Source organism: Mesorhizobium sp. ORM8.1 (assembly GCF_053005525.2).
Genome location: NZ_CM132600.1, coordinates 5,976,696 through 6,032,948, shown reverse-complemented (window position 1 = coordinate 6,032,948; position 56,253 = coordinate 5,976,696). Strand labels below are relative to the sequence as shown.

General features: G+C 63.6%; 54 protein-coding genes (2 of these 54 running past the window's edge). 28 read left to right on the top strand and 26 right to left on the bottom strand.

Annotation, left to right across the window (positions count from 1 at the left end; translation table 11 throughout):
- The 5 genes in view from ACVDG8_RS30215 to ACVDG8_RS30195 are tightly spaced (at most 3 nt apart) and all read left to right on the top strand, a layout consistent with a single transcriptional unit that may run on beyond the window.
- Positions 1-51 carry the 3' portion of a thiamine pyrophosphate-binding protein gene (locus ACVDG8_RS30215; protein ID WP_447251718.1) on the top strand. It extends 1,620 nt beyond the left edge of the window, so only the last 51 of its 1,671 coding nucleotides appear in the window; the start codon falls outside the window, past its left edge; it ends in the stop codon at positions 49-51.
- Positions 48-2,144 (top strand): hydantoinase/oxoprolinase family protein, encoded by a 2,097-nt coding sequence (locus ACVDG8_RS30210; RefSeq protein WP_447251717.1) that lies wholly within the window; start codon positions 48-50, stop codon positions 2,142-2,144. Before ACVDG8_RS30215 ends, ACVDG8_RS30210 begins: the two co-directional genes overlap by 4 nt.
- A complete protein-coding gene (locus tag ACVDG8_RS30205; RefSeq protein WP_447251716.1) occupies positions 2,141-3,760 on the top strand; it encodes a hydantoinase B/oxoprolinase family protein in 1,620 nt (539 codons plus the stop codon). Before ACVDG8_RS30210 ends, ACVDG8_RS30205 begins: the two co-directional genes overlap by 4 nt.
- A complete protein-coding gene (locus tag ACVDG8_RS30200; RefSeq protein ID WP_447251715.1) occupies positions 3,757-4,959 on the top strand; it encodes a pyridoxal phosphate-dependent aminotransferase in 1,203 nt (400 codons plus the stop codon). The genes ACVDG8_RS30205 and ACVDG8_RS30200 overlap by 4 nt, the downstream gene beginning before the upstream one ends.
- 3 nt (positions 4,960-4,962) lie before the next feature.
- Positions 4,963-5,775: an NAD-dependent epimerase/dehydratase family protein gene (locus ACVDG8_RS30195; protein ID WP_447251714.1), complete on the top strand. Its 813-nt coding sequence runs from the start codon at positions 4,963-4,965 to the stop codon at positions 5,773-5,775.
- 8 nt (positions 5,776-5,783) lie between these two features.
- Here ACVDG8_RS30195 and ACVDG8_RS30190 read toward each other — a convergent pair whose 3' ends face one another.
- Positions 5,784-7,280, bottom strand: coding sequence for an aldehyde dehydrogenase family protein (locus ACVDG8_RS30190; RefSeq protein ID WP_447251713.1), 1,497 nt, complete (start codon positions 7,278-7,280; stop codon positions 5,784-5,786).
- A gap of 201 nt (positions 7,281-7,481) precedes the next feature.
- Between ACVDG8_RS30190 and ACVDG8_RS30185 the strand changes: the two genes are divergently transcribed.
- Both ACVDG8_RS30185 and ACVDG8_RS30180 read left to right on the top strand, forming a co-directional pair.
- Positions 7,482-8,228 (top strand): SDR family NAD(P)-dependent oxidoreductase, encoded by a 747-nt coding sequence (locus tag ACVDG8_RS30185; RefSeq protein ID WP_447251712.1) that lies wholly within the window; start codon positions 7,482-7,484, stop codon positions 8,226-8,228.
- 54 nt (positions 8,229-8,282) lie between these two features.
- A complete protein-coding gene (locus ACVDG8_RS30180; RefSeq protein ID WP_447251711.1) occupies positions 8,283-9,068 on the top strand; it encodes an SDR family NAD(P)-dependent oxidoreductase in 786 nt (261 codons plus the stop codon).
- A 682-nt stretch (positions 9,069-9,750) separates the two neighbouring features.
- On the opposite strand, the gene ACVDG8_RS30175 is transcribed toward ACVDG8_RS30180, so the two are convergent.
- Together ACVDG8_RS30175 and ACVDG8_RS30170 are read right to left on the bottom strand one after the other, a co-directional pair.
- The gene (locus ACVDG8_RS30175) at positions 9,751-10,038 is read right to left on the bottom strand and encodes a hypothetical protein (RefSeq protein ID WP_447251710.1); all 288 of its coding nucleotides are present in this window, start codon (positions 10,036-10,038) and stop codon (positions 9,751-9,753) included.
- Positions 10,039-10,342: 304 nt separating this feature from the next.
- Positions 10,343-11,047 (bottom strand): Crp/Fnr family transcriptional regulator, encoded by a 705-nt coding sequence (locus ACVDG8_RS30170; protein ID WP_447257137.1) that lies wholly within the window; start codon positions 11,045-11,047, stop codon positions 10,343-10,345.
- 863 nt (positions 11,048-11,910) lie between these two features.
- On the opposite strand from ACVDG8_RS30170, the gene ACVDG8_RS30165 reads away from it, so the two are divergent.
- Positions 11,911-12,384, top strand: coding sequence for a hypothetical protein (locus tag ACVDG8_RS30165; RefSeq protein WP_447251709.1), 474 nt, complete (start codon positions 11,911-11,913; stop codon positions 12,382-12,384).
- Positions 12,385-12,470: 86 nt separating this feature from the next.
- Entirely contained in the window at positions 12,471-14,549 is a 2,079-nt protein-coding gene (locus tag ACVDG8_RS30160) for a sigma-54-dependent Fis family transcriptional regulator (RefSeq protein WP_447251708.1), read from the top strand.
- 91 nt (positions 14,550-14,640) lie between these two features.
- Here the strand turns inward: ACVDG8_RS30160 and ACVDG8_RS30155 are convergent, their stop codons facing one another.
- The 8 genes from ACVDG8_RS30155 to ACVDG8_RS30120 all read right to left on the bottom strand — a co-directional run bounded on the left by ACVDG8_RS30155 (position 14,641) and on the right by ACVDG8_RS30120 (position 23,629).
- Positions 14,641-15,684 (bottom strand): NAD(P)-dependent alcohol dehydrogenase, encoded by a 1,044-nt coding sequence (locus ACVDG8_RS30155; RefSeq protein WP_447251707.1) that lies wholly within the window; start codon positions 15,682-15,684, stop codon positions 14,641-14,643.
- Positions 15,685-15,735: 51 nt separating this feature from the next.
- Positions 15,736-17,367, bottom strand: coding sequence for a chaperonin GroEL (gene groEL / locus ACVDG8_RS30150; protein WP_455707350.1), 1,632 nt, complete (start codon positions 17,365-17,367; stop codon positions 15,736-15,738).
- Positions 17,368-17,444: 77 nt separating this feature from the next.
- On the bottom strand, positions 17,445-18,242 hold the full coding sequence (locus tag ACVDG8_RS30145; RefSeq protein ID WP_447251706.1) for an iron-sulfur cluster assembly protein: 798 nt from the start codon (positions 18,240-18,242) through the stop codon (positions 17,445-17,447).
- A 5-nt stretch (positions 18,243-18,247) separates the two neighbouring features.
- Positions 18,248-19,270 carry an amidohydrolase family protein gene (locus ACVDG8_RS30140; protein WP_447251705.1) on the bottom strand — a complete coding sequence of 341 codons (1,023 nt, stop codon included), beginning with the start codon at positions 19,268-19,270 and terminating at the stop codon, positions 18,248-18,250.
- Positions 19,271-19,343: 73 nt separating this feature from the next.
- Positions 19,344-19,715 (bottom strand): MmoB/DmpM family protein, encoded by a 372-nt coding sequence (locus tag ACVDG8_RS30135; RefSeq protein WP_027045792.1) that lies wholly within the window; start codon positions 19,713-19,715, stop codon positions 19,344-19,346.
- A gap of 17 nt (positions 19,716-19,732) precedes the next feature.
- Positions 19,733-20,791, bottom strand: a complete 1,059-nt coding sequence (locus tag ACVDG8_RS30130) for an aromatic/alkene monooxygenase hydroxylase subunit beta (protein WP_447251704.1) — start codon at positions 20,789-20,791, stop codon at positions 19,733-19,735.
- 48 nt (positions 20,792-20,839) lie between these two features.
- Positions 20,840-21,901: a 2Fe-2S iron-sulfur cluster-binding protein gene (locus ACVDG8_RS30125; protein WP_447251703.1), complete on the bottom strand. Its 1,062-nt coding sequence runs from the start codon at positions 21,899-21,901 to the stop codon at positions 20,840-20,842.
- Between the two features lie 54 nt (positions 21,902-21,955).
- Positions 21,956-23,629: an aromatic/alkene/methane monooxygenase hydroxylase/oxygenase subunit alpha gene (locus ACVDG8_RS30120; protein WP_447251702.1), complete on the bottom strand. Its 1,674-nt coding sequence runs from the start codon at positions 23,627-23,629 to the stop codon at positions 21,956-21,958.
- A gap of 553 nt (positions 23,630-24,182) precedes the next feature.
- Between ACVDG8_RS30120 and ACVDG8_RS30115 the strand changes: the two genes are divergently transcribed.
- The 5 genes from ACVDG8_RS30115 to ACVDG8_RS30095 all read left to right on the top strand — a co-directional run bounded on the left by ACVDG8_RS30115 (position 24,183) and on the right by ACVDG8_RS30095 (position 26,321).
- Positions 24,183-24,656 (top strand): hypothetical protein, encoded by a 474-nt coding sequence (locus ACVDG8_RS30115; RefSeq protein WP_447251701.1) that lies wholly within the window; start codon positions 24,183-24,185, stop codon positions 24,654-24,656.
- A complete protein-coding gene (locus ACVDG8_RS30110) occupies positions 24,653-24,976 on the top strand; it encodes a hypothetical protein (protein WP_447251700.1) in 324 nt (107 codons plus the stop codon). The genes ACVDG8_RS30115 and ACVDG8_RS30110 overlap by 4 nt, the downstream gene beginning before the upstream one ends.
- Positions 24,977-24,989: 13 nt before the next feature.
- A complete protein-coding gene (locus tag ACVDG8_RS30105; protein WP_455707349.1) occupies positions 24,990-25,235 on the top strand; it encodes a hypothetical protein in 246 nt (81 codons plus the stop codon).
- Between the two features lie 85 nt (positions 25,236-25,320).
- Positions 25,321-26,115, top strand: coding sequence for a WD40 repeat domain-containing protein (locus tag ACVDG8_RS30100; protein ID WP_455707348.1), 795 nt, complete (start codon positions 25,321-25,323; stop codon positions 26,113-26,115).
- Positions 26,116-26,147: 32 nt separating this feature from the next.
- Positions 26,148-26,321: a hypothetical protein gene (locus ACVDG8_RS30095; RefSeq protein ID WP_172351756.1), complete on the top strand. Its 174-nt coding sequence runs from the start codon at positions 26,148-26,150 to the stop codon at positions 26,319-26,321.
- Between the two features lie 34 nt (positions 26,322-26,355).
- Here ACVDG8_RS30095 and ACVDG8_RS30090 read toward each other — a convergent pair whose 3' ends face one another.
- The gene (locus ACVDG8_RS30090) at positions 26,356-27,561 is read right to left on the bottom strand and encodes an ROK family transcriptional regulator (protein ID WP_447251698.1); all 1,206 of its coding nucleotides are present in this window, start codon (positions 27,559-27,561) and stop codon (positions 26,356-26,358) included.
- Positions 27,562-27,718: 157 nt separating this feature from the next.
- Between ACVDG8_RS30090 and ACVDG8_RS30085 the strand changes: the two genes are divergently transcribed.
- From ACVDG8_RS30085 to ACVDG8_RS30055, 7 genes are all read left to right on the top strand, one after another.
- Entirely contained in the window at positions 27,719-28,972 is a 1,254-nt protein-coding gene (locus ACVDG8_RS30085; protein ID WP_447251697.1) for an ABC transporter substrate-binding protein, read from the top strand.
- 82 nt (positions 28,973-29,054) lie between these two features.
- Entirely contained in the window at positions 29,055-29,990 is a 936-nt protein-coding gene (locus tag ACVDG8_RS30080) for a carbohydrate ABC transporter permease (RefSeq protein WP_447251696.1), read from the top strand.
- Positions 29,983-30,888: a carbohydrate ABC transporter permease gene (locus ACVDG8_RS30075; RefSeq protein WP_447251695.1), complete on the top strand. Its 906-nt coding sequence runs from the start codon at positions 29,983-29,985 to the stop codon at positions 30,886-30,888. The genes ACVDG8_RS30080 and ACVDG8_RS30075 overlap by 8 nt, the downstream gene beginning before the upstream one ends.
- Before the next feature lie 67 nt (positions 30,889-30,955).
- Positions 30,956-32,062 carry an ABC transporter ATP-binding protein gene (locus ACVDG8_RS30070; protein WP_447251694.1) on the top strand — a complete coding sequence of 369 codons (1,107 nt, stop codon included), beginning with the start codon at positions 30,956-30,958 and terminating at the stop codon, positions 32,060-32,062.
- A gap of 45 nt (positions 32,063-32,107) precedes the next feature.
- On the top strand, positions 32,108-32,875 hold the full coding sequence (locus ACVDG8_RS30065) for an SDR family NAD(P)-dependent oxidoreductase (protein ID WP_447251693.1): 768 nt from the start codon (positions 32,108-32,110) through the stop codon (positions 32,873-32,875).
- Between the two features lie 29 nt (positions 32,876-32,904).
- Positions 32,905-33,882 (top strand): sugar phosphate isomerase/epimerase family protein, encoded by a 978-nt coding sequence (locus tag ACVDG8_RS30060; RefSeq protein ID WP_447251692.1) that lies wholly within the window; start codon positions 32,905-32,907, stop codon positions 33,880-33,882.
- Positions 33,883-33,901: 19 nt separating this feature from the next.
- The gene (locus ACVDG8_RS30055; protein ID WP_447251691.1) at positions 33,902-34,714 is read left to right on the top strand and encodes an SDR family NAD(P)-dependent oxidoreductase; all 813 of its coding nucleotides are present in this window, start codon (positions 33,902-33,904) and stop codon (positions 34,712-34,714) included.
- A 243-nt stretch (positions 34,715-34,957) separates the two neighbouring features.
- On the opposite strand, the gene ACVDG8_RS30050 is transcribed toward ACVDG8_RS30055, so the two are convergent.
- From ACVDG8_RS30050 to ehuB, 5 genes are read right to left on the bottom strand one after another with little or no spacing between them, the layout of a single operon-like run.
- Positions 34,958-35,662, bottom strand: a complete 705-nt coding sequence (locus ACVDG8_RS30050) for a GntR family transcriptional regulator (protein ID WP_447251690.1) — start codon at positions 35,660-35,662, stop codon at positions 34,958-34,960.
- A complete protein-coding gene (ehuA, locus tag ACVDG8_RS30045; protein ID WP_447251689.1) occupies positions 35,659-36,435 on the bottom strand; it encodes an ectoine/hydroxyectoine ABC transporter ATP-binding protein EhuA in 777 nt (258 codons plus the stop codon). The genes ACVDG8_RS30050 and ehuA overlap by 4 nt, the downstream gene beginning before the upstream one ends.
- Positions 36,432-37,091 carry an ectoine/hydroxyectoine ABC transporter permease subunit EhuD gene (ehuD, locus tag ACVDG8_RS30040; protein WP_447251688.1) on the bottom strand — a complete coding sequence of 220 codons (660 nt, stop codon included), beginning with the start codon at positions 37,089-37,091 and terminating at the stop codon, positions 36,432-36,434. The genes ehuA and ehuD overlap by 4 nt, the downstream gene beginning before the upstream one ends.
- Entirely contained in the window at positions 37,088-37,816 is a 729-nt protein-coding gene (ehuC, locus tag ACVDG8_RS30035; protein ID WP_447251687.1) for an ectoine/hydroxyectoine ABC transporter permease subunit EhuC, read from the bottom strand. Before ehuC ends, ehuD begins: the two co-directional genes overlap by 4 nt.
- A 52-nt stretch (positions 37,817-37,868) precedes the next feature.
- A complete protein-coding gene (gene ehuB / locus ACVDG8_RS30030) occupies positions 37,869-38,738 on the bottom strand; it encodes an ectoine/hydroxyectoine ABC transporter substrate-binding protein EhuB (RefSeq protein ID WP_447251686.1) in 870 nt (289 codons plus the stop codon).
- A gap of 274 nt (positions 38,739-39,012) precedes the next feature.
- Between ehuB and ACVDG8_RS30025 the strand changes: the two genes are divergently transcribed.
- The 6 genes from ACVDG8_RS30025 to ACVDG8_RS30000 are packed head-to-tail and all read left to right on the top strand — an operon-like array spanning position 39,013 to position 45,158.
- The gene (locus ACVDG8_RS30025) at positions 39,013-40,161 is read left to right on the top strand and encodes a M24 family metallopeptidase (protein WP_447251685.1); all 1,149 of its coding nucleotides are present in this window, start codon (positions 39,013-39,015) and stop codon (positions 40,159-40,161) included.
- Between the two features lie 10 nt (positions 40,162-40,171).
- Positions 40,172-41,428, top strand: a complete 1,257-nt coding sequence (locus ACVDG8_RS30020; RefSeq protein ID WP_447251684.1) for a sarcosine oxidase subunit beta family protein — start codon at positions 40,172-40,174, stop codon at positions 41,426-41,428.
- A 14-nt stretch (positions 41,429-41,442) separates the two neighbouring features.
- Complete coding sequence (locus tag ACVDG8_RS30015; protein WP_447251683.1) at positions 41,443-41,709, top strand: sarcosine oxidase subunit delta; 267 nt, start codon at positions 41,443-41,445, stop codon at positions 41,707-41,709.
- A complete protein-coding gene (locus tag ACVDG8_RS30010; RefSeq protein WP_455707347.1) occupies positions 41,706-43,301 on the top strand; it encodes an FAD-dependent oxidoreductase in 1,596 nt (531 codons plus the stop codon). Before ACVDG8_RS30015 ends, ACVDG8_RS30010 begins: the two co-directional genes overlap by 4 nt.
- The gene (locus ACVDG8_RS30005) at positions 43,235-44,659 is read left to right on the top strand and encodes a glycine cleavage T C-terminal barrel domain-containing protein (RefSeq protein ID WP_455707346.1); all 1,425 of its coding nucleotides are present in this window, start codon (positions 43,235-43,237) and stop codon (positions 44,657-44,659) included. The genes ACVDG8_RS30010 and ACVDG8_RS30005 overlap by 67 nt, the downstream gene beginning before the upstream one ends.
- Positions 44,652-45,158 (top strand): sarcosine oxidase subunit gamma, encoded by a 507-nt coding sequence (locus ACVDG8_RS30000; protein ID WP_447251681.1) that lies wholly within the window; start codon positions 44,652-44,654, stop codon positions 45,156-45,158. The genes ACVDG8_RS30005 and ACVDG8_RS30000 overlap by 8 nt, the downstream gene beginning before the upstream one ends.
- Here ACVDG8_RS30000 and ACVDG8_RS29995 read toward each other — a convergent pair.
- From ACVDG8_RS29995 to ACVDG8_RS29980, 4 genes are all read right to left on the bottom strand, one after another.
- The gene (locus ACVDG8_RS29995; protein WP_447251680.1) at positions 45,155-45,619 is read right to left on the bottom strand and encodes a cupin domain-containing protein; all 465 of its coding nucleotides are present in this window, start codon (positions 45,617-45,619) and stop codon (positions 45,155-45,157) included. The two genes, ACVDG8_RS30000 and ACVDG8_RS29995, sit on opposite strands and share 4 nt — an antisense overlap.
- 80 nt (positions 45,620-45,699) lie before the next feature.
- A complete protein-coding gene (locus ACVDG8_RS29990) occupies positions 45,700-47,961 on the bottom strand; it encodes a molybdopterin cofactor-binding domain-containing protein (RefSeq protein WP_447251679.1) in 2,262 nt (753 codons plus the stop codon).
- Positions 47,961-48,461, bottom strand: a complete 501-nt coding sequence (locus ACVDG8_RS29985; protein WP_447251678.1) for a (2Fe-2S)-binding protein — start codon at positions 48,459-48,461, stop codon at positions 47,961-47,963. The genes ACVDG8_RS29990 and ACVDG8_RS29985 overlap by 1 nt, the downstream gene beginning before the upstream one ends.
- Entirely contained in the window at positions 48,458-49,858 is a 1,401-nt protein-coding gene (locus ACVDG8_RS29980) for a c-type cytochrome (RefSeq protein ID WP_447251677.1), read from the bottom strand. Before ACVDG8_RS29980 ends, ACVDG8_RS29985 begins: the two co-directional genes overlap by 4 nt.
- Positions 49,859-50,366: 508 nt before the next feature.
- On the opposite strand from ACVDG8_RS29980, the gene ftsZ reads away from it, so the two are divergent.
- A complete protein-coding gene (gene ftsZ, locus ACVDG8_RS29975) occupies positions 50,367-51,347 on the top strand; it encodes a cell division protein FtsZ (RefSeq protein WP_447251676.1) in 981 nt (326 codons plus the stop codon).
- A gap of 129 nt (positions 51,348-51,476) precedes the next feature.
- Here ftsZ and ACVDG8_RS29970 read toward each other — a convergent pair whose 3' ends face one another.
- The 5 genes in view from ACVDG8_RS29970 to ACVDG8_RS29950 are tightly spaced (at most 46 nt apart) and all read right to left on the bottom strand, a layout consistent with a single transcriptional unit that may run on beyond the window.
- Positions 51,477-52,994, bottom strand: coding sequence for a carboxypeptidase M32 (locus ACVDG8_RS29970; RefSeq protein ID WP_447251675.1), 1,518 nt, complete (start codon positions 52,992-52,994; stop codon positions 51,477-51,479).
- Between the two features lie 46 nt (positions 52,995-53,040).
- The gene (locus ACVDG8_RS29965; RefSeq protein ID WP_447251674.1) at positions 53,041-54,060 is read right to left on the bottom strand and encodes an ABC transporter ATP-binding protein; all 1,020 of its coding nucleotides are present in this window, start codon (positions 54,058-54,060) and stop codon (positions 53,041-53,043) included.
- Positions 54,061-54,073: 13 nt separating this feature from the next.
- A complete protein-coding gene (locus tag ACVDG8_RS29960; protein ID WP_455707345.1) occupies positions 54,074-55,075 on the bottom strand; it encodes an ABC transporter ATP-binding protein in 1,002 nt (333 codons plus the stop codon).
- Positions 55,072-55,920, bottom strand: coding sequence for an ABC transporter permease (locus ACVDG8_RS29955; RefSeq protein WP_447251672.1), 849 nt, complete (start codon positions 55,918-55,920; stop codon positions 55,072-55,074). The genes ACVDG8_RS29960 and ACVDG8_RS29955 overlap by 4 nt, the downstream gene beginning before the upstream one ends.
- Positions 55,917-56,253, bottom strand: partial view of an ABC transporter permease gene (locus ACVDG8_RS29950; protein ID WP_455707344.1) — the 3' portion only. The gene runs 569 nt beyond the window's last position; the window shows 337 of its 906 coding nt (coding positions 570-906); the start codon falls outside the window, past its right edge; its stop codon occupies positions 55,917-55,919. The genes ACVDG8_RS29955 and ACVDG8_RS29950 overlap by 4 nt, the downstream gene beginning before the upstream one ends.

Sequence of the window (56,253 nt, the reverse complement as noted above, 5' to 3'; positions counted from 1 at the left end):
CTCTCCCAGATGCGCGACGCAGCACTCGCTTCGCAGAAGGCCAAGGCATGACCTCTAGAACTGACGAGATCCGTCTCGGCGCGGACATCGGCGGCACCTTCACCGACATCGCCCTCGATGTCAGGGGAACGCTGTATTCCATCAAGGTGCTGACCAACTATGCCGCACCCGAGCAGGCAATCCTCGACGGCATTGCCATCGTCACGCGCGATGCCGGCATCGCGCCGGCCGAGATCGGCATCATCATCCATGGCACCACACTCGCCACCAACGCGCTGATCGAGCGGCGCGGCGCCAAGACCGCGCTGGTCACAACCGAGGGTTTCCGCGACGTGATCGAGATGCGGACCGAAAACCGCTTCGAGCAATACGATCTGAACCTGCAGCTGCCGACGCCGCTCATCCCGCGCGAGCATCGTTTCACCGTGAAGGGCCGGATCGGCGCCGAGGGTCAGGAACTGCAGCCGCTCGACGAAGCGGCCCTCGAGGAGATCGCCGGACAGATCGCGGCCGGCGGCTTCGGCTCGGTGGCGATCGGCTTCATCCATGCCTACGCCAATCCCGACCACGAGCGCCGCGCGCGCGAAATCCTTGCCCGCAAGCTCGCTATCCCGATTTCGATCAGCGCTGAAGTGTCGCCACAGATGCGCGAGTTCGAGCGCTTCAACACCGTCTGCGCCAACGCCTATGTGCGGCCGCAGATGGCCGACTATCTCGCCCGCTTCCAGACGCGCCTGAAAGACATGGGGGCCGAGTGCCCGGTCTTCATGATCCATTCGGGCGGCGGTCTGATCTCGGTGGAGACGGCTTCTGAATTCCCCGTGCGCCTGGTCGAATCCGGTCCAGCTGGCGGCGCCATCTTCGCCGCCGACATCGCCCGTCGCTTCGGCTTGGAAAAGGTCGTCTCCTACGACATGGGTGGCACCACCGCGAAGATCTGCCTGATCGAGGATTTTGCGCCGCGCACGGCGCGAACCTTCGAAGTGGCCCGCACCTATCGCTTCTCGAAAGGCTCGGGCATGCCGATCTCGATCCCCGTGATCGAGATGATCGAGATCGGCGCCGGCGGCGGCTCCATCGCCTGGGTCGACGCCATGGGTCGCATTCAGACCGGGCCGGAGAGCGCCGGATCCGAACCGGGTCCGGCCTGCTACGGCCGCGGCGGCAAGCGTCCGGCGATCACTGACGCCGATCTGGTGCTCGGCAAGCTCGATCCCGACAATTTCGCCGGCGGCGCAATCCGGCTCGAAACGGCCGCGTCCGAGCAGGCGATCCTTGGCGAGGTCGGCGAGCGCCTGTCGCTCGATGCCATGTCGACCGCCTTCGGCATCTGCGAAGTGGTGGACGAGAACATGGCCAACGCCGCCCGCGTCCACGCGGTCGAGAACGGCAAGAATATTTCCGACAATCTGATGATCGCCTTTGGCGGTGCGGCGCCGCTTCACGCAGCAAGGCTCTGCGAAAAACTCGGCATCGACCGCTGCATCGTCCCCAAGGGCGCTGGCGTCGGGTCGGCGATCGGCTTCCTCAAGGCACCGTTCGGCTACGAGGCGCTGGCGTCGAAGCTGACCCGCCTGTCGCGGTTCAAGCCGGCCGAGATCAATGCGCTACTGGCGGACCTCAAGGCATCAGCCGAAAGCTTCGTGCGCAGCGGCGCCAGCGGCAGCATCACCTGCGAAATCACCGCCTTCATGCGCTACGCCGGCCAGGGCTGGGAAATCCCCGTGCCGCTGCCGGACAAGCCATTCGGCGAGGATGCCGCCACAGGGCTCAAGGACCTGTTCGAGGCGAACTACCAGCGCTTTTTCGGCCGCGCCATCGAAGGGCTCGACGGGCTGGAGATCGAGATCGTCACCTGGTCGGTCAAGGCGACGGATATCCGGCCCGACGTCGCCAGGCACGAGCTCGTTACCGGAAGGAAGACGAGCCAGCCATCAACGATGCGCGCGGTGTTCGATCCGGTCAGCGGCGCGCTGCGCGATTACGGCATCGTCGAACGGGACACGCTCTGCGCCGGCGACCGCGTCGAGGGGCCGGTGGTCATCGTCGAACGCGAGACCTCCACCGTCGTCACCACCAGCTTCGACGCCGTCGTCCAGAGCGACGGCGCCATCCTCCTGATCCGCAAAGGCAGCCAGGCATGAGCGACATCAGTGACATCCGCATGCAGGTGATGTGGAACCGCTTGATCTCGGTGGTCGAGGAGCAGGCGCTCACGCTGCTGCGCACCGCCTTCTCGACCTCGGTGCGCGAATCCGGCGACCTCTCGGCCGGCGTGTTCGACCCACGCGGCCGGATGCTGGCGCAAGCGGTCACCGGTACGCCGGGCCACGTCAACACCATGGCCGAGGCCGTGCTGCATTTCATGACAGAGATTCCCCGCGACCAGATGTTCGAGGGCGACACTTACGTCACCAACGACCCCTGGCTGGGCACCGGCCATCTGCACGACATCACCATGGTCTCGCCATCCTTCCTGAATGGCGAACTGGTGGCGTTCTTTGCCTGCACCGCGCATGTCGTCGATGTCGGCGGGCGCGGCTTCGGCGCCGACGGCAAGTCGGTCTACGAGGAAGGCATCCAGATCCCGATCATGAAATTCGCCGAGAAGGGCAAGGTCAATCTCGACCTCGTCCGCATCCTGCGCGCCAATGTCCGCGAGCCGAACCAGGTGGTCGGCGATTTCTACTCGCTCGCCGCCTGCAACGAGGTCGGCCATCGCCGTCTCGTCGACATGATGAAGGAAATCGGCCTCGCCTCGCTCGACGGGCTCGGCGACTTCATCTTCTCGCGCACAAGCGACGCCATGCTCGAGCGCATCAAGGCGCTGCCCAAGGGCAGCTGGTCGAACGAACTCGTCACCGACGGCTATGACGCGCCGGTGAAACTCGCGGCAAAGGTCTCGGTCCGCGACGACCATGTCGAGGTAGATTTCACCGGCACCGACCCGATGACCCGCTGGGGCATCAACTGCCCGATCATCTACAGCAAGGCCTATGCCTGCTACGCGCTGAAATGCGTCGTGGCGCCGGACATCCCAAACAACGCCGCCTCGCTCGCCTTCTTCACCGTGACGTCGCCGGTCAACATCCTGAACGCCGTGCGGCCGGCGCCGGTGGCGCTCAGGCACATCTTCGGCCACATGGTTCCGGACCTCGTGCTGGGCGCGATCTCCCAGGCCTTGCCCGGCAAGATCCTTGCCGAGGGCGCCGGCGCGCTGTGGAACATTCACATCTCGGTGCGTCCGGTCGCCGGCGGCTCAGGGCGGCGCGCCGAAGTGCTGATGTTCAATTCCGGCGGCATGGGCGCGCGCCCCGGGCTCGACGGTTTGTCGGCGACGGCGTTCCCCTCCGGCGTCCACACCATGCCGATCGAGGCGACCGAGCACACCGGTCCTATCGTCATCTGGCGCAAGGAGCTGCGGCCAGGGTCCGGCGGTGACGGCGAATTCCGTGGCGGCCTGGGACAGGTTATCGAGATCGAGGCGACCGAAGGGCATGAGTTCGACTTCTCGGCGATGTTCGACCGCGTCAATCACCCGGCACATGGACGCAATGGCGGCGAGCCTGGCGTTGCCGGTGTGGTCAAGCTCGACGACGGCACCAAGATGCGGCCCAAGGGCTGGCAGCACGTTCCGGCCGGACGCCGGCTGATCCTTGAACTGCCGGGAGGCGGCGGCTATGGCGATCCGGCCAAACGCAGCGCCGAGGCGCGGGCGAACGACCGGTTCAAGGGTTACATTTCGGAGAACGGCAAATGAGCTACATTGCCTCGCGCCTGTTGGCGGTGAAGCCCTCGGCCTCGATGGCTGCCTCGCAAGCCGCCAAGGTGCTGCGCGCCAAGGGCGTCGACGTGATCGACCTCGGCTTGGGCGAACCGGATTTCCCGACACCCGGCCATATCATCGACGCCGCCCATGTCGCCGCGAAAACCGGACAGACGCTCTATACGGCCGCCGCCGGCACGGCAGACGTGCGCGAGGCGGTGGCGGGAAAATTCCGGCGCGAGAACGGACTGGACTACACGGCCGACGATATCGTCGTAGCCAATGGCGCCAAGCAGATCATCTTCAATGCGCTGATGGCGACGCTGGAGAGCGGCGACGAGGCCATCCTGCCGGCGCCCTACTTCGTCTCCTATCCCGAAATGGTGAAGCTGCTCGGCGGCACGCCCGTCACCGTCGAATGCCCGGAGACATCGGGCTTCCGGCTGACGCCGGCCTTGCTGGAAAAGACGATCACGCCGAAGACGAAGTGGCTGTTCCTCAACATGCCGGGCAATCCGTCCGGTGCGGTCTATTCGGAAGCTGATCTCAAGGCGCTGGGCGCGGTGCTGGCAAGACATCCGCAGGTGCTCATCCTCTCAGACGAAATTTACGAGCACATCCTCTTCGACGGGCGCGAATTCGTTTCCTTCGGCAAGGCCTGCCCCGAGTTCAAGGATCGCACGCTGATCGTCAACGGCGTTTCCAAATCCTATGCGATGACCGGCTGGCGGGTCGGCTACGCGGCCGGACCGGCGCCGCTGGTGAAGGCGATGTCCACGATACAGAGCCAATCCTGCACCTCCGTCTGCTCGATCGCGCAAGCGGCGACGGTGGCCGCGCTCAACGGCCCGCAGGACGAAGTCGCGCGCTTCCGGCAAGCGTTCGAGGCGCGCCGCGATCTGGTCGTGGACGGCATCCGGAAGATCAATGGACTGACGCTGTCGCCGCCGGACGGCGCCTTCTACGCCTATATCGGCTGCGCCAGCCTGATCGGCCGCAAGACGCCCGGGGGTGTCGTTCTGGAGGACGATGCGGCGGTGGCAAACTATCTTCTCAGCGAAGGCCGCGTGGCATCCGTGCCGGGCGTGGCCTATAGACTTTCACCGTATTTCCGTATCTCGACCGCGACCAGCGACGAGGTGCTGACCGAGGCGATCGCGCGGATCAACGCCGCCGTCGCGCTAGTGGAGTAGAGAATGCCGCATTACGACCGTATCCTGATCACCGGCGCGGCCGGTCGGCTCGGCTCGCAGTTGCGCAAGGGGCTGGCGCCGCTGGCCAAGACGATCCGGCTAGCCGGGCGCGAGCCGTTCGGCGACCTCGCGCCGCACGAGGAAGAAGCGGTCTTCGATCTTGCCGACATGGAAGCGACGATCGCGGCGACCAAGGACTGCGACGCCATCGTGCACTTCGGCGGCGCGCCGCTCGAATGCGAATGGCAGACCATCCTCGATTCCAGCATCCGCGGCTCCTACCACATCTACGAAGGCGCCCGGAAACACGGCGTGAAGCGCGTCATCTACGCCTCCTCGGTGCATGCCATCGGCTATCACGAGGTCGAGGCGCATATCGGCGTCGACGCGCCGGTAAGGCCCGACAGCCTTTACGGCGTGTCGAAGAATTTCGTCGAGAGCCTCAGCCGGCTCTACTGGGACAAGTTCGGCATCGAGACAGCGTGCCTGCGCATCTTCTCGTCCTTCCCGGAGCCGGCGGACCGGCGCATGCTGTGGTCCTACCTCTCCTTCGCCGACTGCGTGCGGCTGGTCGAAGCCTCGCTCACCGCGCCGCGCGTCGGTCACACGATCTCCTTCGGCATTTCCGACAACAAGCTGAAGATGGTCGACAACAGCGGCGCGGATCACCTGGGATTCATCCCGCAGGACAGCGCCGAACCCTTCCGCGCGGCGGTCGAGGCCAAAACACCCGTTCTGGATCCGAAGAAACCCTCAGTGAAGTATCTTGGCGGCTGGTTCTGCGAACTCGGCCACCCGGATGACAAGCCCGTATGACGTGAGCCTCAATCGGTCTGAATCCAGACCGACTTGGTTTCCAGATACTCGTGCAGATGCTCGATGCCGCCTTCGCGGCCGTAGCCGGACATCTTCATGCCGCCGAACGGCACCGCCGGGTCGATGGCATGATACATGTTGACCCAGACCGAGCCCGCCTTGATGCGCCGTGCAAGCTTGTGCGCGGTGCCGAGATGGCTGGTGAAGATGCCGGCCGCCAGGCCGTAGGGCGTCGCATTGGCGCGGGCGACGGCTTCATCGAGTGTGTCGAAGGGCATCGCAGAAATCACCGGACCGAAAATCTCCTCCCGCGCGATGGTCATCTTGTCCGACACCGCGCCGAACACGGTCGGCGCGATGAAGTTGCCGCCGTCATAGAGCTTGCCCGTCAGCCGCGAGCCGCCGGCGACCAGTTCGGCGCCTTCGTCGTTGCCGGCCTTGATATAGCCCTCCACCTTGCCGGCCTGCTTGGCGTTGATCAGCGGCCCGATTTCAGTCTCGGCCTCGATGCCGTGGCCGATGCGCAGCTTGCCGGCAAAGTCGGCGACGCGTCGCACGAACTCGTCGTGGATTTCGCGCGCCACGAACAGCCGCGAGCCGGCGATGCAGATCTGCCCCGAATGCACGAACACCGCCATAGCCGCGACCGGAACAGCCTTCTCGATGTCTGCGTCGCGGCAGACGATGATCGGCGACTTGCCGCCAAGCTCCAGCGAGACGCGCTTGAGGTTTGTCACCCCAGCCCGCGCGATAGCTTGCCCGGTAACAGTCGAACCCGTGAAGACGATCTTGTTGACGTCGGGATGTTCGGCAAGCCGTGCGCCGGCCTCCGCGCCGGTGCCGGTGACGATGTTGACGACGCCGTCGGGCACGCCGGCTTCCTGCATCAGCCGCGCGATCAGCAGCGGCGTCAGCGACGCATCCTCCGAAGGCTTCAGCACGATGCTGCAGCCGGTGGTCAAAGCCGGCGCGATCTTCCAGATCGAGGCGGCGGTCGGCGCGTTCCAGGGGATGATCGCGCCGACGACGCCCACCGGCTCGCGCCTTGTGAAGGAGACGATCTCGCCGGGAATGGAATTGTCGATCGTCTCGCCATGCAGCGCCGTCGCCATGCCGGCATAGAAGCGCAGCATGCCGATGACGCGGCGCCGGTTGGCCAGCGTGCGGGTGATCGGCAGGCCCATGTCGAGCGTGTCGGAAACGCTGAGTTCTTCCCAATGCGTCTCGAACAGATCGGCGATGCGCAACAGCACGCATTGCCGCTCATAGGGCGAGAATTTCGACCAGGGACCTTCGAAGGCCGCACGTGCGGCGGCCACCGCCGCGTCGATATCCGCCGCATCCCCGCGCGGCACCGTTGCCAGCACCTCGCCCGTTGCCGGGTTGAGCGCCTGCATCTCCTGGCCGGACCGCGCCGGAACCCACTTGCCGCCGATGAACATCGGCCGGAATTCGCCGTGGTAAAGCGTCGTGGCCTTCGCCCTCGGGTCGAAGTTCAGCGTCATCTCTTCCTCCTCACGAATTCCGCCGCGACTATTACTCCCGCGGCAGGCGACCTCAAACAAGGAAAGATAAAACGGCGTTTCGATAAATCGATGTTCGTCGACCGCACTCCATGGCAGATGGAACACGCGCTTTGGTGGTTTGGCCTATGGCTCGCGGCGTTGGTTGTATTCCATGATATCGGACATGATAGGATCTCCAGGATGAACCAGATCGACCTCACCGGCCAAACGGCTGTCGTCACCGGCGGCGCGCAAGGGCTCGGCCTTGCCATCGCCAGGCGCATCGTGGCCTCCGGCGCCAAAGTCTCGCTCTGGGACCTTGATGCCGCCGAACTGCAAAAAGCCACCGCCGACCTTGGCGCCGCGGCAAAGTCCGTCACGATCGACATCACCGACTGCCAGGCGGTGATCGACGCGGCGGCAGAGACCGAGGCGCAAAGCGGACCGATTTCGATCCTGGTCAACTCGGCCGGCATCGCCGGACCGAACCATACGCTGGACACTTATCCCCTAGAGGATTGGAAACGCGTCATCGACATCAACTTGAATGGCGCCTTCTACGTCAACCGCGCGGTCGTGCCGGGCATGAAGGCGCGCGGCTATGGCCGCATCGTCAACATCGCCTCGATCGCCGGCAAGGAAGGCAATCCCAACGCGTCGGCCTATTCCGCGTCGAAAGCGGCGGTGATCGGCATGACCAAGTCGCTGGGCAAGGAGCTGGCAGGCTACGACATCGCCGTCAACGCCATCACACCGGCAGCCGCGCGCACGCGCATTTTCGACCAGATGAAGCAGGAACACATCGACTATATGCTGTCGAGGATCCCGCGTGCACGTTTCCTCGAGGTCGATGAGGCCGCCAACATGGTGGCCTGGCTGGTTTCGAAGGAAAACAGCTTCACCACCGCCTCGGTCTTCGATCTGTCGGGCGGGCGGGCCACCTACTGAAGCGATTCCTGCCGGAAGAGGCCGCGTCCGAACGCGCATGAAGGAGTTTCGAAAATGAAGGATTTCGACGGCAAGGTGGCCCTGGTGACGGGGACGACCGGCATTGGCCTGGCAACCGCCAGGCGCCTCGCGGCCGGCGGCGCCGCGATCATTGCCTGCGGCATCGACCGCGCCGCCAATGCGGCGATGAAAGCCGGGCTGGAAAACGCTGGAGCAGCAGTGCTGGTCATCGATACCGACGTCTCCGTTTCCGATCAGGTCCGCGACGCTGTCGCCGCCGGCGTCGCGAAATTCGGCGGCCTCGACGTCATCGTCAATTCCGCCGCCGTGCATCCCTACGGGACCGCGACGACGACCGACTGGGAGACCTGGAACCGGGCAATGACGGTCAATGTCGGCTCGATCTATCTGACGGCGCATTTCGGCATTCCCGAAATGATCAAGCGCGGCGGCGGCGCCATCGTCAACGTCGCCTCGGTGCAAGGCTTTGCCTGCCAGCAGAATGTCGCCGCCTATGCCACGACCAAAGGCGCGATCCACACATTGACGCGCTCGCTGGCGCTCGACTATGCGGCGGCCGGCATCCGCGTCAATTCGGTCAGTCCAGGCTCGATCCGTACGCCGATCCTGGAGAAGGCCGCGCGCGGCGACAACGGCAGCGATGCCGATGTCGAGGAAGCCTACAAACGCTTCGGCGCGGCGCATCCGCTCGGCCGCATCGGCGAGCCGGAAGAGGTGGCGGAGCTCATCGCCTTCCTGTGCTCGTCCAAGGCCGGCTTCTGCACGGGTTCAGACTACAGAATAGACGGTGGCCTGACCGCCGGCATCGGCGTCAAGTAGAACCATGAAGCTCATGTGATTGTTCGCTGCACTGACCACCAATCATGCCCTGAGGTGACTAGACTAGCACCCCAGCGACGACAAGATGCCGAAGCCGCGATCGCGGTTTCGTACGATTTTTACCAAACGGGGAACCTTATTGCCGCTCGTCCGGCGAGGATTAGATTGGCGACGCGGCATCCCCAACGATGCCGCAGTGGCCGGCGCGAGACTTAGGCGACGATGTCTCACCGGCATCATCGCGTCGGCCACTTCGCGACAGAGCGTTTTACGAAAACCATGAAATGCTCTGAGGCTTTGGCGGAAAACCGCTAACACTTTTCTGGAATTGCCCTAGGAGCCGCCGTCAGGCCAAGTTGTGCTTGCGTTGCGAGCCGCAAGCCGCGCTTCCCTCAGGATCGACGCCCGATCATGGCCGACCAGCGAAACGATCTCCCTGATCTGCTGTTCTGAAGCTCCGGACTCGCGGGCGAGCGCAGCTATGGCTTGTTCGCTGAAACCCGATTGTCCCGATTGCAGCGCCACCGCACTCCAGCCTCCGTCGTCTGGGGCAGGAGTGCGATGGTCGCTCCCCAAGCGTCAGCGCCCACTTAGTTGCTGGCGATTGCAGGACTGTACGCTTTCGTACAATTCTTGGCTAGCCGCGTTTGAATAGAGGTGACACTTTCCCGGAAAGGCGTGCTTATGAGATCCCATCGTGTCGAAGAGATGAAGCAGCGCCTTCCTGGTCGCTATCCTTGACGACCGACTTGGTGAAATCGGCGCAGCAGGACCGGATATAGGCAAGCAATTGCGCCTCCGTCTCCTGCGGTCCGGCTTGAAAGGCGTACAGGATTTTCAAAGCCAGGAGTTCGGGATCGAATGCGTCACGTTGCCAACTGGCATCGCTGCTTATCTGATTGAACACGCGCTGGCACAGGGCCAACTCTTGCGGCCCGAGGCATCCGCTTTTCTGCATCTGGCTTGACATGACCTTTGAGATTAAGTCCGGCGTAATTCAACTTTCAATAGCTTTTGATTGTACGTTTCCAACCAAGCTGCGGAGCGTCATTGCCTGCGTTTTGCGGGCGCTAGCTTGGCGAGGCGGCTTCCCTGGGCCGCAAGGCCGACGCGCGTTTCACTGTCTCAACGGACAGTATCGCGTCGGCCGTTTTCGCGTATTCGCCGGATATTTGCCGCAAGCGCGGAAGACCGAGCGTCGCCCTTCGACAATTCGGTGGCACCGCTTCCCGGCGCGAACTTGGCCAAGGCGTCTCTGCAGTGTCCTACGACGCTCAAACGAGAGGCCGATCCTGCCTTGCAGGGTTCTTTGAACCAAGGTCACCCACCAGCCGGCGGTATTCGGCCTCGGGGGGGCCATAAGATCCGCGCGCCAATTTCAGCAGTCCGTCGCGGTCGCGGATCGTGATCTCTCCACGTCTGGCACGGATATAGCCATAACTCTCGATCATCTGCAGGCCAACGGTAACGCCGGGGCGCCTGACACCAAGCATGATCGAGAGAAACTCATGCGTTATCACAAGCCTGTCGCCGACCGTGCGGTCGCTGCACATCAGCAGCCATCTCGCCAGCCGGACTTCAAGGCTTTGCCGCGCGTTGACCGATGCGGTGTAACTCGTCTGGACGTGGAGATACTGAACATAGCGCAGCAGGAACGGCCGCAAGGTTGAGCTGGCCTCCAAGGCTTCGGCGAACGGACCCGCATGTATTCGAACCGCCTCGCTCGTCGACTGGATGTAGCAATCGAAATTCGCCTGGTCATCCCCCATGATCAGGGACGACCCGGTCATGCCTTCGAACCCGATGATTCCAACTTCGGCTTCAGTCGTCGTCGACGTCTTCGCCACCACCGATGCCAGCCCGCTTTCAAGAAAATAGACCGCTTCGATCTTTTGACCCGCCGTCTCCAGCGGCGCCCGCAATTCCAGAAAAACGCGATCGAGATGCGGCTTCAACAGCGCAAAATCATTCGCGCTCATCCGGCGCAACAATTCACTTTTGGCTCGCAGGACCGGTTGATCCACCAGACTCTCTCCCTGTGGGCAAGAGCACTGGAATCTCTTAGCCGGCCGCGCCCGTCGAACGAGCGGACGGTGACGAACCATAGACCGAGCTTCGCGGAGCACTAGGTGGGCCAGCGCGTTGGTATGAAACCGACAGTTACTGCTGTAGAAGACCCTAAATTTTCGCGGGCTAACCATCATTCGCCAGAAGACCGGCCTCCCGCGGGATAGAGGCACGGACGAACCCGATCAGCGATATCAGTTCGCGTATCCGCTGTTCGGTGGCGCCTGAATCCCGCGCAAATCCGCGCCGCGTGGTGTGTCGCACTGGCGCGCTCGGGTTCCTTCGCCATGACATCCTATGCCTCATGATGGGCAGGAGTGCGATGGTCGCTCCCAAGCGTCGGCGCCCGGAGTGCGCTGCTGACGATTTTTATGTGTACGCTTTCGCACAGACCTTTGCGAGTCAATTCAGATCGCAGCTGAATTGGGAGAGTTCTGCGACACCCTGAAATCGGACATGTGACGGTGAAGGCCACGGCGCAATGGTGAGTTTCGTGACGCCCGTGTCTCTTTTCGTGCCCGGATCGCGGCAAGTCCGTGACATCGATCGCGCTCTCGGCCCGGTGACGTCAGAGCAAGGCAGCCTGATCCTCGGGCATTACTCGAAGCATCCGAATACCGGAAATCCCGTGTAGCAGCCGCCTGCTACCAACGACCCGATTTTTGGCGCTATGTGTGTGATATGAATGGCGGCCTTCACCGAGGCGGTGTAGGGTTCGTCTTAAAAGAAGAATGAGCCGTATCGACGGCAACGCGCAGCGAATCTGGGAGGATTCATGGTCGAAATCATCTCCAAGCGGGATGGCCCCCGGCGCGAGGATGTTCAGGTCAAGCGGCTGATCGAGCAGAACCGCTCCACCATAACGCGCATTGCCGACCAGATCAGCGGCGGCGGCTATTCGGCTTCGAGGAAGCCGCGCCAGCAACCCAAGGCGGAAGGCCTGATCATCCATGTCGGCGGCAGCACTGCAACCGCCACCGAAGCGAGCCCGTCCATTCGCGTCACCATGAACGGCCGTGTGATCTCGAAGGATCAGAATACGGGCCGCCAGCTTCATCATATCGGCGACGTCCGCACCCGGAACGGGGAGCAGATCTTCGTTCTGGCAACGAAGCAGAACGGCTTTTTCTCGCCGGTCGATGAAACGATCGCCGAGGCACTTGCCGCGCTGGACGGGTCCCGGCTGACTGCGACTTACACCGAGGAGCAGCTTGCAGCCGACATCGGTGCGAAACTCGGCATCGACTGACGGCAGGCTGCTGGGTGTCGCTGCGCACGCCCAACCCGCGACAGCATACAGAAATGGCATACCTCAAAAGGTACTGTGATGGCTGAATGAGACACGCGAGCGGCCCCAATCCGATGAAAACCGATGTGCTTGCGACGCATGCGTCGATGGCCACCGGACGAATGGTTCTGGACAGGATCGACTATGATGAGCGCGCCACCATGCGCGCTTGGGAGAGTTTTCTTTCCGACGAGCCGACATCCGCGCGCGATCCGGTCCACGTCCGCTCGCTGATTCACGATTCCTGGTACCGCAGCGCCACCGGCGGCATCAACGCGCAAGGCATCGAAGCGCCGCTGAGCAGCGATCGCGACGAGATCGAATATCTGACCCGCGCCAATGCCGAACTGCTTTCGGCGGCGCGCCGGTCGTTCGCCTCGCTTGGCCAGTTGCTGGACGGGACAGGCGCGATGCTGGTTCTGGCCGACAGCGACGGCGTGCTGATCGATGCCATCGGCGACAAGAAAACGCTGCATGACGGCATGGACATCCACCTCGCCATCGGCGGCAAATGGAACGAGGGCGCCGTCGGAACCAACGGCATCGGTACAGCACTTTGGACCGGCGAGCCGACTTTCGTGCATGCGGCCGAGCATTTCTGCGCCGGCATCAAATCCTGGACCTGCGCCGGCGCGCCGATCCGAGATCCCTTGGACGGCAAGATCATCGGCGTTGTCGACCTGTCGGGCTATTCGCCGATCTTCCGGCCGCACAACACCGCACTTGTCGCCGCGACCGCCAGGCAGATCGAAAAGGCGCTGGCCGAACAGCAGCAGGAACAGCGCACGCGTCTGCTCGAAGCCTTCATTTCCTCGGCGCCCAGCTACCGCCGCAAGGACGGGCTGGTGATCGTCGATCATCGCGGCCGCGCCATCTTCTGCAACAACGTGCCCAATGGCGACACGACGGAGATGATGGACGGCCCGATGGAGCCAGGCCGCGGCCGCTGGCTGATGAACCTGCCGGCCTCCGGCTCGGACACCGATCTCGCCAACGCGCTGCCGCCGCATCTTCGCTCCTGCCACGTCACGCCGCTGAAGCTCGACGGCGACCTTCGCGGCGCGGCGCTGGTGTTTCCGTCGGTGCCGGCCATCTCCAGCGTGACGGTGATGCGTCGGGAGGAGAACAAGCACCTGCGGGCAGCCGCGGCGATGATCGTCGGCGAAAGCGAAAAATTGCTGGCCGCCGTCGATATCGCCTCCCGGGTAGCCGGGTCGAACGGGGTCACCTCGTTGCTGATCGAAGGCGAAACCGGCGTTGGAAAGGAGCTGTTCGCACGGCTTGTCCATGCCGACAGCCGTCGAGGCGAAAACGACCCGTTCATCGCCATGAACTGTGGCGCGATCACCAAGGACCTATTCGGCAGCGAATTGTTCGGCCACGTCGCCGGCGCCTTTACCGGCGCCTCGCGGGACGGCAAGCCGGGCATCTTCGAACTCGCCAATGGCGGCGTTCTCAGCCTCGACGAAATCGGCGAGTTGCCGCTCGAAATCCAGCCCTTCCTGTTACGTGTCCTGGAAGAGCGCGTGGTCCACCGCATCGGCGACTCCAGGGGTCGGCCGGTGGACGTGCGGCTGGTCGCCTCGACCAATCGCGACCTCAAGCAGGAGGTTGCGGCCGGACGCTTTCGCAGCGACCTCTACTACCGCATCGGCGCTGTCTCGATCCATGTCCCGCCGCTGCGCGAACGCGGCGACGATGTGCTGCTGCTGATCGAGCATTTCAACCGGCAGATTGCGGCGCGGGCCGGCAATGATCCGCTCGAGTTTTCAAACGAAGCACTCGACGCGCTGCTGGCCTATCGCTGGCCGGGAAATGTGCGCGAACTGAAGAACCTGGTCGAGCGCCTGCACATAATGGCGCGCGGCGGCACGATTGAATTGCAGGACCTTCCCAGCGAAATCAGCGAGGACAATCGCAACAGCATCGCCACGCATAGCGACCATCCCACGGCTATCCTCGAAGCACCGGTGTGCTCGTTCGAGGATGCCGAACGCCAGGCGATCAAGAATGCGCTTGTCGCGGAGAGCGGCAATCTCAGCAAGGTTGCGCTACGGCTCGGCATTTCGCGGCCGACGCTCTATCGCAAGCTCGGCCAATACGGCATCCGGCGCGGCTTCCTCTGAAACGCGGCACAAACGAAACCCATGGCATTTGCGCCATGGGTTGCGGGAATTGTGGCCGATCGATCAGGCCGGCGGCCTGCCTCCGGACGCGTCAGGGGACGATGACGCCACGGCCGGTGAAACGGCGGTTCTTGAAATCGTCGAGCGCGGTGTTGATGCTGGCGAGGTTGTACTCGGTGTAGTGCATCTTCACCTTGCCATCGGCGTTGAGCTCCATCAGTTCGACAAGCTCGGTGAAATTGCCGACCAGGCTGCCGCCGATGTTGATCTCCTCGATGACGAGATGCGCGGTCGGCACGTTGATATTGCCGCCATAGCCGACGACGAACAATTGCCCGCCCTTGCGCACCATCTTCCAGCAGATGTTCTCGACACCGAGTTCACCGACGAAGTCGATGACCACATGCGCGCCGCCGCCAGTGATCTGGGCGACCTCCTCGACGACGTTTGGTCCACCATCGAGGACAAAGTCGGCGCCCAGATCCTTGGCCAGCACCCGCGCCGCCGGCTCGCGGTCGACGGCGATGATGCGGCAGCCCGAGATCGCGTGCAGCGATTGCAGCGCGATGTGGCCGAGCCCGCCTATGCCGAGCAGCACGCAATAGCTGCCTGGTCGCAGCAGCTTGGCGGCACGCTTGGCGGCGCGGTAGGCGGTGATGCCGGCATCGGCCAGCGGCGCCACCTCGATCGGCGTGATGTTGGCATTGAGCTTGATCAACGAGCGCTCGCTGGTGATGAAGTACTCGGCGAAGCCGCCATTCATACCGAGGCCGGGAAACTGGCCGTTGTCGCAATACATGTCCTCGCCATGGCGGCAGTTGAGGCAGATGCCGCATGAGCGGAAGGGATGGCAGATCACCGCGTCGCCGCGCTTGACAGACCTGACGCCGCTGCCGACCTCCTCGACCCAGCCGGCATTTTCGTGACCCATGATGTAGGGCAACAGCGTGCCTTCTGGGTCCATGGTCGGCTTCCACACGCCTTCGATAATGTGCAGGTCGGTGCGGCAGAGGCCGGCGGCGCCGACCCGCACGATCACCTCGTCGGGCGCGGTGATCGTCGGCGCCTTGACCTCCTCGATCCTAAGCTGGACGTTCATCTTCGGATCGTATTCGTAGAGTCTGGCAGCTTTCATCGTCGTATCCCTTCAATGTAGAGATTGTCTGGGTCGAGATTGTTTGGATTGCTAGGCGCGGCCGAGCTTTTCGGAACCGCCACCACGCGCCGGCCCGGCCGTCGGATCCTCGTCCTCGGCAAGATCGCCGATCAGCGTTTCGGTGGTCAGGATCAGCGTCGCCACGGAAGCCGCGTTGGCGAGCGCCGTGTAGGTGACGCGGACCGGGTCGATGATCCCTGCCTCAAACATGTTCTGATAGGCGCCGGTCGATGCGTTGTAGCCGTAGCCGCCATTGATGCGGGTGACCTCGACCACAACCGCTTCGGGATCGGCACCGGCATTGGCGGCGATGCGCCACAGCGGCCGTGACAGCACCGAGCGCACCAGGCGCACGCCTTCGGCGACATCGCCGTCGACGCCAGCCGCGACCTTGTCGAGCAACGGCGCGATCTGGGCGAGTGCCGAGCCGCCGCCGGCGACCACGCCTTCCTCGGAGGCGGCGCGCACCGCATTCAAGGAATCCTCGATCAGTTGGATGGTCCGCTTCTGCTCGACCGGGGTGACGCCGCCGGCATAGAGGATCGCGGTGCCGCCGGAGAGCTTGGCCAGGCGTTCGCGCAGCTTGTCCTGGTCGATGTTCGGCTGTGAGGCTTCGTACTGCCGCTGCACCTGGGCGCGGCGCGAGGCGATCGCGGCATGGTCGCCGCCACCACGGATGATCGAGGTGTAGGACGAGCTGGTCTTCACCCGGTCGGCCGTGCCGAGATCGTCGGCGGTGATATCCTCGAGCCGACCGCCGAGATCGCGCGCGATCACCTTGCCACCGGTGATGATGGCCAGATCCTCCATCATCGCCTTGCGCCAATGGCCATATTCCGGCGGATGGACGACGAGGTACCGGCCCGGTCCCTGCTTGCCGAGCAGCGTCACCACCACATCGGGCGACATCTCCTCGGACACGATCAGCAGCGGCCGGCCATCCTCGTCGGCGATGCGGCGAACCGCATCGAGCTGCCCGGGCTCCTTGATCTTGAGATCGGTCATCAGGATGTAGGGCCGTTCGAGAACCGCCTCCATCTTCTCCTGATCGGTCACCATGTGATGAGAGAGATAGCCGCGTTCGAAGGACATGCCCTCGACGACATCGAGCGTGGTCTCGGTGGTGACGCTGAAGTCCGTGGTGATGACACCTTCGGCTCCCACGCGCTGGTGGGCTTCAGCCACGAGCGCACCAAGCTTGGCGTTGGTCGCCGCGATGTTGGCGACCGAGGCCAGGATGCCGTTGCCCTTGGCCGGCTTGGCCGAAGCTTTCAGCGCCGCCACCACCGCCGCCACGGCAAGGTCGATACCCTTGCACAGATCGACGGATTTTACGCCGCGCTCATTCGCCTCGACACCACCCTGGATGAGCGCGTTGGCGAGCACGATGGCCGTGGTGGTGCCGTCGCCGGCGACCTCGTTGGTCTGCATCGACACTTCGCGCACCACCTGCGCGCCCATGTTTTCGAAACGGTCGTGCAGCTCGATCTCGGAAGCGATGCTGACGCCGTCGCGCGTCACCATCGGCGTGCCGATCGGCCGGTCGATCATGGCATTCATGCCTTTGGGGCCGAGGGTGGGCTCGACCGCAGCGGCGAGCCGGAAGACACCGCGGGCGAGCGCACGCCGGGCGTCCGAATTGTGGAGCATTATCTTGGGCATGATTCCTCCTTCCGCCTTACGGGCGGGTTGTTGGTTAGGGGCCTCGTGCAAGGGAGGCCGTTGCTGTCAGCTCTGCTTCAGGCAGTCGGCGTGCTTCGTGCCGGCACGCGATCCATGATGAAATCGACCAGCGTCGGTTCGCCGTCGACGACATCCAGTTCCTTGTATCTGGTCTGCTTGAGCCCCCGGCACAGCGCGCCGTTGAACTCCATGTTGATACGCACGCCGCGCAGTTCGGCGAGATGGGCACTGAGTGCGCCAGGCGGGATGCGCTCCCCTTCCCAGGTCACGAACACAGGATCGCCTGCCCGGAGGTCGGGAAACCGCTCGATCAGCGCCGCCCGGTATCGCGGCTTCTGCTTGGCCGCCTCGCCCGGCTCGAACCGCGCGACGTCGTATGCCGGCAGGTCCATGCCGAGGATTTCCCGATCGGTCAGGCCGTGCGCCTTGAGGCCGCACAACACCGCTTCCTGGCGCCGCTTGAAGGCCTTCATCGCAAAGGTTTCACGCAAGCCGCCGAGATCCTGGTCCTCGGCAAGCACGGCGAAGATGTCGCCGAACGTCTTGCCTTCCGCCATGCCGCGATTGACCTCTTCCGCGAACATGTGGTCGTGCAGCTTGACGCGATAGGCCGGCGCCCAGGAGAGCTGGTCGAGCGCCTTGCGCACGCCATCCAGCATCAGAAACGCGAAGTTGGGCGAGCACCAATAGGTCGGCAGGCGGAAATCGACCTCCACGCTGCCATCGCCTGTCACCTCCGCCCGCTCGACGAAACCCATCTCGGTGATGGGTTCGTCGAGTTCGGGGTCGTTGACCTCACCAAGGCGCCGCCAGAGTTCCTTCTGGCAGTCGCCGGAAACGCTGGCGGTTGCCATGGCCCCTACTCCGCCGCGATGCTGAAGGGCGAGCTGGCCAGCGCCTGTTTCTTGGCTTCGATATCGATGTCGTAGAGCCGCGCGGCGTTGAGGCCGAGGATCTTCTCCTTGATCTCGTCGGTCAGCTGCACGCCGCGTTCGGCGGCGATATCCTCTGGTATCTGGTAGGCCCAGAACTTCTCGACCAGCCAGCGCGGCGTCCAGATCGCGTAGTCGGAACCGAACAGGATCTTCTCCGGCCCGAGCCAGAACAACAGCTCGGCGATAACCTCGCCGAAATAGCGCGGACGTGCGTGGATGAAGGGCAGCGCCACGGCCAGCCCGCCATAGACGTTGGTTTCCTGCGTCGCGATCCAGCAGAAATCGTCGAGGCGCGGCAGGCCGCAATGCTCGACAATCCAGTTGAGGTTTTGGAAATCCGTCGCCGCGTGGTCGACGTCATGGACGTCGAACGCATCCTTCGAGAGCGGGATGATCGTCGGCCCCTTGTGAACGTGAATGTTCCTGATGCCGAGCTTGTCGCAGAGTTCGAAGCACTTGTAGGCATCGGGATCGGTGAGCTTCCAGCCCTTGGAGGCGCCGTTCCATTCGGCGGTGTACATCTTCACGCCCTTGACGTCGTAGGTCTCCTTGAGGAAGTGGATGTATTCCAGCGCCTTCTCGCCGTCGCGCGGGTCGAAAGCGCCGTTGACGATGAAACGCTCGGGGTAGCGCTTGGCCACCTCGGCGTTGCGCTCGATGGTGTTGAAGCCGTTCTTGTAGAAATCCCTGAGATAGGTCGACTGGACGATCGCCACATCGTCGGGACCGTCGATGAACAGGTCGCGATAGAGATCGTCGGCGCTGTATTTCTCGAACTTGCTCTTCTCCCACAGCTGCTCCTTCGGGCTCAAGCCGGTGTGGTAGGCATAGAAGCACTCGATGAACTGCTTGCCGTGGATGTTCTTCTGGTTTTCCGGGCTGCCGTCCCAGAAATGGGTGTGGCCGTCGACCACGAAAATGTCCTTGCCTTCCGGTGTTCTGTACATGGTTGCCTCCGCAGCAATCGCGTTGATCGGTTGGGCGCGCCGCACTTGGCGGCGCGCCGGATTTTTGTGGCGGCTATTCGATGTATTCGAACATCTCATCCATGTTGCCGAACAGGATCACGGTGTTGTCGTCGACACGCACCATGCGGCCGTAATGGGTGGAGGTGTTGACCTCGAACGTCTCGGCGGAAATCTCGCGGCCGAGATATTCGCCGATCGCATCCATCTTGAAGATCAGCTTGCCGTCGCCGTCGATGCGGATCAGCGCCGGCTGGTAGGTGATGGTCACCCCCGGCTTCTGGCCCATGAATTCGGCGATGGCGCGTGCCTCGACCGAATCGTTCATGGTGACGCCGCACTGATGCGAAATCGTCTGCTCGAAGGTGATGTCCTTCATCGCCTTGAAGATGTTGGAATGCGTTGCGTCGCGTGCAGATAGTGACATGACGATTTCTCCCTGTTTCAGCGCTTGAGGCCGAGTTCGCCGAGGATCTGGCCAATCCGTTCCTCGGATTTGGCGCGGACGTCCGCGAAGGCGACCGGCTTGGAATGCGGCATCGACCAGATCGGCTGCAGGCCGGTGGCTGCCTTGTCGGCGAGCGCGCCGTGTTTCTTGACCCAGCCCTGGAACAGCTTCTTGTTCGCCGCTCCATGCTTCTCGTCGTTGGCGAGCATGTGGATGAGGTCGATCGCGTTGGCGAGGTTGCGCTCGTAGTCGGCCTCGGCCGCCGAGATCACCGCCGGCGTGATGAAGTCGTGGTTGGCGGCAGCGATCTGCATCAGGAAACCGGAGCGAAATACCTCGCCCACCAGCGGCTCGAAGACGATGTTGATGGCGAAATACTGCTCGAGATAATCGGTCGCGCCCATGATGGTCTCGACCGCTTCACGCGTGCCTTGCCAGTTCTTGTCCTCGAGCCAGGCCTTCTTGCCGAGCTCATCGTCCCAGCCGGGCAGGTCCATGCCGATCTCGGCAAGGTAGAGCGTGATGTCCTGGGCAAGCCTGAGCTTGTAGGACGAGTTGGTCAGCGTCGCGTTGTTGATCATCTGGGTGTAGCCGTAGCGCTGCGCCTGCATCAGCGAGGTGCCGAGCCCGAACTCGGCGTGCTTCCAGGCGCCGAGTTGCGACTGCAGGATCTTGACCCAGGCCTTGTCGAAGGTTTTCGGCGCGCCCGACTTGCGCGCATTGTTGATGACGCTCTGCACCATCGTCTCGATCTTCGACTGGCGCTGGTAATGCGTGCGCTCCCACTCCTGGTCGGGAGCGCGGAAGGCATGCCAGTTGGAGCTCTGGGCGGCGGTGTTCTGCTTGACATAGGCGCCCTTGCCGTCGGCGAAGGAGATGATCCAGTTCTGGATCAAATAGCGTTCCGGATCGGGCTGAACGTCGACCGTCATGTCCTCATAGTGTGTGGCACGCTGGCCTTTCGGCTCGAAATACCGGTATTTCCGGCTGTCGGAGTCGGCGAAGATCGCAGCACCGGCGGCTCCGGATCCGACTGAACTCGAGGTTGCAGGCATAGTCTCTCTCCCTTGTTGCAGTTGTGGTTGGCTCGGCGCGGCCGCCCCTCAATGGGCCGGCGTTGCACCTGCCGATGTGGTGAACTTGTCGAAGAAGATCCGCTCGGTTTCGAAGCCGTTCATGAACAGCACCGGCTGCAGCGCATCGATCATCGGCGGCGGGCCACAGGCATGGACATCGCCCTGCCCGTCGACCGCCAGTTGCTTGAGCTTGGCGTCGACGCTCTGGTGCACGAAGCCACGCTCGCCTTGCCATTCGGCGTCGTCATTGGCGTGCGACAGCACGGGAATGAAGGTGACGTCGGAATGATTGCCGACCAGCTCGGCGATCCTGTCGAGATAGAACAGGTCGTTGCGGGTGCGGGCGCCGTAGAAGAAATAGACCGGACGTTTCTCGCCGCTCTTCAGATGGTCGTTGAGGATCGACCAGATCGGCGACATGCCCGAGCCGGCGCCGACCAGGATCAGGGGTCCTTGCCGTTCATCGCGGCGGAAGCAGGTTCCGTAGGGTCCGACGACGGTGACTTCGGCTCCGGCCCGGATGCCTCCGGAATCGAGTTCGCCTGAGAACTTTCCTTCAGGGTATTTTTTGATGATGAAGGAGAGTTTTTCGGCTTGGTCCGGCGTATTTGCCATGGAGAACGAGCGCGTAATCGTCTCCCCTTTTTGCGTGGTAACCGTGATGTCGACATATTGCCCCGCCCAGAACTTCATTGGGGAGCCGAGTTCGATCTCGATGCCGCGAATGTCGTGGGTCAGCTGCTCGATGCGAGCAATCCGGCCCTTGTACGTCTTCACGGCGATCGCTTTCGCCAGAATCTCCTCGTCGTAGTTGAGGAGCTCGACTTCCAGATCGGAGTAGGCGATGCAGCGGCACAACAGCACGTGGCCGCTCTCCTTCTCCATGTCGTTCAGTGCGAAGGTCGAGTATTTCAGCATGTCGACTTCGCCTTCGAGCAACACGCTTTTGCAGGCCGAGCATTGCCCTTCCTTGCAGCCGTGCGGCAGGGCGATGCCCTGGCGAAATGCGGCGTTGAGCACCGTTTCGCCATTCTCGACCTCGAATTCGACGCCGACAGGGCTGAGCCTGACCGTGTGGGTTTCCGACATACGGACCTCCAGTGAAAGGAAGGGGCGGGACGAACCCGCCCCCTTTTGGCCTGATCAGTTGCAGGGATTGATCGTGAAGCCGGCGCGGTACTCCGCCAGATGCTTCTCACGGTCGGCGGGCGACATGCCACGCAGCGCGTTGAGCGGCGATCCGAGCGTGTTGCCGCGCACATCGTCGAGCGTCCACATCTCCTTGTCGTCGAAACGCAGATGCGGCTGCGGGACCAGCGTCTTGCCGTCGGAGCGGACGAAGTTCAGGTCCTTGATGGCATCGGCCAGGTCCCAGCCGTCATAGAGCGTCTCCCACTCGCGCTTGCCGCTGAAGCGGCCCATGGCGGGCGTCGGACGGCCCTCATACTCGTCGTTGAAGGCGACCATCGTGGTCCAGCGGTCGAGCTCATGGGCGAAGGTGTAGAGTTCGCCGTTGATCTCGCCGACCACCATGTCCTCGCGGATCAGGCAGGGAACGAGGCAAGACCAGCAGCGGTGCGGATAGACGTAGCCGACGTCGCTGTTGAACAGCAGCACCTTCTCGCCCTTGTGGCTGAGCTTGGCGTACCATTTCCAGAAGTCGCCGAACTCGGCGTACCAGCCTGGGTACTTGTGCTCGAACCATTCGAAGTCTTTGTCGGTCTGGGCTTCGATGCGCCAGAAATTGACCGGCCAGCCGACCGCGAAGAACTGCCCGACCTTGTGGACGTAGTTCTTCTTGGTGATGCGCTCCCAGGCCGCCTGGACGTCGTCGTGATGGACCTTGATGCCGTATTTCTCGAGCGGCAGCATGTAGGTGCGGTAGTAGTCCTCATAGATCCAGCGGTGCCACATTTCCGCGTAGGATTCCTTGTTCTTGTCGCGGTTGGTGGTACCGTATTCGATGAACGTGCCGATAGCCGCATCGACGATGGCGTGGTTCTGCCAGAAGGCGTAGCGCAGGTCGCGCTCGAGCAAGAGATGGTTTTCCGGCTCCTTGAGTGCTGCCATCAGCAGCGAGTGGCCGTTGCCGATATGCCGGCTTTCGTCGGACTGCACCGACAGGAAGACGGTCGGCAGCGCATAGTCGCCGTTGCGGGCGGCTTCCGAAGGCATGGCGACGAACAGCGTGTTGGTGAAGGCGGTCTCGGCGACCACGGTCAGGTACATGCAGGCGGCGGTCATGGTGTCGCCGGTGATGAAGCCTTCGGCGAACTGGCGGCCGATGGTGGTGGCGTAGCACTTTCCGAAGGCTTCCTCGGTGATGTCGAAGCCGGCCGGATCGATGTAGTTCTCCATGTACCATTTCTTCAGATTCATCTGGATCGTCGAGTGGCGGAACTCGTCGATCATCTGCATGGTGAAGCCGGTTCTGAGCTCCTCGCCGGGCGCGATGCGGGCGACCATCGCCATCGAGCGGGCGGCGGAGATCTCCGGGAACGGAATGATGGCCAGGAAGAGTTTCATCCACTCGACCCAGCGCGGCTCGACATTGCGGAACATGTCGCCGCGCAACGCCGCGTCGAGGGCACCGTAGACGCGGTTGTCCTTCTCTTCCTGCATCGGGAAGTAGGACCGCAACACCTGCTTCATCGGGTCGCGCGGCGTCTTGTTGATCTTGTAGTCGGTCGGAAACGTCATCGCTTCCTGGACGTAGGAAGGATTCCAGCCGAGATCGGCAATCTTCTTGGTCGCCTCGCCGACGGAAATTCCGCGTTGCGAGGTAATCTTGTTGAGCGTCAGAGACGTCATGGTCATAAGCCTCCACCAGGTTTGAGCCGTGGGTCGCTTGACCCCGGCATGAAGCGGCAAAGCACCGCCAGTGAGAATGCGAGCGGCATGACAAAGCGTTGCGCATCGAGGCGCGACCCGAGGTCCGGCCGTTCAAGTGGATCGGGGCAAAGGTTTCGAGGCGTCTGGCAGGGATCCGCGGCGCCGACCGCATGCGCGATGGGCGTATCGAAGCGGTTCTGCTTCCTCCGTTCCTTCGTTCTTTTGGCACCGCGTCAAGCGCGATGGGCTTCTTGTGAAAATGAACGAAGCAAGCGCCGTGCCAGTTTTGAAACAGCGCTCATGGCTGGCATTCAAAACAAGATCGTCGCCCTTTCAGTGTGCGATCCTGCGCCAGACTGTAACGTTCTTTTACAGTTGTAACTTACGCCTGTAATATTTGTCGTATATTCGCATATGCAATATATTTAGTTAGCAATCGCAGCAAATATCAAAACTCATATTATCTGTTTAACTCTTCGTCTTTCCAGACTATTTGAAGGCGACGGCCCGTCGACGGGCTGCGCGCTGGAGAAAGACCATGCCGAACGACAAGGACAGAAGAGGGTCCTCGGAGCCGATGTCCAGCCATGCCGATGGCGTCACCGGCGATCTCGTCAAGCTGATGCCTCGCGACCTGGTCTTCGTCATGCGCTTCATGGGCGAGAGCCAGCACCGCCTGCAGAGCCACTTCCAGGACTTCATCCGGGCCGAGCTTGCCGCCGGCGGCGTCACCCCGGAAACGCATCCGATGATCCATCTGTTCATCGAAAGCCACGCGATCCTGCTGCGCGACTTCGTGTTTTCCGGCGTTTCGCTGACACGCCAGTTCCGTGTCGAGGAGATCGAGCGCCTGACCGGCGACACGACTTCGATGATCCGGGTCGACATCTGGGACCAGCTCAAGAGCCACATCGAAACGGCTGAAAAACAGTTCCAGTCGCAGGCCGTCACGTTGCCCAAATTGCTGTCGGCTTTCGAGAAACCGCAGGGACCTTTGGGAGGCGAAAAATGACTGGAGGATCCAACACAGCCCGACGTGACGCGCTGCTTGCTCGCCGGCTCGATCTCGTCGCCGGCGTCTCGGCGCTTACCGCGGAGGCGCTGCGGCTCAACCAGAAACGTGCCGGTATAGAGATGGAGGTGCTGCGGCTGGAGCTCGAAATCGGCAGAAGCGGCGCCGACGCGCAACTGGTGCGGGATTTGCATGAGGCAGAACAGAGCGCAGCGGCGATCACGCAGGCATGCACGGCTTGCGAAGATCGCATCATAGCTGCCGAAGGTGATGTCGAGGATGTCGACCGCCGGCTGGCCGCTGCGGCGAACGACGACTGACGGGAGAGACAGCATGAACCAGCAGACGATGCAGAACCTGACCTTGTTCGATCTCTTGGCCCGCAGCTGGCAACGACCGGCGGCGATCGCCGATCTGCGCTTCAGCACCGACGGTTCGGCTGTCGCGTTCTCCTCGGCGGATGGAACCGTCGCCATTGCCGCGGTCGCGGATCACGAGCCGCCGGAAGCGCGGATCAGGGTGAGCAACGATCTCGGCCAGACGACGATCCGCCCCAGGAAAAGCCTCCGGTGCCGTTGATTGCCACGGCGGCATTCGCTGACGGCGATATCCTCTCGCCGCCTATGGCGATTCCGACTTTCTGGTCGGCGCGGCCAGCGGCGACGTGCTGCATCTGACTGCCGGCGGTGACGTCGCGGGCGTGCTGCTCAAGATCGATGGACCGATCGTCGCCATCGACCATAGCGCCAGGACGGGCATGACAGCCGTCAGCAACGGGCATGATGTCGTCCGCGCGCGCGGCCAAGGCGATGCCACGCGGCTGGAACGCGATGTGGCATCCTCGACAGATGTCCTTGCCTTCTCGCCAGGCGGGCAGCGACTCGCTTGCGGCCTTGGCGAGGGGCTGTCGGTCTGGGCGGTCGAAGGCGACGCAGCCTTGATACGCAATATCCCCCTTTCCGCGCGCCCGGTGTCGATCCGCTGGAGCAGAGACGGCACCTGGCTGGCCTGCGGGCTCGAAACCGGCGGCTTTGCTCTGGTCAGCCTGGCCGATGGCCGAGCAGAAATCGTCGCGGGGTTTCCATCGCCGGTCCGCACCGTGTGCTGGAGCCGGCCGGCGCATGCGTTGTTCGCATCCGGCGCCTTCCGGATCGCCGGTTGGTCGATGACCGCCCCGCCTGTTGGCGGCGAGACTTCGGGCGCGCTGGAGACAGGTCGCGCCGGGCTGATTCTTGTCGAGGCGGTGGCGGCACACCCGGAAAAGAAACTGATTGCGGCGGGTTACGCCAATGGCCGCATTACCATCGCCCAGATCGGCGCCCGGGACGAACTTCTGGTCAGACCCTTGGGCAGCGAGGTCACTGCGCTTGCCTGGTCGGGTGACGGACGGCACCTGGCGATGGGGTTCGTCGATGGCACCGCCGCGATCGTCACCTTTCCCGCGCAGATTTTCAAATAGCGGACGCAGTCCATACGAAGCAGGAGGATGAAATGCAGACCGAACTCACCGCCGAGGACAAGAGCAAGGACGAATTTTTCGAACGACTGGCCGATCTGTCGGAAGAAATGGTGGCCAAGCATGGCAAGGATTTCAGCATGGGCGCGCTGGTGCTCGCCGCCCGCTGGATCGCCGAAAACCGCGTCGGCAAGCTGAAGACCAACTAGAGCAATTCCATGAAGGGCTGCGCGTGATTGACGATCAGCCGAGCGATAGTCCCTTCGTCTGGTGTCTCAGCACGAGGCCGACCGCGCCCAGCAATGCATCGTTCTCGGTGTGCTTGCCAACGATTATCCGCGTGCGCAGGGCCGGAGCGATATCGCGGGACTTGATGAGCGTGTGGCGTTCATAGGACGCGATCAGCGGCGTCAAAAGCATGTCGCCCGCCAAAGCCATGTGGCCGCCGATGATGATGAGCGGCGGATTGAGCACCGAGCCGATCAAGCCAAGACCCCGGCCGGCGATCTCGGCGGTGTCCTCGATCATCCGCAACGCCCTGACGTCGCCCTGCTCGGCCATCGTGATGACATCGCCCATGGTGACTTGCCGCCGCACGATGCGCGAAATCTGTTCCAGTGGCCGTGCGAAACTCGCATAGAGCTCCAGGCATCCGCGATTGCCGCACCGGCAAAGATCGCCGCCGGGATCGATGCTGATGTGCCCGAATTCGCCGGCGCCGCCGGCGATGCCCGTCACCAGCCGGCCATGCTGGACAATGGCCCCGCCGACACCCAGGTCGATCTTGAACAGCACGAAATCGTCTTGGCCGATCGCCGCACCCCACATCAGTTCCGCAATGGCCGAGCAGTTGCTCTCATTGTCGGCGAAGATCGGCTGTTCCAGGACGGGCCCGAACACATCTCGTATGTTGACGCCGGCCCATGTTGGAACCATGCTCGCGCGCAGCACCACTCCGTCATGGCTGACAGGGCCAGAGACGGAAACCCCAACCCCCAGGAGCCCCGCCGCCGGCAGACCGTTTTCCTTGTAAGATTGGGCAATTGCCGATTTGACCATCTGGGCCGCCTGTTGCGGCTGGTAGTCCAGAGGCATGGGGATAGTTTGTTCGGCAATGACGGAATGCGAGACATCAGCGACGATGAGCCGTATCTGCTGAAGAGCCAGGTGAATTCCGACGCAGGTGCCCGCTGTCGGATTGAGCGTCACTGTCGCGGCCGGCCTACCGATACCCCTCATCCCATCGCGACTGGCCGGAGCTTCGATCACCATTCCCGACTTCCTCAAGCCGTTGAGCGCGGTTGAGACCGTCGAGCGCGCCAGACCGGTGGCTCGCGTGATCTGCGACGCCGAGAGTGCGCCGCGCTCGCTCAGGCAGCGCACGATCATGCTCTCCGGCGACGCGGACGGCCTGTCGATCAGCCAGGTTCTAAGCGAAGGTTTTGTCATGGATCAACATAAACATCGTTGACTGATAGCTCTAATCTGTCATTTTGGAAAGAACTCGAGATCAATCAATCTCGCCGGCGGCGGCTTCAAACCGCGGCCATAAGCGGTCGAGACGAACCGTGCAACGACATATGGGAGTGAAACGATGAAGTGCGTCATGACCGCCCTTGCGGCCGCTGCTGCGTGGACCCTTGTAGCGGGGGCAGCCTTCGCCGAGCCCAAGACGAACCTGCTGCACCAATGGGCGACCGGATCGGACGCCCAGGCGATCGCCAAGCTCGGCGACATGTTCACCGCCAAGGGCGGGAAATGGGAACAGACCTCGATCGCCGGTCACACGGCCAATACGCTGGCCAAGCTGCGTGCCGACGTGATCGCCGGCAATGCCCCGCCTGCCGTGCAGCTTAAAGGTCCCGAAATCGCCGAGTGGAACGAGACCGGCATGACCGCCGATCTCGACGCGTTGGCGGCCTCGGAAGGATGGGAGAAAGTGGTCGCGCCGGAACTGCTTCCGGTGATGAAGCCGACCGGCAAATGGGTCGCCGCTCCGATGAACATCCATCGCATCAACTGGCTCTGGGCCTCGCCGAAGGTCATGCAGGCCGCCGGTGTGGCGGAAATGCCCAAGACCTGGGCCGAGTTCAACGCGGCGTGCGACAAGATCGTCGCCTCAGGCAAGATCTGCATCTCGCATTCGACCGCCGACTGGACGGATTCGACGGTGTTCGAGGTCGTGCTTTACGGCCAGGACATCGATCTCTATCGCAAGGCCTTCGTCGAAGGCGATGTCGAATCCATGCGCAGCCCGGGGATGGTCAAGGCCTTCCAGCAGATGCGCCTGATGACGAGCAAGTACATGGATCCGGGCATGGTTGGCCGCGACTGGGATTCAATGTCGGCGCTCGTCGGCAAGGGCGATGCGGCGTTCCACATCATGGGCGACTGGACGATCGGCCTGCTGACCGCCGCCGGCTTCAAGGAAGGCACCGACTATGTCTGCGCCCAGGCGCCGACCGATTGGGGCAAACCCGGCTTCATCCTCAACTCGGACTCGGTCGTGTTCTTCAAGCAGAAGGACCAGGATTACATCGACGGCCAGAAGCTGCTGGCGAGCCTGATCCTGTCGCCCGACTTCCAGACGGTCTTCAACCAAGCCAAGGGCTCCATCCCCGCACGCCTGGATATCGATCTGTCGAAGGGCTTCAATCCGTGCCAGCAGCTCTCGCAGAAGGATTTGCAGGCTTCCATCAAGGAGGGCACGCTGGTCCGCTCGATGGCGCACAACATGACCGTCCCGCAGAAGATGCGCGGCGCGATCATGGACGCCATAACCGAGTTCGTGGCGACGCCCGACATGTCCGCGCAGGACGGCGCCAATGCGATGGCCGACGCGGCAGAAGCACAGAAGTAGACAGGAACGGCCGGGTGCAATTTCCATCCGCACCCGGCCATCCTCCATCCCGGTCCCGCGCTCTGCCAGTCCTGTGCTCTGAATGTCAAATCACGACCTGATCCTGTCGGTCCCGGCGTCCGCCCGCCCCTGGCGGGAGCGGCTGGGCTCCGCCATGCCCTTGCTGGTGCTCGGCCCCTCGCTCGTGGCGAGCTTCGTCTACGTGTTCGTGTTCACCGGCTGGACGCTCTACATCTCTGTCTCGAACTCCTCGCTGCTCCCGACTTACGGCTTTGTCGGCCTGGAGAATTACGCATCGCTCTGGGCGAACCGGCGCTGGAACATCGCCTACACCAACCTCTTTCTCTTCAGCGGTTTCTACATCGTCGGCTCGATGGCCGTGGGTCTGTTGTTGGCGATCCTGATCGACCAGCGCGTGCGCGGCGAAGCGGCCTGGCGCACGATCTTTCTCTATCCGCTGGCCGTCTCCTTCATCGTCACGGGCACGGTCTGGAGTTGGCTCTACAACCCGACCGACGGTATCCAGGCGATGGTGCGCGGATTGGGCTGGACGAGCTTCAGCTTCGCACTCGCCAGCGACCGACATTATGCGATCTACGCGGTGATCATCACCGGCGTCTGGCAGGCCTCGGGCTTTGCCATGGCGCTCTTCCTGGCCGGTCTGCGCTCGGTGGATCAGGACCTCGTCAAAGCCGCGCAGATCGACGGCGCGTCGACATTCCGCATCTATCGCAAAGTGCTTCTGCCAACGATTGCGCCGATCTTCCTGGCGGTCGCCGTCATCCAGATCCAGTTCGCCATCAAGACCTTCGACCTCGTGGCGGCCCTCACCAAAGGCGGCCCGGGGATCTCGACCACCTTCCCCGCCATCTACGTCTATGACCTGATGTTCCAACGCGGCCAGATCGGCGAAGGTGCGGCGGCAGCCATCATGATGCTTGCCGCCCTTGCCGTGGTGCTGGTGCCCTATTCGTTCTGGGTGGTCTGGCGTCGGCGAAAGGAAGCCGGCCATGGCTGACGCAACGCTCGACCAGTCGCTCGATCGCCGCGCCGCCACGGTTGCGGCGCGCAGGCATTTCCTCACCCGCTTCGTCATCTATGGGCTGCTGGTTGTCTTCGCGGCGATCTACCTGGTGCCGTTGCTGGTCGTGGTGCTGAATTCATTCCGCGACCAGCAGGAGATCGCGCGCAACGGGTTGATCTCGCTGCCACGCAGCTTCCGCCTCGAAGCCTGGGGCCAGGCCTGGAGCACCTATTGCATCGGTGGCACCTGCGAGGGCATGCAGCGCAACTTCTACAACTCCCTGAAGATGACGATCCCGGCGACGATCATCTCGACGGCGGTCGGCGCGATGAACGGTTACATCCTGTCGAAATGGCGCTTCAGGGGTTCGGAAGCGCTGTTCACCTGCATGCTGCTCGGCGTCTTCGTTCCGGGTCAGATCTCGTTGATGCCGTGGGCGTTCATCCTCGGCAATCTGGGCCTCAGCAACTCGGTCTACGGGCTTGTCCTCATCCACGTCATCCAGGGCATTTCGTTCACCACTTTGTTTTGCCGCAACTATTACGTCAGCATTCCCGATGATCTCATCAAGGCGGCCCGCATCGACGGCGCGGGCTTCTGGCGCATCTTCCGCAAGATCATTCTCCCGCTTTCCTCACCGATCCTGATCGTCACCGTGATCTGGCAGTTCACCGGCATCTGGAACGAATATCTGTTCGGTGTCGTCTTCACCTCCGGGCAGCAACAGCCGATCACGGCCGCGCTCGTCGCGCTGACCGCAAGCGGCACCAATGTACGCGCCTACGATGTCATGAGCGCCGCCGTGCTGATCGGCGCGCTGCCGCCGCTGCTGATCTATCTGTTCGGGGGCAAGTATTTCGTCCGCGGCCTGACCCAGGGTGCGATCAAGTGAGACGCGATCAAGCGAGCGGAGCCTGTCTCATGTCGCCGATCGCTCCGACCGGCAAGAAGGGGATCGCATGTCGACATTGACCATCCGATCCCTGCGCAAGAACTTCGGCGCGGTCGAGGTACTGAAGGGCATCGATCTCGAGGCGCAGAACGGAGAGTTCATCGCGCTGGTCGGACCGTCCGGTTGCGGCAAGTCCACCTTGCTGGCGATGATCGCCGGGCTTGAAACCGTAACCTCCGGCGAGATCCGCATCGACGGCCGGCTCGTCAATTCGGTTGCGCCGAAGGACCGCGACATCGCCATGGTGTTCCAGTCCTACGCGCTTTACCCGACAATGACGGTGCGCGAGAACATCACCTTCGGCATGGAAAGCCGTCGCGTGCCGAAGCCGCAGCAGGACGAGGCCGTCAAGCGGGTTGCTGCTTTCCTGCAGATCGAACCGCTGCTTGGGCGCAAGCCCGGACAGCTTTCGGGCGGCCAGCGCCAGCGCGTCGCGATGGGCCGAGCGCTGGTGCGTGATCCGAAGCTGTTCCTGTTCGACGAGCCACTCTCCAATCTCGACGCCAAGCTGCGCGTCGACATGCGTACCGAAATCAAGAAGCTGCATCACCGCGTCGGCAAGACGACGGTTTACGTCACACATGATCAGGTCGAGGCGATGACGCTCGCCTCGCGCATCGCCGTGATGCATCAGGGCGAGGTCCAGCAATTCGAGGAGCCCGCCACGATCTATAACCGTCCAGCCAACATGTTCGTCGCGGGCTTCATGGGTTCGCCCGCGATGAACTTCCTGCCGGCCGAACTCAGCGAAGAAGGCGGTCGCCCCACTGTTGCCTTGCAGGCCGCCGACGGCAAGACAGCCAGCCTGCCGGTCGTCCAGGCGCTTGCCTCCAACACGCCGCGACAGCTCGTGCTCGGCATCCGGCCGGAGCACATTTACCGGTTCGATCCCGATCTTGCGCGTCGCAAGCCAGGCATCGCGCAAATCGATGCCGTGGTCGAGCTGGTCGAGCCGACAGGTGCGGAGACCATGGCGGTCCTGCGCCTGGGCGGCAAGGAGATCACCGGTCGTTTCGACCCCGACGGCACGCCACGGATGGGTGAGACGGTGACGCTCGGCATCGACATGGCGCGCGCCTGCTTGTTCGACCCGACGACCCAACGCCTGATCTGACCAACACCTGATCTGACCAACACCTGATCTGAAAAGAGCGCCGCATTGTCCTTTGCCACCTATCCAAGCCTGGCCGACCGCGTCGTGCTGATCACCGGCGGCGCGTCGGGCATCGGCGCCGACACGGTCCGCGCCTTCGCCGCCAATGGCGCACGCGTCGCGTTTCTCGATCTGCAGCAGGAGGCCGGCGAGGAGCTCGCGCGGGAAATCGCCGCCACGGCATCGCACGCGCCATTATTCTTGCGCTGCGACGTGACCGATATTCCCGCCCTCCAGGCTGCGATCGACATGGTGCGCGACCGCCTCGGACCTGTCGCGGTGCTGGTCAACAACGCCGCCGACGACAATCGCCACCCAGTCGCCGACGTGACCCAGGAGTACTGGGATCATGCCCAGGACGTGAACCTCAGGCACCACTTCTTTGCCGCCCAAGCGGTGCATCCGCACATGAAGGAGTTGGGCTTTGGTTCGATCGTCAATTTTTCCTCGATCGCCTGGCGTTTCGGCGCGGCGGAGATGGCGCCCTATGCGACGGCCAAGGCTGCGGTAGTCGGGTTGACGTTCGCGCTGGCGCGGGCGTTTGGCCCCGACAACATTCGCGTCAACGCCATCGAGCCAGGCGCCGTCATCACCGACCGGCAACGGCAGCTTTGGTACAAGACGCCGACGTCGGTCGACCAGGTCGTGCAGCGCCAATTGATCCGCCGGGTTCTGCTTGGGGAGGAGATCGCGCGCACGGTGCTGTTCCTCGCCGCCGACGACAGCCGCATGATCACCAAGCAATCGATTACCGTGGACGCCGGCCTGCGATGACCGCAAAACCCGAACCAAAGGATCGCTCCATGCTCGAGGTCGGCCTGAACCCCTACGGTCTGACCTATCATCTCGGCCTCCAGGCCCGCGGCACACCACGCGCCAATCCCAAACCGGCAGGGCTGGAAGGTTTCATCGCGCTCGCGACCGAACTCGGCGCGCGGGTGCTGGAGATCTGGGTGCCATGGCTGACGGAACTTCCCGACGACGCGGTAATCGCGTTGCGGGAAAGGCTCGCCGGCCTCGGGATCACACCGGTCGTCAGCGGCGGCCTTCTGGTGGGCGAACCGCTCGGCGAGGCATTTCGGGCCGCACGCCTGCTGAGGGCCAAGATCATCCGGACGGCGCTGACGCCGGTTCTATGTGGCGACCGCAACGCTGCAGGCGAGAAATGGAGCGAGTTCGCCCGCATCATTCGAGACAGATTGAAGGAATGGGGTTCCCGCGCGATTGCCGAGGGCCACGTCCTCGCGATCGAAAACCACCAGGACTTCACCAGCCAGGAACTGGTCGATTTCTGCGCCCTTGGCGGCGAAGGCGTCGGCGTCACCTTCGACACCGGCAACACATTCCCGGTCGGCGAAGCGCCGCTCGATTTTGCGCGGCGGATCGCGCCGCATGTCCGCCATGTCCACCTCAAGGATTACCGCGTGCAGTTCACGGCCGAAGGCTACCGGCTGATCCGTTGTGCCATCGGCGATGGCGCGGTGCCGTTTGCCGAGCTGTTTGCAATTCTCGGCCAACACAACGATCGCATGACCGCCGTTCTCGAACCGGGCGCATTGGAGGCGCGGCATGTCCGCTTTCTCGACGACGACTGGTGGCACGGCTATCCGCCGAAGACGGCACGCGAATTTGCCGCCTGCCTGCGGGCCGCGCAGCGCAATCGGCTGCCCGACGACGCCGACTACCGCACCCCTTGGGAGCGCGAGGACGACGGTTCCCTGGTTTCCTACGAGCTCGACATGATCCGGCGCAGCGCCGCCAACATGCGCAATCTGGTTTGATGACAGTGGAGAAGATCTGGTGACGACACGTGAACTCGATGGATTGACCGCCTTCGTAACCGGCTCCGGCCGTGGCCTCGGTCGGGTGATGGCCGAACGCCTGGCGGAACTTGGCGCCAATGTCGCCATCCACGACATGGACGAAACTGCGCCGGCCAAATACGGCGAGTTTGCCAATCTCGGCGAGGTGGTCGAGCGCCTGAAGCGGCATGGGACGAAGGTCACGTCGGTGACCGGCAACATTGGCGACCAGAAGGCGGTGGCCGAGATGAAGCGCAAGATCGAGGCCGATCTCGGCGACGTGCATGTGCTGGTCAATTGCGCCGGTGGCGACATCGGCGCCAAGGGCGGCAAGCCGAACCCGAACAACGCCCTCGACATCGAACTGGACGACATCCGCGTGCTGACCGAGAACAATCTGATCGGCACGATGCTGGTCTGCCAGGCCTTCATTCCGCCTATGAAGCAGCGCGGCAGCGGCTCCGTCATCAACATCGCTTCGGCAGCGGCTCACCTCGGCTGCTCGCCCGAGGTCGTCTACTCGACGTTGAAGGCTGCGGTCGTGCATTACACGCGCTGCCTCGCCAAGGAACTGATCGACGACGGCGTGCGCATCAATGCGGTCAGCCCCGGCGCCACCAAGACGGCACGGTTCCAGGCGACCCGCGTGGTCGATCCGCAGCGCATGGATTCGAGCAGGAAATCGCTGAACCGCTATGCGGAGCCGGAAGAGATCGCCGAGGCGGTGGCCTTTCTCGCCGGTCCGCGCGCGCGCTTCATCAACGGGCAGGTCATCCGCGTCGATGGCGGTTTCACTATCTTTCCAGGCTGAATGGCTGCCGAGTGAACCGATTCCCATCGAGCGCGTCCAAAGCTCCGGGCGTTCCCTCACGTCTTTCCAGCGGCCAGCAGCAAAAGAATAGCGATTGCGCAGGCGCTGGCATGCGGTTCGACGAGGTGACCTCCGCTCTTGATCCGCAATTGGTCGGCGAGTTTTGGACACTCTGCGCATGCTGTCGAAGCATTCCCGCCCGTCCAACTGTCCTCTTGATCTTCCCGAGGATACGAAGGCGATTCAGTCGGCCGCGCCTGCGTGGCGCATCATACGGCGAAAGCTCATTGAGATGTGGGCGCGCCTTATATGGCCGATCGATTCCCAGTCGCCGATCTCTGCGGCAGCGAGAACTTCCTCCATTTCCCGGCGGAAGGCGGTGAATTCTTCGACAAGGCCGAGCTGCGGCATCATCTTCAGGACAACGCGTGCGACCTGGAAATACAAGCGCTCGCTGATCTCGCGCAGCGGCTGGTTGCCGGTCATCGCGGTGAGTTCGTAGAAGAAATCCATGTTGAGGCGGAGAAACGCGCGCTGGTCAGGGTTGAGGATGTCGGAATCACAGCGCGTGATGAGCGCGCGAATCCGATCAAGATCCTCCGCCGTGCGCGGGATAGGCGAAAGCTTGCCGACGAGGAGCGCGAGTTCCAGCCTCAGGTGGTAGACCTGCTGCAATTCCTCGATATCGACGTCCGTGACGATCGTGCCGACGCCATGGACGGATTGAACGAGACCCTCGGATTCCAGTCGCGCCAGGACGCGCCGAACCGGTGTCCGGCTGATCTCGAATTCCTGGGCGAGTTCTTCCTCGGAGAGATGGCTTCCCGGAGCATAGTCCAGCAGGCAGATGCGATCGCGCAAGATCCGGTAGATGCGCTCGAACCGCTCGCGCGCCGAGAGCGGGCGTGGGGCTACGGCTATGGGCGCGTCATCTGTCTCAAGCGTCATCCAGCCTCCAGGACAGCATGCAGGAACTGCCGTGTCCGCTCATTCTTGGGCGCTCCGAACAGTTCGCTTGGCGGCCCCTGCTCGCAGATCTTGCCCTGGTAGAAGAAGCAGACGCGATCGGAAAACTCCTTGGCGAAGCCCATCTGATGGGTGACCATCAGCATCGTCAGATCGTGCTCGCGACCAATCTGCCTTATCACCTGCAGCACTTCGCCGACAAGCTCAGGGTCGAGCGCCGACGTCACCTCGTCGAACAGCATGATCTTGGGCCGCATGGCCAGCGCCCTGGCGATGGCGACACGCTGCTGCTGGCCACCGGACAATTGCGACGGGTAATGGCTCTTCTTCTGCGACAGCCCCACCATGTCGAGAAGCTCGGCCGCGCGTGCTTCCGCTTCCGTCCGCTTCATGCCGAGCACCGTCATCGGCGCCTCGATGCAATTGGCCATCGCCGTCATGTGCGGAAAGAGATTGAAGGACTGGAACACCATCCCGATCTTCGCCCTGATGCGGCGAATATGGGCAAGGTCGGCAGGCACCAGCTTGCCGTTCCTCTCCATATGGGTGAGTGGCTGGCCCTCGACCCAGATGACGCCGTCATTGATCGTCTCCAGCGTCATCAGCATGCGCAGCACCGTCGTCTTGCCTGACCCTGACGGGCCGATGACCGAGACTTTTTCGCCGCGTGCGATTTCAAGATTGAGCCCGTCGAGAACGGTCAGTGAGCCATAGCGTTTCGAGACATTCTCGAAACGGACCATCGGTTCCGTCATCGCATGGTCCTCCGGTTGAGCAGGCGTTCGAGAGCGCGGATCAGCGCGGCTGAAACCAGGCTCATTGCAAGGAAGAACAGGCCGACCAGCGTGATCGGCTCGGTGTAGCGGAACGTTTCGGAACCGATAATCTTGGCGGTCTGCATCAGCTCCATCACGGCGATTGCTGAGAGCAGCGGCGTCTCCTTGAACAGGGCGACGAGATAGTTGCCGAGCGCCGGAACGATCGGCGGGATCGCCTGCGGGATGATGATGTCGCGGAACGTCGTCCAGGCCGACAGATTGAGCGCGATCGAGGCTTCCCACTGGCCGCGATGGATGTTGTCGAAACCGGCGCGATAGACCTCGGAGCAGTAGGCGGCATAGTGGATGCCGATGGCAAGCACGCCGGCGGTGAAGGCATCGAGCACCAGCCCGAATTTCGGGAAGACGAAGTAGATGAAGAATATCTGGATAAGCAGCGGTGTCGAACGGATCAACTCGACCAGCACCGAAATAGTCCAGCCAGTCCATGGCACGGCGATGCGCACTACGGCCAGCACGAGGCCGAGGGTGGCGGCCAGCACGAAGCCGATCAACGTCGCCTCAACGGAGACGATGGCCGCCTGCGCCAGCACCGGCAGGATTTCGAGGGCGAAGCTCCAGTCCCAGATCATGCTGCCTTCCCCCGCGCCAGACCGGCCGATGCACGCCTTTCGAGCAGCCGCATGCCGATGGTGAGGACCAGCGACATCACGAGATACATCAGCAGGACGAGCGTGAAGATCGGAATGGTCTTGAATGTATTCTGGTTCATCTGCTGCGCCTTGAAGGCAAGGTCGGAGAGTGTGATCAACGAGACCAGCGACGTCGATTTGAGAAGCTCGATGAACAGATTGCCCCAAGGCGGGATCATGGCGAGGAAGGCTTGCGGCAGGATCACCCGACGCAGCATCTGGGCACGGCTCATGTTCAACGCCGTGCACCCCTCCCACTGGCCGCGACCGACCGACAGGATCGCGCCGCGCACCACCTCCGACCCGTAGGCGCCGACGTTCAGACCAAGCGCCACGACCGCCACCAGAAACGCATCAAGCGTGACGCCGAATTGCGGCAGCACGAAAAACAGCCAGAACAGTTGCACCAGCGCCGAGGTGCCGCGAAAGATCTCGACATAGACCGTTGCCAGCCATCTGAGCGGCGCCGGACCATAAAGGCGCGCGAGCGCGGCAAGCACACCCATGATGACGGCGAGCAGGCTGCCGAGGATGGCGATCTCGATCGTCAGGACCACGCCCTGCAGCAGACCGGGCAGAAACAGGTTGTAGGACTGCTGTGTCGCCAGGAGACCGATGACGGCGAGTGCAGCCGCCAGCATCGCCACAAGCGTGCCAATTCCCATCTGCATCTCCAGAAAAAGGGCGGCGCCTGTGCGCCGCCCAGCAGTTGGGATCCTATTTGCCGGCGCAGAGCTCCGCGGTGGTCTTGTTCGGCAGGTAGTCCTTGCCGAAGCCGAGCGGTTCGACCAGGGCGATATGCTCGGGCGAGCCGAGGAATTTCTTCAGCTCCGCGTTGAAAGCCTGCTGCAGATCGGTGTCCTCCTTGCGGAAGCCGAAGCCACCGTGGCCCTTCACGGACTTGCCGGCAACCTCGCCGAACGGTTTCGTCGTCTCAACGCCATCCGCCTTCTTGGCCATGTCGGCGATGGAAAGCGCCGTCAGCGCGGCAGCGTCGGCGCGGCCCGACTGGACAGCCGCTACAAGGCTGGACTGGTCGGGCAAAGCGACAATCTGGCCTGTGGCGACGCCGGCGTCCTTGGCGTAGCCGCCTTCGACAGCACCAGCCATGACAGCGAGCTTGAGGTCCGGATTGTCCTTGATGCTGGAATAGTCCTTCACGCCCTTGGGGTTGCCCTTGGCCACCAGCATGGCCTGACCGATGCCATAGGACGGCTCGGAGAAATTGATCTCGGCGCAACGCTTCGGGTTGATAAACATGCCGGCTGCGATGATATCGAAGCGGCCGGCCTTGAGGCCCGGGATGAGCGAGCCGAATTCGGTCAGCACACCGTCGACCTGTGGGATGCCCATCTTGGCGAGCACCGCCTTGGCGACTTCCGGCGCCTCGCCAGTCAGCTTGCCGTCGGGCGTGGCGAAACCGAACGGCGCTTCGTTGGCAAAGCCGACGCGGATGTAGCCGTCCTTTTTGGCCCGTTCGAGTGTGGTCTCCGCATGAGCGGGCAGCGACGTGAGCGACGTGGCGGCAAGCGCAAGGCAGGCGACCGCCTTCACGACGATACGGCGCAAGATCGATGATTTCAGCATGCTTTTCTCCCGTTGAACAACCGATGATGGTTCCCAGCGCAACGACCTTCTTCGAGGCTCAAACGCGCTTGACCAGACGTATACAACTGCCCTAGAGATTGTGCAAGCGCAGACACGGAAACCTTTGAAAATTAACCGATCCGCATCGACCTGCCGTTCAAGTTGTGCACAATTTGTGCAATTTGCCCGTCGCAAAGGCTGACGGCAGGAAGCCGAACGTATCGAGAGACCGTGCCGGCGACGAAGCCGACAACAGCAAGCATGAGGATGCCTGATGGACCGCAATCCCTTTTCCGAAGCAGAAATCGCTGGCCGTCTCGCCAAGATCCGCAAGGCCCTGGCCGAGCGCGAACTCGACGCCGCGGTCTTCGCTTCGCCGGAAAACGTCTTCTATCTCACCGGGCTCGACCACTGGGGGTATTTTGCCCCTCACCTCTTGATCGTCCCGCTCGAGGGCAAGCCCGTCCTGGTTACCCGCTCGATGGAAAGGGTGACGATCGAGAAACAGGTGGCGGCGGCGGAATTCCGCGGCCATTCCGACAGCGAAACGGCAGCGGATCTTGCCGCGCGGGTGCTGGCGGAACTCGGCCTCTCCGGCAAGCGGATCGGCCTCGAATGCTGGACGGCGGGCTTGAGTCATGGGCTTGCCGTGTCCCTGCAGGCGCAGGCGGATGCCAAATGGAGCGACATCTCCGGCCTGGTCGACAGGATGCGGCGGGTGAAGAGCGCTGAGGAACAGGCGCTGATGCGCCGCGCCGCCGAGGTGACCGACGCCGCCGCCGCCGCCGCGATCGCGGCGATCTCGGACGGCGCCACCGAACAAGAGGTCGCCGCCCAATGCGTTTCGGCGATGATCCGCGCCGGCGGTCATGCGCCAGGCTTCGGTCCGTTCATCCGTCCGGCCGCGCGCCTGGGCGAGGAGCATACGACCTGGGGCGACGGCATCTATCGCAAAGGCGAGCCGGTCTTCGTCGAACTGTCCGGCTGCATCTCGCGCTACCACGCGCCGCTCGGCCGGCTCGTCCGCATCGGCCATATCAGCGACGAGGACGCCGCGATGGCGGAAGTGACCGCCAGGGCGTTCGACGCCGTCGTCAAGGCGCTGCGTCCGGGCGCCAAGGCGCGCGATGTCTACGCCGCCTGGCAGGCCGTCGCCGACGAGGCGGGCCTTTCCCACTATCGCCGCCATCACTGCGGCTATCTTGTCGGCGCCGGCCAGCCGCCATCATGGACCGGCGGCAATTCGGTGACCGGGCTGCGGCACGATTCCGATCTCGAGATCGAGACGGGAATGAGCTTCCACATCCTGTCCTGGCTGATGGGCACGGGGCGTGGCGACGACTTCGTCTCCAACACCGTGCTTTTGACCGACGCGGGCGCCGAGGTGCTGACCCGCACGCCGACCGGCCCGATCGTTCGATAGGCCGGCACGCATGGCGCCCTATTCGGCCTTCTCGATTTTCCGCAACGCGCTGTCCGGCCAGAAGAACTGGCAGCGCGCCTGGCGGGCGGCGGAGCCCAAGCCGTCCTATGACGTGATCGTCATCGGTGGTGGCGGCCACGGTCTCGCCACCGCTTTCTACCTCGCGGAGAACCATGGCATCCGCAATGTCGCCGTGCTCGACAAAGGCTACATCGGCGGCGGCAATGTCGGCCGCAACACCACCGTCATCCGCTCCAACTACCTGCTCGACGGCAACACCCAGTTCTACGAATTCTCGATGAAGCTGTGGGAGGGCATGTCGCGGGCGCTGAACTTCAACGTCATGTTCTCGCAGCGCGGCCAGCTCGTCACGGCACATTCGGCCGACCAGCTCGACGGCTTCAGCCACCGCGCCAACGTCATGCGGCTGAACGGCATCGACGCCGACATCCTCGATCGCGACGAGGTGCGCCGGCTGGTGCCCTATCTCGACTTCTCCGACACAGCCCGCTTTCCGATCCACGGCGCCATCTTCCAGGGCCGGGCGGGAACGGCGCGGCACGACGCCGTTGCCTGGGGCTATGCGCGTGCGGCCGACGGCCATGGCGTCGACATCATCCAGAACTGCGAGGTGACCGGCTTCATTCGCGACGGCGAACGGATCGTCGGCGTCGAGACGACGAAAGGCCGCATCGGCGCCGGCAAGGTCGGCCTCGCTGTCGCCGGCCACACATCGGTGCTCGGCGCCAAGGCCGGCCTTGAACTGCCGATTGAAAGCCATGTCCTGCAGGCCTTCGTCACCGAACCGCTGAAGCCGCTGGTGGATCATGTCGTCGCCTATGGCGCCGATCATTTCTATGTCAGCCAGTCGGACAAGGGCGGATTGGTCTTCGGCGGCAATCTCGACGGCTACAATTCCTACGCCCAGCGCGGCAATCTCGGCGTCGTGCGCGAGGTGGCCGAGGCGGCGATCGCCTTGATGCCGTGCATCTCGCGCATCCGTCTGCTGCGCCATTGGGGCGGCGTCATGGATATGACCCCGGATGCCAGCCCGATCATCTGCCCGACACCGATCGACGGCCTCTATCTCAACGGCGGCTGGTGCTATGGCGGCTTCAAGGCGACGCCGGCTTCCGGCTGGTGCTTTGCCCACACCCTCGCCACCGGCAAACCGAATCCGTTGATCGCCGCCTACGGGCTCGACCGTTTCCGGGCCGGCCGCGTGCTGGACGAGGCCGGCGCCGGCCCCTCGGCCTGGCTGCAATAGGAGGCGATGAGGAAATGCTGCGCATCGAATGCCCCTGCTGCGGCCCGCGCGACCATGACGAGTTCCGCTATGGCGGCGACGCTTCCGTCAGGCGCCCTGCCCATGACGATGCCGATCCGGAGGCCTGGTACGCCTATGTCTACATCCGGAAAAATCCGGCGGGCCTCCACCGCGAGTTCTGGCAGCACGTGATCGGCTGCCGCCAGTGGCTGGTGGTCGAGCGCGACACGCGCAACCACGTCATCTCTTCGATTGCCTTCGCCAGGACACCACGAGCATGAGCGCCCAGAACAAGCGACTGCCGGGCGGCGGCCGCATCGACCGCTCCCGTCCCATCGAATTCAGCTTCGACGGCCGAAAACTGGCTGGATATCGCGGCGACACGCTGGCCTCCGCGCTGCTTGCCAACGGCGTCACGCTGGTTGGGCGCAGCTTCAAATATCATCGGCCGCGCGGCATTCTTTCCGCCGGACCGGAGGAGCCGAACGCACTCGTCACGCTTGGGACTAGTGGACAGCGCGAGCCGAACCTGCCCGCAACGACACTGGAGCTTGGCGACGGCATGGCCGCGGAAAGCCAGAACCGTTGGCCGTCGCTCGCCTTCGACGTGCAAAGCATCAATGGCCTGTTCGCGCCGTTCCTTTCGGCAGGCTTTTACTACAAGACCTTCATGGGCCCGACACGGCGCGCCTGGATGGTCTACGAGCATTTCATCCGCGGAGCCGCCGGCCTCGGCCGGGCCGGCATCGAAGCGGATCCCGACCGTTACGAGGTTCGTCATGCCTTTGCCGATGTCGCGATCGTCGGCGGCGGTCCGGCGGGTTTGTCTGCCGCACGCGCTGCCGCCACGGCCGGCGCACGGATCACGCTGATCGAGCAGGATTTCCTGCTCGGCGGCCAGCTTCTGGCGGAACGGAGCGACGGCACGGCGGCTGCATGGCTGAGCCAGCTCGAAGCCGAGTTGAAGAGCTTCGAGACCATCACCTTGATGAAGCGGACCAGCGCTTTCGGCATCTATGACGGCAACGTCATTGGCCTGGTCGAACAACGCGATCAGGCCGGCCCGTCGCCAGCCGGCGAAGCCCGGCAGACAGTCACTATGCTGCGCGCCCGCTCGATCGTCTTCGCCACTGGCGCCATCGAGCGTCCAATGGTGTTTCCGAACAACGACCGGCCCGGCGTCATGCTCGCCTCGGCCGCCCGGGCCTATCTCAACCGTTTCGCCGTCCTGCCGGGCAGGAAGATCGTCGTCGCCGCCACCGATGACGGCGCATGGCGCGCCGCCTTCGACCTTGCAGGTGCCGGTGCCGAGGTGACGGTGGCGGACATACGCGCCACGGTGTCCGCGGCGCTTGCCGCGGAAGCAGCCCGCCTCGGTGTTGCCGTACGGACCGAGACACGCATTGTCGGCTTGCATGGCGGCCATGCCGTCAAGCGCGCAATACTCAGCGGACCGGGCGGCCTGTTCAAGATCACTTGCGATCTGGTCTGTGTGTCCGGCGGCTGGTCGCCGACCGTGCATCTCACGTCGCATCTCGGCATCAAGCCCCGGTATCGCGAAGACATCGACGGCTTCGTGCCCGGCAGCTTTCCAGCCGACCGGTTCGGCGCCGGCGCGACGATGGGAATTTACGCGACCGCCGACGCCATCGAGGACGGCCATCGTGCCGGCATCGAAGCGGCATCCTTCTGCGGCAAGTCGGCGTCGGCGCCGGCGCCTCGAAGCTCGATCTGGGCGAAACCGTCACGGTCCCGCTGCGCGAAGTCGTGTCGGCCCACCGCGGAAAAGCCTTCGTCGATTTCCAGATGGATGTCACCACGAAGGACATCGAGCTCGCCCATCGCGAAGGCTATGAATCGGTCGAGCAGCTGAAGCGCTACACCACGCTCGGCATGGGCACGGACCAGGGCAAGACCAGCAATTTCGCAGCACTGTCGGCGATGGCCGCGCTCCGCGCCGCGACGGTTCCCGAGGCCGGCACCACGACCTTTCGTCCGCCCTTCACGCCGGTTGCCATCGGTGCGCTTGCCGGACGGGCCATCGGCCATCATTTCAAGCCGGTCCGCCGCACGCCGATGCATGATTGGCATATGGCGAATGGCGCCGACATGCTGGAAGTCGGTCTGTGGATGCGGCCCTGGTTCTACAGGCAGGCCGGGACCGACGTGAACGAAGCCTATGTCGCCGAGATGCGGAATGTGCGCCAGGCCGCGGGCCTGATGGATATCTCCACCCTGGGCAAGATCGACGTCCAAGGTCCGGACGCGGCGATTTTCGTCGATCGCGTCTACGCCAACGGCTTCGCCAAACTGCCGATCGGCCGCGCCCGCTACGGCGTCATGCTGCGCGACGACGGCGTCGTCCTCGACGATGGCACGACGACGCGACTGGCGGAAAACCGGTTCTTCATGACCACCTCGACGGCCAAGGCCGCCGACGTGCTGTCGCGGCTGGAATTCCTGCTGGACACCGCCTGGCCGGACCTGCGCGTCGCCGTCACCTCGGTAAGTGACGAATGGGCGGCGATGTCGGTCGCCGGACCGAACAGCCGCGTCATCCTCGCGGCGGCGTTTCCGTCGCTCGACGTTTCCAACGCAGCGCTGCCGCATATGGGGTTGCTCGAAAGCCAATGGGAAGGCCGCGCGCTGCGCATCCTGCGTCTCAGCTATTCTGGCGAGCGCGCTTATGAAATCTATGTCGGCGCAACTGCCGGCGAGCAGCTCTGGAGCCACTTGCTCGATGCCGGCCAGCCGTTCGATCTAAGGCCTTACGGTGTCGAGGCGCTTGGCGCGCTACGCGTCGAGAAGGGCCATGTCGCAGGGCCTGAAATCGATGGGCGCACGACGCTAGACGATCTCGGCCTCGGCCGCATGACCGGCAAGCGCACCGGGTTCGTCGGCGATGTACTGCGGCGGCGGCCTGCTCTCCTCGCACCCGACCGACAGCGCCTGGTGGGGCTGGAATGCATCGAGGACGGAAAGCGGCTGCGCGGCGGCGCCATCCTGTTCCTGCCGGGCGAGAAAATTCACGGTCACGGCCGCGGGCGCGTCACCTCCGTTACCTTCAGCCCCGAACGCGGCCACTATGTCGGGCTGGCCCTACTTGCCCGCGATGTGGCGGCGGAAGGGACCGAGGTCGTGGCCGTCTATCCGATGAAGGCCGAAACGGTGCGTGCGCGCATTGTCTCGCCGGTGTTCCTGGACCCGCAAGGAGAACGGCTGCATGGCTAACCCGGATTTCAGCCTCTCCATTGCCGATTGCCCGCTCATCCAGGTCGAGGGCTGGGACGGAACGCTCAGGCGGTTCGAAACGAGCCTGTCTGCGTCGCTCGGCGCGGAGCTTCCCGCCTTGGTCGGCGAGACGGTGCGTCACAACGGGCTTCTCATCATCCGCGTCGCACCCCGACGTCTCTGGCTTGCTCTCGACAACGGCGCGCCGGCGCCGTCCTTTGCCATCGATCCGGATCTCGGCTGTTCGGTTTCACTTGGCGAAGGTCGCGTGCGTTTCAGCCTGGCCGGGGCCGACATCGCGAGAGTGCTCTCGACCTGCATCGCCGTCGACTGGCACGCGCCGACAGCCGCTCCGGGCCGCGCCGTGCAGACGGCATTCCATCATGTGCCGGTCCTCCTGCTTCGCACCGGCGAGACCGCATGCGAACTCGTCGTGCCGCGAAGCTTCGCCCGCAGTCTCCACGGCTGGCTTGTCGATAGCCAATCAGAAGCCATTTAATTTCCTGCCGGCCAGTCGGGCAGAAACGTGATTCCAAATTTCGGCGCGGCTGCTTTGAGCCGCTCGATATCGGCGGGACTCGGCGGCCCGGCCACCTCTCCCTTCCGAAGCTCCCGCCCGCCTTCGGCGAGAAACTGCTCGAATCCGCTTGGCGTGCCGATCAAGATGTAGCGGACGGGCTGATTGCCAGGGTTCATCAGTTGGTGCGGGATGCCGCGCCTCAAGAACATGCTCTCGCCCGTCGAGATCGTTCGAACCTCGCCATCCACGACCGCGGTCAACTCGCCTTCGATGACGTAGACCGTCTCGTCGTCGTTTGCATGGACATGGATCGGCGTCTTGGTCTGCCCGTCACTCCTGTTTTCGAGAAGACACAACTGGCCTTCCGTCTGTTTGCCGCTAACCAGCCGCTTCATGACGACACCCGCGAGGACAAATTCCTTTGGTTCGAGATCTGTCATTGATCCAATCCTTTTTGATATCGGACCCCCCGCTCAAGCGCGCCAGCTCAGCGGTCACTTTGTCCGGCTCCTTCAGCCCGCTAAACGCCCAGTACGGCCTTCACGCGTTCGCGCGTATAGGGAAGATCGTGGATGCGCTTGTCCGTTGCATGCCGGAACGCATTGGCGATCGCGCCTGCCGTCGGTCCCTGTGCTGCTTCCGCCACGCCGAGATAGGGCGAGCCCGGATTGTCGACGACATGCACTTCGACACTGTCGGGCACAGCGCTGAAGCGCAGGATCGGATAGGCCGACCAGTCGGTGCTGAGGATGCGGGTGTCGTTGAAATGGACGGCCTCGTAGAGTGTCCAGCTCAGCGATTGCAAGATGCCGCCTTCGGTCTGGTTGACGATCGAATCCGGCGCCACCGCCTCGCCGCAGTCGACCGCGCACACGACATGCGAGATGGCGATGGCGCCACTGTCGCGATCGACATCCGCTTCCAGCGCGATGGCGAGATAGGCAGCATGGTTCTTGTACTTGGCGAAGGCAAAGCCCCTGCCCCGGCCCGCCGGCATCGGGTCGTTGCTCCAGCCGAACTTTTCGGCCACCACCTCGATCACCTTCCTGGCGCGCGGATCCTTCAGGTGCCGAAGGCGGTATTCGACCCGGTCCGCATTGGCCGCCAGAGCCAGTTCGTCCATGAAGCTTTCGATGGAAAAGACGTTGCAATAGGCGCCGAGCCCGCGCAGCGCCGAGACGCGCACCGGCATGTCGGCGACGAAATGCCAGTTCACGCGCTGGTTGGGCACGTCGTAGAGGGGAATGGCGTTGCGATCCCCATTGCCCAGGGGAGATATCTCCAGCTTGGCCGGATCCGGCGGGAAATGCCGCGCCATCAGGCGGCCGGCAACCAACGCCCCGGCCGAACCTGGGCGCGTACCGTGGTTGTTGCTCCACAGATCATAGTGCCAGTTCACGATGTTGCCGTTCTGGTCGAGCGTGGCGCTCGCCCTGGTGAGCATTCCCGGCCCGTAGGGCTCCCACAGATGCTCCTGGTCGCGCATCCATTGCACCCGAACCGGCTTGCCCGGCACTTTCTGCGCGATCAGCGCGGCGTCGGCCGCGGCGTCGTCGGCGCCGTTGTGGCCGTAGCAGCCGGAACCTTCGGTGTGGATGCAGCGCACCTTCTCTTCGGGCACTCCAAGCATCTCGGCAATTGCCTTGCGGTCCGGGTAGACGCCTTGCGTATGCGTCCACACCGTCGTCAGGCCATTGTCGAACATTGCCACCGCGCTCGACGGGCCGATCGAGCCATGCATCTGGTAGGCGCGCGTGAATTGGGCCTGGAGCGTTTTCGCGCCCGGCGCGCTTTCGGCGCCGACGGAGGTCACGGTGCCGACCTCGGTAACGGACTTCTCCAGGAAGTTCGACAGATTGTCCTGGTCGGGAAGCGTGGGTGTTTCGCGCCATCTCGCGCTGGCTGTCATGGCGCGCATGGCCTTGACCGCCTGAAACTCCTGTTCGGCGACCACCGCGAGGAAATCGCCGTCATGCACGACCGCGACCACACCCGGCATCGCTTTGATGGCGGCCTCGTCGAAGCCGGTCAGCTTCGCCCCGTAGCTCGGGGGCCGCACCACGCGGGCATGGACCATGCCCGGAGGCCGCATATCCTGCACATAGGCGTCGCCGCCCGTGACCTTGGCCGGAATGTCCACCCGCGCGAATGGCTTGCCGATCGCATGATAGGTCCCGGGCGCCTTGATCTTGGTGTCGGGCGATGCATCGACATGCAGGAAATCGGCCGAGACCAGCTCGCCATAGCCGATCGATTTCCCATTCGGGCCGAAGACCTTGCCGCCCTCGGCCTTGAGCGACGCGACGGGCACGCCGAGCTTGTCGCTGGCCTTGGCGATAAGGATCTGCCGCACCTGCGCCGATGCGTAGCGGATCGCGGTGCCTGAGTTCTGGATCGTTTGGCTGCCCGCGGTATAGCCTTCGTTCGGCGTCAGCGCCGTATCGGCGGTGATCAGCTTGATTGCCGCCGGCTCGACCTCCAGCTCCTCGGCCGCGATCTGGCGCAGCGACGTCTTGGTGCCCTGGCCAAGCTCGGCCTTGCCGGTGAAGACGGTGATCGAACCGTCGGCATCGATGCGGATCCAGGCGTCGAGCGATGGCGTGTCGGCCAGGCTGCCCGGCAGTTTCGACTTCGCCGCCTGGGCGCCGGGTGCTGTCGGCACCTCGCCCTCCTGCGCTTCCGCCGGAATGGCGAAGGAAACAACCAGCGCGCCGGCACAGCCAAGGAAGCCGCGCCGCGTCAGCTCTGGAAAATGCCTGACGTCCGGATTCGGAGTGCTCATCATCCCCTCCCCGTCGCGGCGGCTGGCGCGAGACCGGCGGCTTTCGATTTCATCAGGTCGCGCGCACGCGCCACGGCCCGCAGGATGCGCATATGCGTGCCGCAGCGGCAGAGATTGGGCTCCATACCTTCTCTGATCTCGGCGTCGGTGGCGCCTGGCTTTGCCTCGAGCAGCGCCTGCGCCCGCATCATCATGCCGGCAATGCAATAGCCGCATTGCGCCGACTGCTCCTCGATGAAGGCCTGCTGCATGGGACCGGGATTGTCGATGGTTCCCAAGCCCTCCACCGTCTTGACCTGGCGTCCCTCGACCAGCATGACCGGCGTCAAGCAGGAAAAGATAGCCTTGCCGTCGACCATCACCGTGCAGGCGCCGCACTGGCCGAGGCCGCAGCCGAACTTGGCGCCGTTGAGCTTCAAATCGTTGCGCAGCACATAGAGGAGCGGCGTCGCGGGATCGACGTCGACGTCATGCTGCGCGCCGTTGACGTTGAGCTTCATCTGTCCTGGGCTCCTACATTGTCCGGGCCGCGCTCGATGCCGTCGGAAGGACGCACGCTGACCTGGTATTTTCCGCTTCTCGTGGCGGCCAGCCGATCAGCGGCATCGGGCCATGCCGGCTGGCCGGCGAAGGCCTCGCGCAGATAGGCGAGCAGGTCGGTCACCTGGTCGTCGCGCAGCGTGGCGGCGAAACCCGGCATGACGGCACTCTGGCGCCCGCTTGCCGCGGGCAGGCCGAACAGCACGGTGTTGATGGCGTTCTGCGGGCTGGGCGCATTGATCGCGCTCGAAAGGTGAAAGTCCATGCCGCCGAACGGCTGCGGGCGGCTGCCGTCATGGCAGGCCGCGCAGGCCGCCTGGTAGATCACCGCGCCGCGCCCGGAAGGTGTGGCCGCCGTTGCCGACACCGGGATGAGTATCGCGCCGGCATCGGTGGCTAGCTTTGTGCGGATCTCCTGCGCTTTCGCGACGCGCTGGGGAGGCGGTTCGCCCATCTGCGATGCGATATAGGTGGCCATGGCGCTGATGTCGGCGTCTGGAAGCCGGCCGAGATTGCCGGTCACCTCGCCCATCGGGCCGTTGGCGACGCCATGGTCGGTATGCCAGCCCTGGCGCAGGTAGGCGAACAGGCCGTCATGCGTCCACGGCACCGGCGCGGTCGTGCTGGCATCGAGCGCGAAGGCGGTCCAACCCTCGGCTTCGCCGCCGGCAAGATGCGATCCCGCCTTTTCGGCGCCAAGCATGTTGCGCGGCGTGTGGCAGGCGCCGCAATGCCCGAGCCCGTTGACGAGATAGGCGCCACGGTTCCACTCCGCACTTTCGGAGGCGACATTCTGGTAGGTGCCTTTGTCGAAGAACAGCAACTTCCAGCCGGCCAGCACCAGGCGCACATTGAGCGGGAACGGCAATTCGTTGGCGGGCGGGCGCTGGTCCACCGGCTGGCGCGTCATCAGATAGGCATAGAGCGCGCTGTCGTCCTCGTCCGAAACCAGCGTGAAATGATCGTAAGGAAAAGCCGGATAGAGGTGGTTGCCGGCACGGTCGACGCCCTCGCGCATGGCGCGGGTGAAGGCAGCCTGCGACCAGCGGCCGATGCCTGTCGCGGGGTCGGGCGTGATGTTGGTGGAATAGATCGTACCGAATGGCGTCGGCACGGCAAGGCCGCCTGCAAAGGACTTGTCGCCCGGCTTGGTGTGGCAGGACGTGCAATTGCCTACGGAAGCCAGCACAGCGCCTTTCTCGATCAAGGACTGGTCGAAGGAGGACCGCTGCGGCGGCTCAATTGGATCGATCGCCGGTTTCCAGGCATAAGCAAGGAACCCGGCGGCGCACACTGCGACAACGACGGAAACGCCCTGCCAGAAGCGTTTCAAAACCTGCCCTCCTTTGCTGGCCATGTAGCCACAGGAACGCTCGCGGTCGGATTGTCCTCGCTTTGCGCGCCCGGCATGCGGAAACAGCTAGGCGCGATTGCCCCCGCGTCAACCCAGGGATTTACCCGATCACTCTAACTTGGGGTCATCCGAGTATGCGTGGACTGGAGGCTCTTCATTCTCGCCGGGATCAGGCAGCGGGGTTTCGTCCAGGAGCCTTGCCGGTTCGGGCTGCTCGATTGGCGAATAGTTCCGCGCACCTCGCCACACATCCACGATCTGCGCCCGAGCGCGCGGCCAACGCTGCTAGGATTAGGATGGCTGACCAATCGCAGAAGATTGCGCTGGATGCCCGTTCAAGAGGTCGCCTCGGGTAGGCGTATATGGTACCAGCGCCACATCTTGTCTTGCCGCAAAGTTCGCCCTCTGATTCCTTGTGCTAAGCCTATAGAATCTGATTCTTGCGCTTGGCGTGTTCAAGCGTCGCGTCCGGGAAGAACCTTTTGTTGATCAATTCCGAGGAGACAAGACGATGAGCACCGCGGCAAGGCCCGTCATCTCGGAAATGCGGCCGAAGATAACCGTTTTCGGTGTCGGCGGTGGTGGCGGCAACGCAATCAACAACATGATTGCCGAAAATCTGCAGGGCGCGGAATTCATCGTCGCCAACACCGATGCCCAGGCACTGACCATGTCGAAAGCATCGCGGCTGATCCAGCTCGGAGCCAACGTCACGGAAGGCCTCGGCGCCGGATCGCTGCCTGCGGTCGGCCGTGCGGCAGCCGAGGAATCGATCGACGAGATCAAGGATCACCTTGCCGGAACGCATATGTGCTTCGTGACCGCCGGCATGGGAGGCGGAACCGGTACCGGCGCCGCGCCCGTCATAGCGAATGCGGCGCGGACAGCCGGCATTCTGACGGTGGCGGTCGTCACCAAGCCATTCACCTTCGAAGGAAAACGCCGCATGCAAGCCGCCGAAGAGGGTATCGAGCGGCTTCGCGAATGCGCCGATACCGTGATCGTTATTCCGAACCAGAACCTGTTCAGGATCGCAGACGCCAAGACGACGTTCGCCGACGCCTTCGCCATGGCCGATCGCGTGCTCTATTCTGGCGTCGGCTGCATCACCGACCTCATCGTCAAAGAGGGGCTGATCAATCTCGACTTCGCCGATGTGAAATCGGTGATGCGCGACATGGGCCGCGCGATGATGGGTACCGGCGAAGCCACGGGCGAAGACCGCGCCAAGAAAGCCGCCGAAGCGGCTATCGCAAATCCGCTTCTCGACGAGGCCTCGATGATCGGCGCCAAGGGCGTCCTGGTCTCGATCTCGGGCGGCATGGACATGACGCTGTTCGAAGTCGATGAGGCAGCCACCCGCATCCGCGAGGAGGTCGACGCCGACGCCGACATCATCGTCGGCGCCATATTCGACCGGGCACTTGCCGGAAAATTCAGGGTCTCGGTCGTCGCTACAGGATTGCGGCAGGGACTAGGGATGCCGCAGTAACCAGGATCCTGATTCCGAGCACATTCCGCCCTCGCGTTGGATTTGCGCGTGCGGCGCGATCGGCCACTGACTTCAAAGGTGATCGTCATCTATGCCGAGGCGATGCGCACGGCGCGCGGGAAATAGGCGCTACGTGTTGAGTTCGGCCACCTTGCGGCGGAGATCGTCAATGTAGTCGTCGGTCCCGAGCACCTTGCCGGTTGCGGCCTTCATGATTTCGGCCGGCTTCAGCGAGCGGCCGTGGCGATGCACCTTGTCCGCCAGCCACGTCCTCAGCGGCGCATAGTCGCCGGTCTCGAGGCCGCGCTCGACCTCAGACACATTGGTCGCCGCCTTGTACAGTTGCGAGGACATGATGTTGCCCATCGTGTAGGTCGGGAAGGATCCGATCATGCCTGCCGACCAATGCACATCCTGCAACACGCCCAGCGTGTCGGTCGGCACATCAAGCCCAAGATAGCTGCGGATCTTGTCCGCCCAGATCGCCGGAAGGTCGGCGACGCGCAGGCTGCCGTCCATCAATCCGGCCTCGATCTCCGAACGCAAGATGATGTGCAGGTCGTAGGTGAGTTCGTCGGCCTCCACCCGGATCAGGCTAGGACGTGGCGCATTCACCGCGCGCCAGAAGTCGGCGACCGAGACGTCGGCGAGCTGGTCGGGAAACTCGGCTTGCAATGCCTTGAAATTCTGCTCCCAGAAGCGCCGGGAGCGGCCGACGCGGTTCTCCCACAGGCGTGATTGCGATTCATGCATACCGAAGCTGGCGCCGCCGACCGCGTAGAGATTGACGAGGTCGGTGGTGAAGACCGAGCGCGTGAATTCGGGAGAAACGCCCTGCTCATAGATGCCGTGACCGGCCTCGTGCCAGACAGCAAAGAGGCCACCTGGCAGCCAATTCTCACGGAAGCGGCCGGTGATGCGTGCGTCGGCGCGCGTGAAGGAAATCTCGAACGGATGAACCGTGTCGTCGAGCCGGCCGCGCTCGAAGTCGTACCCCATGCGAGCGGCCACCGCCTTCGAGAAGGCTTTCTGCTTTTCGATCGGATAGGTGCGTTCCAGAACATCGACGCGCGCCGGCGGCGCTTGCAATGCTTCCTGGAGCAGCGGTCCGATGGCGGATTTCAGTTCGGCGTACAAATCCTTGAGCCGCGCCCAGGTCGTGTCGGGCTCGTAGGTGCCGCACACCGCATCGTAGGGATGGTCGGCATAGCCGATATGCTCGCCTATCTCGCGCTGCAGCGCGACGGTTCGCTCGAGCACCGGCGCGAAGGCGGCGAAATCGTTCTCGGCACGCGCCTTGATCCATACCGCCTGGCCTTCACCTCGCCGCTCGGCCGCCTCCCGCACCAGCCGCGCCGGGATGCGGCCAAGTGTGGCGATCGCCACCGCCGCATCGTCGAGCGCGCGCCTTCGAAGATGCTCATCGGGCATTCCCGTGAGTTCCATGCGCGCGGAGTCGAGAGCGTTCTGCATGCTGTCGCCAGTTACGATGTCGCGTGCGACTGCCACCAGCGTGCCCAATTGCTTGCCGCGCGCCTCGGCTGCAGCCGATGGCATCATGGTGCGCGAATCCCAGACCAGCACGTTCACCGCGCACAGGATGTCGTTGACCCGGGCGACCTCGGCTTCGAATGCGGCATAGCTCATCGGCGTCTCGTAGCTGTCTCGTTGGAAATTTCGGTTCTTCAGCAGGTCATTGTGCGGCGATTGTTTCGGGCGCCGGTTTGCCGAAGTCAGTCAGGTGACAGGCAGCAAAGTGAGCCGCCCCTCGGTTGGACAGTTGGAGCCGCTCGGCAAAGCAACGCTCGAACGCGAACGGACACCGCGTGTTGAACAGGCAGCCGGCGGGCAGGTCGAGCGGATTGGGCAGCTCGCCGCGTGCTGCCGCAACGCGCGTCCGCCGCGTCGGATCGAGTTCGGGCGCGGCATCGAGCAGTGCTTTCGAATAGGGGTGGCGGGGCGCTGCAAACAACGCTTCCGTTGGGCTGATCTCGACCACTTTGCCCAGATACATCACCGCGACGCGGTGCGAGATGTGGCGCACCAGCCTGAGGTCATGCGCGACGAAGACGACGGTAAGCTGCAGCCGTTCCTGGAGGTCCAAGAGAAGGTTGATGACCTGTGCTTGCACCGAGACGTCGAGCGCGGAGACCAGTTCGTCGGCGACCAGCACCTCCGGCTCGACGGCAAGTGCGCGCGCGATGCCGATGCGCTGGCGCTGGCCGCCGGAGAACTCGTGCGGATAGCGGTCGGCGGCGTCCGCCGGGAGACGAACAAGGCCAAGCAACTCGGTGATGCGCGCCGGAATATCGGCCTTCGGGCGCATCGCATGCACGCTCAGCGCTTCACCTAGAACCTGTCGCACCGACATGCGCGGATTGAGCGAGGAGTAGGGATCCTGAAAGATCATCTGGACCCGGCGGTTGAAGGCCCGCCGTTCGGCCGGGCGCAGCAGACTGATGTCCTTGCCGTCAAAACGCACCAGTCCCTCGTCCGGCTCCAGGAGCCGCACGAGACAACGCGCCAGCGTGGATTTTCCGCAGCCGGATTCGCCAACGATGCCGAGCGTCTCGCCACGATGCACTTCCAGATCGATAGTGTTCAACGCGTGGACAGCGGCAGGCGGCCTGCCGGTGAGTATGTCGGACGCGGTCCGAGCAAAGCGAAACCGCTTGGAGATGCCTTCGACGGAGATCAGCGGCATTTCCCGCATCAGGCCGCCTCCGTCATCGCGGCCACCGTCCGATGATGGAAGCAGGCGACCTCTTACCCACGGCGAAGCTTTCGAGCGGCGGACGCTCGGCGCGGCAGCGGTCCGTGGCGAAGGAACAGCGCGGATGGAAGGCGCAGCCGTCCGGCAAATCGGTCAAGCTCGGCGGCGTTCCCTCGATCGACAAAAGCATGCTGCGTTCGGCGCCGATGCGCGGCACGGAACCGAGCAGTCCGCGCGTATAGGGATGGTGCGGCTCGGCGAATACCCGCGCCACCGTGCCGGTCTCGACGATGCGGCCTGCATACATCACCATCATGCGGTCGCAGGTTGCCGCGACGACGCCGAGATCATGGGTGACGAACAGCACGCTCATGCCGAAACGGTCGCGCAGGTCGAGGATAAGCTTCAGGATCTGGTCCTGGATGGTCACGTCGAGCGCCGTTGTCGGCTCGTCGGCCAGCAGCAGCTTCGGCGAACTGGCCAGCGCGATCGCGATCATCACCCGCTGACGCATGCCGCCGGAGAACTGGTGCGGGTATTCGTCGAGCCGCCGCTCGGCGGCTGGAATGCCGACGATGTTCATCAGTTCCAGCGCGCGCTGACGGCGGGCGCGGCGGTCGAGCGTGGCGTGGGCGCTGAGATTTTCCTCGATCTGCAGGCGGACCGGCAGCACGGGGTTGAGCGCCGTCATCGGGTCTTGAAAAATCATCGCGATCTCGGCGCCGCGCAACTTGCGAAGCTCAGCCTCGCTCATCGCCATGAGGTCGCGGCCCTGCCATTCGACCTGACCGCTCACTTTGCCCGGTTCGCGCACCAGCCGCACGATCGAGCGCAGCGTGATGCTTTTGCCCGATCCAGACTCGCCGACCAGGCCGACGATCTCGCCCGGTGTGACATCGAAATTGACATCGTCGACGACGGCGGCCATGCCCCGTGGCGTCGCAAACGTGGTGGCGAGGCCTCGCACCTTGAGCCCACCGCCGGCGGTCTTTCGATCCGGAGACGGCACCGTCATCGATTGACCCTCAGCAAATCGGCCAGCGCGTCGCCCGCGAGGCTGAAGCCCAAGCCGGTGATGACGATGGCGATGCCGGGGAAGACGGACACCCACCATGCGGTGGTCATGAAATTCTTGCCGTCGGCGATCAGCACGCCCCACTCCGCGGCCGGCGGCTGCGCGCCAAGGCCGAGATAGCCGAGGCTGGAGCCGAGCAGGATGGCGAGCGCCATGTCGGTCATCAAATAGACCACCGCCGGCGTTATCGCGTTGGGCAGCAGATGCCGGAAGATGATGCGCGCATGGCTGTAACCCATGCCACGTGCCGCTTCGGCATAATCGAGCCGGCGCTGGATCCTGACCTCGGCGGAGACCAGCCTTGCATAGAACACCCAGTCGACGACGCCGACGGCGATGTACATGTTGCGGAGGCCGGGGCCAAGCACCGAGACAATGGCGATGACCAGCACGAGGAACGGGAAGGTGATGACCGCGTCGACGACGCGGCCGAAGACCGCCTCCACCCAGCCGCCCACATAGCCGACCAGGGCGCCGACGATGGTGCCGAAGATGAACGGACCCGTCGTCGCGAACACCGCGATCTGCATATCGATGCGATAGGCGTGGATGACACGCGAAAGCATGTCGCGGCCGAAATTATCGGTGCCAAAAGGGTGCGCCCAACTCGGGCCCTGCATGATGGCGTTGTAGTCGAATGCGGTCGGGTCGTAGGGTGCGAAGAGACTTGGAAAGAACGCCATGGCAAGGCTGGCGCCAAGCACTATGACCGCGCCGACCAGCGTGCCTGGCAACGCCCGGCGCCGTTTCGCCGGCAGGGCGATCTGACCGGCGCCCGCGCTCATCGGGCCACCCGTGGGTCGAGCCAGGCCTGGACGATATCGGTCAGGAGAAAGATGAATGACACGAGCAATGCCAGCGCGATCGTCAGTCCCTGGATGACGGGATAGTCGCGGCCGTAGATGGCCTCGATCATCAGCCGCCCGGCGCCGGGGATCGCGAACACCGTTTCGGTGATGACTGCACCGCCGAGCAACGTGCCGATCGACAGGCCGAACAACGTAACCGTCGATATTAGTGCATTGCGCAGGACATGGCGCGTCATGATCACTCTCGCGCGAAGGCCCTTGGCGCGGGCGAAATCGACATAGTCGGCGCCAACCACCCCGATGATGGCG

Coding starts and splice junctions, on each gene's coding strand:
- ACVDG8_RS30210 (WP_447251717.1), top strand. CDS start 48: ATGACCTCTAGAACTGACGAGATCCGTCTCGGCGCGGACATCGGCGGC.
- ACVDG8_RS30205 (WP_447251716.1), top strand. CDS start 2,141: ATGAGCGACATCAGTGACATCCGCATGCAGGTGATGTGGAACCGCTTG.
- ACVDG8_RS30200 (WP_447251715.1), top strand. CDS start 3,757: ATGAGCTACATTGCCTCGCGCCTGTTGGCGGTGAAGCCCTCGGCCTCG.
- ACVDG8_RS30195 (WP_447251714.1), top strand. CDS start 4,963: ATGCCGCATTACGACCGTATCCTGATCACCGGCGCGGCCGGTCGGCTC.
- ACVDG8_RS30190 (WP_447251713.1), bottom strand. CDS start 7,280: ATGACGCTGAACTTCGACCCGAGGGCGAAGGCCACGACGCTTTACCAC.
- ACVDG8_RS30185 (WP_447251712.1), top strand. CDS start 7,482: ATGAACCAGATCGACCTCACCGGCCAAACGGCTGTCGTCACCGGCGGC.
- ACVDG8_RS30180 (WP_447251711.1), top strand. CDS start 8,283: ATGAAGGATTTCGACGGCAAGGTGGCCCTGGTGACGGGGACGACCGGC.
- ACVDG8_RS30175 (WP_447251710.1), bottom strand. CDS start 10,038: ATGTCAAGCCAGATGCAGAAAAGCGGATGCCTCGGGCCGCAAGAGTTG.
- ACVDG8_RS30170 (WP_447257137.1), bottom strand. CDS start 11,047: ATGAGCGCGAATGATTTTGCGCTGTTGAAGCCGCATCTCGATCGCGTT.
- ACVDG8_RS30165 (WP_447251709.1), top strand. CDS start 11,911: ATGGTCGAAATCATCTCCAAGCGGGATGGCCCCCGGCGCGAGGATGTT.
- ACVDG8_RS30160 (WP_447251708.1), top strand. CDS start 12,471: ATGAGACACGCGAGCGGCCCCAATCCGATGAAAACCGATGTGCTTGCG.
- ACVDG8_RS30155 (WP_447251707.1), bottom strand. CDS start 15,684: ATGAAAGCTGCCAGACTCTACGAATACGATCCGAAGATGAACGTCCAG.
- groEL (WP_455707350.1), bottom strand. CDS start 17,367: ATGCCCAAGATAATGCTCCACAATTCGGACGCCCGGCGTGCGCTCGCC.
- ACVDG8_RS30145 (WP_447251706.1), bottom strand. CDS start 18,242: ATGGCAACCGCCAGCGTTTCCGGCGACTGCCAGAAGGAACTCTGGCGG.
- ACVDG8_RS30140 (WP_447251705.1), bottom strand. CDS start 19,270: ATGTACAGAACACCGGAAGGCAAGGACATTTTCGTGGTCGACGGCCAC.
- ACVDG8_RS30135 (WP_027045792.1), bottom strand. CDS start 19,715: ATGTCACTATCTGCACGCGACGCAACGCATTCCAACATCTTCAAGGCG.
- ACVDG8_RS30130 (WP_447251704.1), bottom strand. CDS start 20,791: ATGCCTGCAACCTCGAGTTCAGTCGGATCCGGAGCCGCCGGTGCTGCG.
- ACVDG8_RS30125 (WP_447251703.1), bottom strand. CDS start 21,901: ATGTCGGAAACCCACACGGTCAGGCTCAGCCCTGTCGGCGTCGAATTC.
- ACVDG8_RS30120 (WP_447251702.1), bottom strand. CDS start 23,629: ATGACCATGACGTCTCTGACGCTCAACAAGATTACCTCGCAACGCGGA.
- ACVDG8_RS30115 (WP_447251701.1), top strand. CDS start 24,183: ATGCCGAACGACAAGGACAGAAGAGGGTCCTCGGAGCCGATGTCCAGC.
- ACVDG8_RS30110 (WP_447251700.1), top strand. CDS start 24,653: ATGACTGGAGGATCCAACACAGCCCGACGTGACGCGCTGCTTGCTCGC.
- ACVDG8_RS30105 (WP_455707349.1), top strand. CDS start 24,990: ATGAACCAGCAGACGATGCAGAACCTGACCTTGTTCGATCTCTTGGCC.
- ACVDG8_RS30095 (WP_172351756.1), top strand. CDS start 26,148: ATGCAGACCGAACTCACCGCCGAGGACAAGAGCAAGGACGAATTTTTC.
- ACVDG8_RS30090 (WP_447251698.1), bottom strand. CDS start 27,561: ATGACAAAACCTTCGCTTAGAACCTGGCTGATCGACAGGCCGTCCGCG.
- ACVDG8_RS30085 (WP_447251697.1), top strand. CDS start 27,719: ATGACCGCCCTTGCGGCCGCTGCTGCGTGGACCCTTGTAGCGGGGGCA.
- ACVDG8_RS30080 (WP_447251696.1), top strand. CDS start 29,055: ATGTCAAATCACGACCTGATCCTGTCGGTCCCGGCGTCCGCCCGCCCC.
- ACVDG8_RS30075 (WP_447251695.1), top strand. CDS start 29,983: ATGGCTGACGCAACGCTCGACCAGTCGCTCGATCGCCGCGCCGCCACG.
- ACVDG8_RS30070 (WP_447251694.1), top strand. CDS start 30,956: ATGTCGACATTGACCATCCGATCCCTGCGCAAGAACTTCGGCGCGGTC.
- ACVDG8_RS30060 (WP_447251692.1), top strand. CDS start 32,905: ATGCTCGAGGTCGGCCTGAACCCCTACGGTCTGACCTATCATCTCGGC.
- ACVDG8_RS30050 (WP_447251690.1), bottom strand. CDS start 35,662: ATGACGCTTGAGACAGATGACGCGCCCATAGCCGTAGCCCCACGCCCG.
- ehuA (WP_447251689.1), bottom strand. CDS start 36,435: ATGACGGAACCGATGGTCCGTTTCGAGAATGTCTCGAAACGCTATGGC.
- ehuD (WP_447251688.1), bottom strand. CDS start 37,091: ATGATCTGGGACTGGAGCTTCGCCCTCGAAATCCTGCCGGTGCTGGCG.
- ehuC (WP_447251687.1), bottom strand. CDS start 37,816: ATGGGAATTGGCACGCTTGTGGCGATGCTGGCGGCTGCACTCGCCGTC.
- ehuB (WP_447251686.1), bottom strand. CDS start 38,738: ATGCTGAAATCATCGATCTTGCGCCGTATCGTCGTGAAGGCGGTCGCC.
- ACVDG8_RS30025 (WP_447251685.1), top strand. CDS start 39,013: ATGGACCGCAATCCCTTTTCCGAAGCAGAAATCGCTGGCCGTCTCGCC.
- ACVDG8_RS30020 (WP_447251684.1), top strand. CDS start 40,172: ATGGCGCCCTATTCGGCCTTCTCGATTTTCCGCAACGCGCTGTCCGGC.
- ACVDG8_RS30015 (WP_447251683.1), top strand. CDS start 41,443: ATGCTGCGCATCGAATGCCCCTGCTGCGGCCCGCGCGACCATGACGAG.
- ACVDG8_RS30010 (WP_455707347.1), top strand. CDS start 41,706: ATGAGCGCCCAGAACAAGCGACTGCCGGGCGGCGGCCGCATCGACCGC.
- ACVDG8_RS30005 (WP_455707346.1), top strand. CDS start 43,235: ATGGATGTCACCACGAAGGACATCGAGCTCGCCCATCGCGAAGGCTAT.
- ACVDG8_RS30000 (WP_447251681.1), top strand. CDS start 44,652: ATGGCTAACCCGGATTTCAGCCTCTCCATTGCCGATTGCCCGCTCATC.
- ACVDG8_RS29995 (WP_447251680.1), bottom strand. CDS start 45,619: ATGACAGATCTCGAACCAAAGGAATTTGTCCTCGCGGGTGTCGTCATG.
- ACVDG8_RS29990 (WP_447251679.1), bottom strand. CDS start 47,961: ATGAGCACTCCGAATCCGGACGTCAGGCATTTTCCAGAGCTGACGCGG.
- ACVDG8_RS29985 (WP_447251678.1), bottom strand. CDS start 48,461: ATGAAGCTCAACGTCAACGGCGCGCAGCATGACGTCGACGTCGATCCC.
- ACVDG8_RS29980 (WP_447251677.1), bottom strand. CDS start 49,858: ATGGCCAGCAAAGGAGGGCAGGTTTTGAAACGCTTCTGGCAGGGCGTT.
- ftsZ (WP_447251676.1), top strand. CDS start 50,367: ATGAGCACCGCGGCAAGGCCCGTCATCTCGGAAATGCGGCCGAAGATA.
- ACVDG8_RS29970 (WP_447251675.1), bottom strand. CDS start 52,994: ATGAGCTATGCCGCATTCGAAGCCGAGGTCGCCCGGGTCAACGACATC.
- ACVDG8_RS29965 (WP_447251674.1), bottom strand. CDS start 54,060: ATGCGGGAAATGCCGCTGATCTCCGTCGAAGGCATCTCCAAGCGGTTT.
- ACVDG8_RS29960 (WP_455707345.1), bottom strand. CDS start 55,075: ATGACGGTGCCGTCTCCGGATCGAAAGACCGCCGGCGGTGGGCTCAAG.
- ACVDG8_RS29955 (WP_447251672.1), bottom strand. CDS start 55,920: ATGAGCGCGGGCGCCGGTCAGATCGCCCTGCCGGCGAAACGGCGCCGG.